Here is a 57,428-nt window from a genome sequence, read left to right on the forward strand (position 1 = left end):
ATTTGCGGGCAATATAGACGACGAGACGCAAATTGCGTTCGATCAGCATCGCCCGGACGGCTGGATCGCCTGATGGGAGGCGCACCAGCAATACCTCTTCTTCTTCCCTGGTCAGTGGTGGAGGTAGGGCCTCACTCCCGCCGATATAGTAGACTTCTTCTGCTTTTGCACCAATCCACATCAGGAAACGGTACCAGGTTAGTTGGAGTTGTAGGCGAAGTTTTACATACATGATTAGCCCTCCTGTTCGAGAATTACGGTAGGTTCTTGTGAATAGGTCTCCATCATTGCGGGATGGACGATGGCTTGGTACTTGCCGTCAGCAGCGAGCGGGATGGGATTGAGGCCAATCAGCACTTTGCGGGTCACGTAGTGCTTACCGTCTTGTACGACCGTGACCGAATCCGGCCTGACCGCAAGCAAAAAGTCCATTCCTCGCGATACACTCCGGTAAGGAATCAGGCGTACACGTGGTTGCCACTCCTGGGGCAGATCCTCCCAGCAGCCGTCCAGCTTTTCCCACACTCCACCGTTTTCATCGGCTTGTCGGAGAAGCGGCGGCGGCAAGAGATGAGCGAGCATGCGTGTCTCCATGATCATGACTGGAATCCGCGTGATCGGTTCATGCAACTGATTCCCCGTGTCTATCAGCCCTCTGCAAATAACTCTTTCACCCTCCAGTGTCACCACGACATCTGCCAGGAAGGCTTCCATTCTTCTAGGCTCCTGGATTGCCTGATAGCTTTTACGGCCCAAAACAAAAACAAGCGAAAAACCGATGACGAGGATGGCCAGCGTGGGCTTGAACCCTACACCAAACCCATCGTTGTGCGTCACCACCAATCCACCCAGAATCTCATTTTGGGGAGCGAGGAAATACTGCAAGCCAAACACCCCGCCTCCAAAAACAAAGGAGACAAAATAAAAAATGATCAGATTCTGCGTGAATGCCCATATGCGTTTGTTGCCAAATGCGATCCACAGGATCACGATGGAGAACAGCAGCTTGACCGGCCATTGGTAGATCAGCGAGAAGGTCGGAAAAAAGAAAAAAAGGACATACATGGAGCCGCATACAGAAGCAGTGAGAATCCTCCACCAGACTACGCGCTCTTTGCGAAAAAACGCTGTGAACCAGAGTAATAAGGTATCAATCGCGATGTTGAGGAGTAAAATAATATCAAGATACACAATCACCTTGAATCCCTCCATCTTGGACACATCGCGAAGGACGCTTTTTCCGGTTAAAAGCAGTATATATCAATGTGTATGTAAAATCTGTCAATTCTTGACGGACTTTTTTTGGATTTTTTGTAGAAGATTTATGCCTCTAGTATGGTGGTCGTCGGGCTGCAGTGGCGGAGAGGAAAAAGGAGAAAACGCTACAGGCGGGTTGGGATCTTTGCTGGCTGTCATCCCTGGTCGCCTCCATTCCAAAGGAGGAACCGCGGCCAAAAGCAGCCATTTCGAAGAAGTGGTTCAAGGTTGGCCGCTGAATGCGCGTTCCTCCTTTTCCATTGCGACTGGGTCGAGATCCCAAATGCCTTCGCTAGTTCCCCCCGTTTTCCTCAGCCAGCTTTCGAAGGTCGCCAAGCTATTTTAAAAAGACTTACTCAAAACAATCACCTTGTCTCTTTTCACAGAATCAAGGTTAAAATATGCTAACTTCATATATTTTTACTTTTTATGGTGTAGGAAGGCCAGAATATCCAAGTTCTCGATGATTGCTCATCATGAAAAGGATAATTACCCCCTTCTTTTTGTGCTGCCAGTCCAATTGAAGCGATGGTTTTGCGAGGTCAGGGTGGGTCAATTCTGTTTTGCTGCTTGCTTTTTAGAGCCAAACTGCAATTTAAAAAACCCTTCTCGAAAAGATGCTACAGAGAAAAGTTCTTGTTTTTCATTATTTTTACTTTTAATTGCGGCGTCAATTGCAGAGGAGAGTCAGAATATCAAGAATGTCGCGTTTTCTCATGGCTTCCTCTCTTTTTCTTGAGCTGTCCAAACGTTTGGTGGCAGGGCATTACGATATCGGATTTAGACAATTCGGCGTTCCACCTTTTTTCCCCGATCGTCAAGCCATTTTAAACAGAGATCCTAATAAAGATTGAGCTTATCAACGAAAAAAACCTTGCCTCTTTTGCAGAGACAAGGTTTTTGCATGTTGATCATGTAATTTTACTTTTTATTGCGGCGACGATTGCGCAGGAAAGCCGGAATGTCCAGGTTGTCCAGATTGCTCATCGTGAAGAAGGATTTGTCTTCCTCTTCTTCATTGGCATTGCTGGTCCGATTGGAGTTTGGCGTTTGCGAAATTGGAGTTGGACGATTTGGCGTTGCAGCTGGTTGCTGCGGACGGCGGGCAGCGCTAGACTGCCGTTGCTGGGCCTCCTCGAAACCGGTGGCAATCACGGTCACGACCAATTCGTTTTTCAAATCTTCATTGATCACAGCACCAAAAATCATATTTACGTCCGGATCGGCAGCGGAAGAAACGATATCCGCTGCTTCGTTTACCTCATACAAGCTGAGGTTGGTGCCACCGGTAATATTCATCAAAACGCCACGTGCACCGTCGATGGAGGTCTCCAGCAATGGACTGGAAATCGCGCGGCGTGCTGCTTCCGCTGCCCGATTCTCGCCGCTGCCTACCCCAATTCCCATTAAGGCAGAGCCACGCTCGGTCATGATGGTTTTGACGTCTGCAAAGTCGAGGTTGATCAAACCAGGTGTCGCGATCAGGTCAGAAATGCCCTGAACCCCTTGTCGCAGGATGTTGTCCGCCTCGCGGAAGGCTTCGAGCATCGGTGTGTTTTTATCGACGATTTCCAAGAGTCGATCATTCGGAATGACGATCAGCGTGTCTACTTTTTCTTTCAGTGCGGCAATCCCGAGCTCACCTTGGCTGGAACGCTTGCGGCCCTCGAAGGAAAATGGACGGGTAACTACGCCTACTGTCAGTGCTCCCAGTTCCTTCGCGACCTCCGCTACAACGGGAGCGGCACCTGTCCCGGTACCTCCGCCCATACCGGCAGTGACAAACACCATGTCTGCACCACGCAGAGCATTCTCAATCAAGTCGCGACTTTCTTCCGCTGCTTTTTTTCCGATCTCCGGATTGGCACCTGCACCCAGTCCGCGGGTCAATTTTTCCCCGATTTGCAATTTAATGTCCGCATGAGACAACTGCAGAGCTTGAGCATCCGTGTTTAGCGTAATAAATTCAACGCCTCGCAGGCCGCCCGCAATCATACGGTTGACAGCGTTGCTTCCGCCACCGCCACAACCAATTACTTTAATTCGCGCAAAGGATTCCATGTCCATATCAAATTCCAGCATATTGCTAGTCCTCCCCAATTCAACATAAGAAAACCTCAATGTGAGGCATATTCAAGGATGAGCGACCGCATCTAGCGGCGGGTATTCTTGCTGTTAAATAAACTCACTAAACCAGTTCTTTACCTTTTCCATTAAACCGCCGTTGTCCCTTGGCTTCGTGACGGTTTGCTTTTTCTGGGTGCCCTTGAAAGAGGGGGTGACGCTTATGCTGCGGCGCTCCATCAACTGCAAGGCATATTGAATCAGGCCTACTCCGGTGGTGTAGGCAGGATCGCGAACTCCAATGTAGTCTGGTATCGCGATACGAACAGGAGCATCCAGTTCTTCCTTTGCCAACTCCAACATTCCAGGCATTGCGACGGTACCCCCGGTAAGCACATACCCTCCGGCAATTTCGTCGCGATACCCCAATTTGTAGACAGCATCCTCTACGAGTTGGAATATTTCGGCTGCACGAGGTTCAATAATATTGGCCAGATCTACTTGTGTAAACTGCTTTTCTACTTCACTACCAATACGGCTGACCTTGAATTTGACATCCTCGGATGCTTCATCGATCAAGGCACAACCATTTTTGGTCTTCACCCGGTCCGCAACTTCCGTATGTGTACGTAATCCCAGTGCAATATCGCTCGTAATATGATCGCCGCCAATGCCAATTACGGTAGTGGCAGCCAGCTTACCCTGCTCGAAGACACCGATCGTGGTAGACCCAGCACCAATATCTACAAGGACGACACCCATGTTCTTGTCGTCTTTAGAGAGAGCGACTGTACTAGCAGCCAATGGTTGTAGAAAAATACCAGCAACGCGCAGGTTAGTGCGTTGTGCGCAACGCACGATGTTATGTACGACCGTTTTGGATCCGGTTACAATGGTTCCTTCCATTTCCAAGCGAACCCCGATCATCCCGCGCGGGTCTTTTATACTCCCTTGTCCGTCGACAATATACTCCTTTGGCACTACTTCAATAATCTCCCGATCTGGTGGGATCGCGACTACCTTCGCAGCCTGAATGACGCGTTGGATGTCTTCTTCCCGTATCTCACGGTCCTCGCTAGATACAGCGACAACCCCTTGTGTTTCATGCAGCTCGATATGATTTCCGGTGATTCCTACATATACTTCTTCGATCGAAACGCCAACCATGCGCTCTGCATGGTCGACAGCTTCCCGGATGGCATGCACGGTTTGGTCAATGTCGACGATTACACCCTTCTTAATCCCTTCCGAATGTGACTGGCCGACACCGATGATGTTGATGGAACCGTTGTTGACTTCGCCGATCATAACGCGAACTTTGGAAGTCCCAATATCTAGGCTGACGATGAGTTCATTGCTTACCAAACCTGTGACACCTCCCCTGCTACGTCTTCTGTCTTGTGATCATGAGAACACCTGCATATTTTATTCCACACAGGACTACCATTCCCTTTTTTTCATCTTGAATTTTTGTAAAAATATGACCTTCTTCCCAGTTACTCGTCCTACTCTTCCTGATTGATCCAACGTGATAGAACTATTCTCCTGATTACCGCCAAATTGTTAAACAAGCGAACACCAAATGCAACGATGGCAGCCAGGTACAGATCGATGCCCAGGAAGCCTCCGATAAAGGCAAGACCTGCTGCGAACAGTGTGTTGAAGAAGAAGCCGGACAAGAAGATACGCACATTGAACGTGCGTTCCAGGAATGAACGAATTCCCCCAAAGATTGTATCTAATCCTGCCAACAAAGCGATGGAAAGATAGCTACTATACTCCTGAGGCACACGCCAATCCAGCAAAAAGCCGACGACGAGACCGACGATCAGTCCGATAAGCGGGAGCCACATGGTTACGAATCTCCTTTTTCTTTCACCGTTTTCATAAAGCGAATGCGACGTTCTTCTGTGTTGGCTGGAATCATCAGATTGTCCTGCTTCTCGGCAATCACATGTTTATTGGAAAGCTGAAAGTACTCCTCTACACCTTCCAGCTTCAACGCTGACAACAGAACTTCAGGTTCTCCCAATGCTTTCATCTCATAGGGAGGTTGAACCGTTCTTGTGTCAATCTGTATCACATCCCCTACGTTGCGAATAGCTGTCGTGGCAATCAAACGATGTCCATTGATGGAAACGGCTTTCGCACCGTTCGCAAAAAGGATATTGACCAGCCATCGCAAATCCTCGTCATCGATTGTATACCCGCCAATCACTGGCGCTGGCACATGCTCGTCCATGACATGCTCATCGTATACTTGATCCACGATGTTGAGGATAATCCCGGGTCCTTCTACGGCAACCATTCCACCCATTTTCCGATTACGCGCCAGCTCTTCCTTCATGACAGAGAGGCTCTCATCCTCACTCAGTGCTGTCTCGTACTGGTAGTACAACTGATTGTACTTGGAGATGTCGGCTAGCAGGTTTTTATGTTTTTCCAGCTCCTTTTGCAGGGAGGCCCGTAGCTCTGCGATGCTTCTGGATTCCTTGTGCACTGGGTCCAAACTGCTGCGCAGCTGAACGGTCAACATCACACCTATGATAGCACTAATAATAGCAAGAATAAACGTGATTTTACGGCTTTTTTGCAACATGGTTAAACGCATCCTTCAACTAGGAGTGTTTGGATTTGGCATCCCCTACGAAAGCTGGCAACTGAATAGCATTTAGTTTGGCAACGTCGATTTGTACGAAATCCTGCAAGGTTTGTAATACTCCTCCTGGCAGGTTCAAGGCTCCCTCCAAGGTTTCCGGATCACCGATTGCAGACACTACGAATGGAGCGGCAGATTTGACCCCATTTACAATAATGGTCGGACCGATGCAGCGAATAGAGGAGTTGCTCACCAACCGCTGTCCGTTTATGCTGATTGCTTCTGCTCCAGCGAGACGCAGTTCGTTGACGACGAGACGAACATCATGTTCATGCACGATGTAGTTGGTAATATCCGGACTGGACGCTGCGTGTTGTGAATCCTGCATGGTCACGACAATGCCGGGTCCTTCTACCGCTACCACTCCGGCCTGCATCCGCGCCGCTTCCAACTGGCTGAGAATCTCCGCAGCTTCCGCTTTGCGGGTTGCCATCGCTTCCTCGACCTTCCCGACCTGACGCTGCAAATCGAGCAATTGATTCTCGAGATGCCGGTTCTGCTCCTTTTCCGCCAGAATCCGCTCGTTCAATTGGGTTTCCTGTTGGAATAGCTGATCGTTCATCCGTTCTTTTCGCATCAACTTGGTCGTCTCGATCGAGGTCGCCACCAGAAAGCCGGTACAAAACGTCACGATGGTCAAATACACATGAAACTTGTTGCGACGATTCATTTTCTGCTTTCCCCTTTTGCTAGTTTACTGCGGATTTTGGGCTTGTCCCCCGTGGTCAGGCAACGGAACGGCTTCTTCCCCCTTCCCATATGGGACAAACCAAGGCTGCTCAAAGAGCGACAGCACACCCTTCGAATCGCTTGGCAACTCCTTCACGATCGCCGGATACCAGTTCATCATCTTATCCAGCTTGTAAACGACGCTGCGTACCTCATTGCCGTCACGCATGAACAGACGCACACGTTGTTTATCATACACGGTTGGAGTCAGCGCGATATCGGAAATTTCACCCAATACCGCCGGCGAAAGGTTGGATAGCGACTTGGCTAAATTGGGAAGCAGCTCTGGCGCAGACCAAGAGCTGATCAACGGCCTGTCCACCACGCGCTTGGAAAAATCCACCTGTTTGAGGACATAGCCATTCTCGAGGAGCGGGTAGCGGGTTCCATCCTGTCCGTTCCAGAAAGCAACGCGTTTTACTTCCGTGACATGCAGTTGAATAACGCCCGGGAACTGCCGCGTTAACGCAACATCCTTGATTCCTTCAAGCGGCTTCAGATTGCTTCTCACGCTTCCCTCCCAGACATTGAGGAATTGCATATCCAGGGTCAAGCCAGACTGGGCCACGATTTCTTCCGCAGAGTAGATGTCATTTCCGAACACCTGAATTTCCTGCACCTTGCTGTATGGAGAACGGATAAATACAATGATGAGAACTGTAAGAAAAAAAAGCACGAGTAGTACAATCAGCTTGCGGTTTCCCCTTCGGCGGGGACGTTGTTGCTTGACTTGGGGAATGCGTTCCTCGAATGCCGCCATCGTCCTAACCATCCTCGCTCATGCTAGGCGTAAGATGCCTGCAAATTCCCATCGTCCCTTACTAGAGAGATGGAATTTTTTGTAAATCTAAAAAACAGGGAAAGCGGCATAGCAGTATGCCGCTGATCATTCCCTTCCTATATCGACACCCGTGTAATATCGGCACCAAGCTGGTGCAACTGCTGCTCTAGCCGCTCATACCCCCGGTCGATATGATGGATCTGGTTCACCGTAGTGACCCCTTCAGCAGTCAGCCCTGCTAAAACCAGTGCTGCTCCTGCCCGCAGATCTGTCGCTTCCACACTCGTCGCTGTCAATTTGTTGGTCCCCCGAATGATGGCAGAGCCCAGATCTACGTATATGGATGCGCCCATTCGCGCTAATTCATTCACATGTTTAAATCTTCCCTCAAATATCGTCTCTTTGATGACGCTTGTTCCTCTCGCTTGTGCTAGGAAAACCATTAATTGCGCCTGCAGGTCAGTAGGAAAACCCGGGTATGGAGAAGTAATGATCCGGTCGTAAGCGCGAGGACGTGAGGTGCATTTGATTTCCATTATATCATGGCGGGTTTTGATTTCAACACCGCAGCTACGTGCAACCTCAATCAATGCCGTCAAATGCTCCGGTATGGTGTTGGTCAACTCAATATGCCCTTGCGCGACTCCGACGGCCAGAAGGAAGGTTCCAGTGACGATTCTGTCGGGAATAATCCGATAGCTGACGGAACGCAGCCGGGGGACGCCGTTAATTTCTATGGTGTCAGTGCCTGCACCCCGGATACGGGCTCCCATCGCGTTGAGGAAATTTTGTAAATCCACAATTTCCGGTTCTCTGGCTGCATTGCAGATGCGTGTCGTTCCTTTGGCAAGGACCGCTGCCATCATAATGTTTTCGGTTGCACCCACGCTCGGAAAGGAGAGAAAAATATTGGTCCCGCGAAGCTGCTTCGCCCGAAATGTGATGTAGCCTTCCGATTCTTCGATTTTCGCTCCCAGAGCAGTCAAGCCTGCCAGATGCAGATCGATGCGTCTCTCTCCAATATCACATCCGCCAGGCCGCGAGATCGTGACCTCTCCCAGACGTGCCAGCAAAGGTCCCGCCAGGAATATGGATGACCGCATCTGCCCCATCAAATCATCTGGGATCATCGGCAACGAGACAGATGTCGTGTCCAGATCGACACATCCATCGTCAAGCCTGGTTTTCGCACCCAAGGCTGATAGGATCTCCAGCATGACTTCAATGTCTCGCAGATGGGGAACGTCATAGATATAGAATTGCCCTTCCGCCAATACAGCCGCAGCCAGAATCGGAAGAGCAGCGTTCTTAGCTCCTTGGATCCGAAGCGAACCGGACAGAGGTCTTCCGCCTTCGATCGCAAAAGTCTCCAAACTTTCACCTCCGTGTTACCCCTCGCCCACCACCAGTACCTCTGGGTGCATGTCGATCCCGTTTTTATCCCGGATCGTGTCCTGAATGTGTTTGATCAAGGTGAGGACGTCGGCTGCCGTTGCTCCTCCACGGTTGACGATAAAGTTGGCATGTATCTCCGAGACTTGAGCTCCTCCGTATCGATATCCTTTCAATCCCGCTGCTTCAATCAATCTCCCGGCATGATCTCCCGGGGGATTGCGGAATACGCTGCCAGCACAGGGCATCTGCAAAGGCTGTGTCTGACGCCGCCGCTCCTTGTTTGCTGCGAGTGTAGCCGCGATTTCCTTGCGATCACCCTGCTGCAAGCGGAAGCGCGCCTCTACAACAATCCCTTTTTGTTGCTGCAGCAAAGACGTACGATAGCTGAAGTTCAATTCCTCGTTGGTCAACACTTTCATATCGCCACTCTCAAAGAGGATCTCGGCATCAATGAGAATACGTGAAAGATCCGATCCGTGCGCCCCAGCATTCATGTAGACAGCGCCGCCTACCGTACCAGGAATGCCTCCCGCAAATTCCATACCTGTTAATCCCATTTTCCCTGTTTCCATCGCCAGGCGGATCATGGAATATCCGGCACCCACACACACCTCTTCGCCCCTGAATTCGCAGTGACTCAAGCCCTCAGTCACCTTGAGCACGGCTCCTCGTATCCCTCTGTCCCTCACCAGAAGGTTGGAGCCGCGCCCGATTACACTCCAAGGAATATCATGGCGATGGATAATTTGTAAGGCTGTCCTCAAGGATTCCTTATCCTTGGGTTGGATTAACAAATCAGCAGGACCCCCGATCCGCCATGTCGTATGATTGGCGAGAGGTTCATCAGTCCACACTTTCTCGATCCCTGCTTGCTTTAGCTCATCTGCAATTTGTTTCATTTGTGAACCTCCTGATACTATCTAGGTCGGATACAGCTCTTATCACGTGTTTGCTCCATACTATGCGAACGCCCAGATCGGCGTGACAATCGCCCATCCGTTCATTTTTTGCTGGCAATTTCCTGCAGCTGCCGCACAATCTCGGCCGCAGCGTCCGGCATCCCCAAAGAGAGCGAGCCCTTGCGCATTTCTTCCCACTCATTCGGGTCATGGAGCAGTTCAGACAAGACAGATAACAATCGTTCGCCTGTCAAGTCCCGCTCCACAATCACGCGAGCAGCATGTGCCCGCTCCAGACCGCGAGCATTTTTTTCTTGATGATTATTGGTGACATAGGGAGACGGAATCAAAATTGCCGGTACCCCTAACGCCGTAATTTCAGCCAGCGTAGACGCCCCTGCCCGCCCGACGAGCACGTGGGTAGCGGCTAAAAGATCCGGCATATTATGGACGAATGGAAGGACCGTAATGTTTTCCGGCAATGGAGCTTTTTTCTTCAACTCGTCCGCAATCGCCTGGTAATGAACCTCGCCAGTGACATATACAACATGTGTGTGCTCCAGTGCCCCCAGCTGCGGGATGACGGAGAGCACAGCTTCGTTAATCGCTCGAGCACCGCGGCTTCCCCCGATGATCAGCACGATTCGCTTGTCCGCATCGATCCCCAAGAAGTCCCGCCCTGCCTGTTTGTTTCCATGCTTGACTTCGGTCGCGCGAGGATTTCCTGTCAACACCGTTTTGGAGGCCGGAAAAAACGAGAGAGATTCTTCAAAACAAACAGCCACTCTGCTGACGGAGCGGGCGAGGAACTTGTTCGTCAAGCCGGGGACAACGTTTTGTTCGTGGATCATGGTCGGTATACCCAGCTTCGCTGCCGCGTACACGACAGGTCCGCAAACATATCCTCCTGTACCGATCACGACGTCCGGCTTGAATTCTCGCAGCATCTGTTTCGAATCCTGGACGGCACGCCAAAAATTCCACAACGTCTTCACGTTTTCGAGAGTCAGCTTCCGTTTCAATCCGCTGATTTCGACGGACTGAAACGGAATTCCCTCGCGTGGAACCAGTTTCGCCTCCAATCCGTTTTTACTGCCAATATACAAAAAGGCAGCTTGCGGCATCTGACGAGAGATTTCTCTCGCTACCGCAAGCGCCGGATAAATATGTCCACCTGTACCTCCGCCTGTCAAGACGACACGCATTCCATTCACACCCTTTTTCCTGTATCGACAGGATGAATCTTTCTCTACCTCGAAAAGCGGGAAATGTTCAACAGCACTCCCACGCCCGTGAGGATCAGCGTCAAGGACGAGCCGCCGTAGCTTAAAAACGGAAGCGTAATCCCCGTCACCGGAAACATCCCCGTCACAACGCCGATATTAATAATGACTTGAATGGCAATCATGCCAATGATCCCAAGCGCCAGCAAGCTTCCGAACAGATCCGGAGCCGTGATCGCCGTGCGCATCCCTCTCCACAGCAGCAGAAGAAACAAGAGCAGGACCAGTGTGCCGCCGATAAAGCCCAGTTCCTCCGCAATAATGGAAAAGATGAAGTCATTGTACGGCTCCGGCAAATACAAGTGCTTCTGTCTGCTTTGTCCCAACCCCAAGCCCAAAAGGCCACCGGGACCGATCGCATAGAGCGATTGGATGATCTGATAGCCCGCTCCGAGCGGATCAGTCCAGGGATCGATAAAAGACGTGATCCGCTTGATTCGGTATGGAGCGGAAATGACCAAAGCGATGAAGCCGGCGACACCGATCATGCCTAGACCGACAAAGTGGCTGACCCGTGCTCCGGAAGCAAAAATCATTACGATGGCGGTCCCCATCAAAACAGTACCAGTTCCCAAATCCGGCTGGAGCATGATCAAACCAAAGCATGCGAGGGGAATCCCTAAGGCGGGAGCCAGGCCCTTGCGAAACTGGACAATCTGCTTTTGGTTGTCAGAGAGCCATTTTGCCAGAAATGCGACAACACCCAGCTTGGCGAATTCACCCGGCTGAATGCCGAACGCGCCGATGCCAAGCCAGCTTTTGGAGCCGTTGACTTCAATCCCGATGACGAGAACCAGCACCAGAAGCCCAAGACTCAGGAAAAAACCCGGCTTGGCCCACTTCTTCCACACCCAGTAATCAATATTCATCATGATATACATGGATGTAATGCCGAGGATGGCAAAAATCAATTGCCGCTTGGCGAAGAAATAGGGATCATTGAACTTTTGCGCTACGATGGCACTCGCGCTGTACACCATCACGATGCCAATTCCTAATAAAAAAAGTGTTGCAAAAATAATTACGAAGTCGGGAGCAGAGCGAACCTTGCTCATGGGGGCAGGTCATCCTTTCTCATGCGTCCCGGACTTGGCTGTAGCTGAATCTCTTCGATGCTGCGGGACGTTATGCTAGGCTTGTTTTAAGTCTATGCACCCCGTCCTTAAACATGCTCCCCCTGATCTCAAACGAAGGAAACATGTCCCAGCTCGCACATGCTGGGCTGAGCAAAACGACGTCACCCGATGCGGCCAACTGCGAAGCTGTAAGAACGGCTTTTTCAACAGTATCGACATGGACTCGCTCTTTAATCCCTGCTTCCTTGGCTCGCTGCAGCAAGATCTCGGCAGTTTGGCCCAAAGCCACGACCGCCTTCACCCTCCCCTGGATCACCGGGATCAGCTCCTTGAAATCAACGCCTCTATCCAAGCCGCCGCAGATCCAGACTACCGGCTCCGTACACGCCTGCAACGCGCGTGATGCGGCTTCAGGGTTCGTTGCCTTGGAATCATTATAATATTTGACACCATCGATGGAGGTCACGTATTCCATGCGATGCTCGACGCCTGGGAAAGTCGTTAGCACCTGCGCGATTGACTGCTTGTCCGCACCCGTCAGAAGGGCTACGAGTATCGCCGCCAGAGCATTGTCCACATGCGGCACCGTGATCGCATCCAGGGCGATGATCTCTTCCTGGTTCCCCTCCCCGTCTGCGTAGATGATTTTGCCGTCCCGCACATAAGCACCGCGCGCCACCGGCCGTTGCTTGCTGAAAAAGTACTTGCGCGCCTTCAGCGCTTCAAAGTGCGGCAGCAGCTCCGGCTGATCATACGGGAGAATCGCGATATCGTCCTTCGTCTGGTTGGCAAACATCCGCAGCTTGGCTTCCAGGTACGCTTCCAGCGAGTGATGATAATCGAGGTGAGCAGGGTACAGATTCATCATGACGCCGATACGCGGCCGAAAACTGGTTGTACCCGCCAATTGAAAGCTGCTCAACTCGGCTACCAGCCATTGCTCTGGCGTCGCTGTCTGCGCCAGCCCGCATAGTACCGTGCCGATATTGCCTCCGACCAGAGCATCAACCCCTGCCTGTTGAAGGATAAGGCCCACGAGCGTCGTCGTGGTGGTTTTTCCATTCGAGCCCGTGATCCCGATGATCGGAGCTTGCGAGATCTGGTAGGCAAGCTCCACTTCGGTAATGATCGGAATCCCCAGTCCCATTGCCTGAGCCACTGGAGCCGCTTCGTACGGGATACCCGGATTCTTGACAACCAAAGCAACCCCGTCATGGATCAAATCATCCGGGTGGTAGCCGCAGATGACCGGAATACCCAAGGCCTCCAGTTCTTCCGCCCCTGCTGCTTCCTCGCGCGGCTTCTGATCGTTTACCACAACATGAGCACCAAAGCGGTGCAACAGTTTTGCCACTGCTACACCGCTTTTGGCCATTCCTAAAACTACAATATGCCGATCCCGGTAATCCATCATTTTATCGTCACCACCTCAAGATATACGCCCAAGCCGGCAAAGAACATTCCCACCAGCCAGAACGTCACCACGACACGCCACTCCGACCAACCCGTCAGTTCAAAATGGTGATGGAGCGGGCTCATGCGAAAAATCCGTTTTCCTCTCGTTTTAAAGGAGATGACCTGCAGGATGACAGACAGCGTCTCGACGACGAATACGCCGCCGATGATGGCGAGCAACAGCTCTGTCTTGGTCATGATGGCGATTCCCGCCAATGCTCCTCCCAACGCAAGGGAACCGGTATCTCCCATGAACACTCTCGCCGGATGGGCGTTGAATACGAGAAAACCGAGGACGCCCCCGACGACAGCCGCGCTGAAAATCGCCGTGTCGTAGTTTTGACCGAACCAGGCGATAATCGCGTAAGCGCCAAAAGCAATGGCTCCCGTACCCGCCAGCAAGCCGTCAAGTCCATCGGTGATATTGACCGCATTGGTCGTCCCCACCAGCAGGAATAACAGGAACGGGAAATAAAAATACCCGAGTTCCAGCTTCCAAGGAGTGCCCGGCAGATGCAGGGAAGTATCATGCCCCATCATGATCAAGAGAATATAGGCACCGATCGCCAGCAGGATCTGTCCGGCAAATTTTTGTTTTGCAGTTAGACCGAGATTGTGTTTTCTTCTGATTTTCAAAAAGTCATCCATGAATCCAATCAAACCGTAACCAAGCGTCACCAGCAAAAGAAAGGTTACTTCCATGGAGGAATTTGCAAACTTCAACACAGTAAAAATAAGTGCCAAAAGGATGATGGTACCACCCATAGTGGGAGTTCCAGCTTTCTTTTGATGAGACTGGGGTCCTTCCTCCCGGATCGCCTGCCCAAATTTCAGGCGGCGAAGAAAGGGAATGAATAGGGGACCAATGAGTACGGCGATGAGAAACGCGGCGACGATCGTGACGATGAGTACGTTGTCAGCGAACATGCCCGACCCTCCTTTCTTTCGATGCTATTCAGACGCATCTCTCTCTATTCGTGGTAGTACTGGGCAATGGCTTCCCGCGCCACTTCACGGTCGTCAAACGGCAGTACCTGATCCTTGATGATTTGGTACGTTTCATGCCCTTTTCCAGCAATCAGGATCACGTCATCCGGCTTCGCCAGGGAGACGGCATGGAAAATGGCAGCGCGCCGATCGACCTGGGTCGTATAACGCTCCTGGTCTACATCAGACACTCCTGCAAGCATGTCGTCCAGTATGGCTTGCGGTTCTTCGGATCGTGGGTTATCAGAGGTTAAGACGCTGTAATCCGCATATTTTGTTGCAATCTTGGCCATAATCGGGCGCTTGCCTGCATCGCGGTCTCCGCCGCAGCCCACGATACACATGATACGACCCTTGGCAAATTCTTTTACGGTCTGCAACGCATTTTCCAGACTGTCTGGTGTATGGGAATAGTCCACCAGCACGGCAAAAGGCTGGCCAGCCTCTACGGCTTCAAAGCGCCCATTGACCCCTGGTATGGACTCCAGGCTGGCTTTGATTGCTTCCAGCGGAATGCCTTCCGCCAACGTAGCAGCTATCGCAGCCAATGCATTGTACACGTTGAATTTGCCGACCAGCTTGAGATGCATATCGATCGTGCCTGCGAAGGTATTTGCGATAAACGACGTTCCCTTGCTTGTGATCTTGATCTCGCTGGCGGATACGTCTGCCTGATGGTCGATGCCGTAGGTAACCACCTGAGCAGGTGTAACCATCGCAAACAGCTTGGAGGCTTCATCATCTGCGTTCAGTACGGCCGTTTTCATGCGATCCCACTCGTAGTGATTGCCAAGCTGGGCGAACAGCAGGGATTTGGCGAAGCGATAATTCTCCATCGTTTTGTGGTAATCGAGATGGTCCTGCGTGAGATTGGTAAAGACAGCGGTATGTACATCACATCCACGCACACGTCCTTGTTCGAGCGCATGGGAGGAAACTTCAATCACTGCGTAGTCCGTCCCCACATCGCGCATGCGTCGAAAGCTTTTCTGCAAGTCAATGACGTCAGGTGTGGTATTTTTCACTTCTTCACTTACGCCGCCTATCCGCATGTGGATCGTCCCAATCAAACCTGTCTCGTACCGATAATCGCGCAAAATCTTGTCGATCAGATGCGTCGTTGTAGTTTTGCCGTTTGTCCCGGTCACGCCGATCAGTTTCAATTCACGGGTTGGCGATTCGTAAAACCGGTCAGCCAGAAGAGCCATTGCCCTGCGTGTATCCGATACAGTGATGACCGTCGCTTGGCTTCCCTGGATAACCGCCGGATCAAGCTCTCTTTGAGCGAGGACAGCCACAGCCCCCATCTCGATAGCCTTGGCGGCAAAATCATGTCCATCGACCGTATATCCTGCCAGACAAATGAACAGGAAACCGGGCTTTACCTGTCGGGAATCTGCTGTCAAACCCGTTATTTCTATGCTGTCATCTCCTTGAACCTTTTTCTGCAACAGAGGTGAGAGCAGATCTCGTAACAACATGTCAGGCACCCCATTTTCCATTAGTATAGACAGAAATCTAGCGTTTTTTGCAAAGAGCGGAGGTGAGCGCCCGTAGAAAAGCCTTCTCTCCTCCGCCTCCAAAAACTCATTTTATAGCTATTTTCTTTATTTGTCACCAAGGTAGATGCGAATTTTTCCTCCGTCCTCAATTTTTACCCCTGGGGCCGGAGATTGGGAAATGACGTATTTTCCTTTGCCGGAAACGACCAATGGCAAGGTCTCGTACAGGGTCGCAATATCCTTCATGGTTTGCCCGACCATATCAGGAACTTCGATCGGGGCCCTTTCTCCCAGTGCCTTGTTGATCTCTTTGGAAATGCCATCCTTGCGCGGAGGTACTTTCATGTGCTGGAGTGACGATTCGATGATGTTTTTGACGCTTGGCGCGGCAATCAATCCACCAAAAGCCAGGGCTTTGGGATTATCTACAGCAAAATAGACGACGATTTGCGGATCATCCGCCGGCGCGAAACCGATAAAGGACACGATATATTCGCCATCGACGTAGCGGCCGTTCCTTACCTTTTGGGCAGTCCCGGTCTTCCCACCGACACGGTATCCTTCGATATAGGCCCTTCCGCCTGTCCCCCTCGCCACCACGCTCTCCAGGGCGTACCGCACCTGCTCGGACACCTCGGGCTTGATCACCTGACGCACTTCAGTCGGCAATGTCCGCCCGATGATATCGTGGGTGACGCTGTCTCGCCATTCTTTCGCTACGTAGGGCTTCATCAGCTTGCCTCCGTTGATTGCCGCCGAGACTGCTGCCATCTGCTGGATGGGTGTCACCGATACCCCCTGGCCGAAGGAAGTCGTCCCCAGCTCGACCGGACCGACCCGGTCGAGTTTGAAAAGAAGTCCGTTCTCTTCACCAATAAGATCAACACCCGTCTTCTGTCCAAAACCAAATTTCTTGATGTATTCAAACAAGCGTTCTTTTTGCAGTCGTTGTCCCATTGTCACAAAACCCGGGTTGCAGGAATTTTCGACGACCTCCAGCATGGTTTCCTGCCCATGCCCCTGCCGCTTCCAGCAGCGCAGCCTTTTTCCCGCCACAGTGATGTAGCCCGGGTCGTAGAAGCCTTCGTTGAGCTTGACCACGCCTTCGTTGAGGGCAGCTGCCAAGGTGACGATCTTGAAGGTAGAACCTGGCTCATAGGTCTTCCAGATCGGCAAATTGCGGTTGTAGACCTCTGTAGCGTAATTCTGGTACTGATCCGGATAAAAGGTCGGCCTGCTCCCCATGCCGAGAATCTCGCCGGTCTTGGGGTTCATGGCAATCGCGAGAACGTCGTCGGGTTGATACGCGACGACCGCCTGATCCAGCTCCCGCTCAATAAATGCCTGGATCGTGCTGTCGATGGTCAAATACATGTCCATTCCATCGATGGGGGCGACATACTCCTCGGAGCCCCCGGGCATGATTCGGCCTTTTGCGTCGGAAGGATAGGCGATGTAGCCTTCCTTTCCTTTCAGAAACGGTTCATAGATTTTCTCCAGGCCCGTCAAGCCCTGATTGTCAATTCCGGTAAATCCGATGATATGGGCAGCCATCGTACCATTGGGATAAAAGCGTTTGGTATCGCCAGCCAGATAGATTCCAGGCAGGTTCAAATCCTGAATCTTTCGGGCCTTCTCTTCTGAAATTTTGCGACCTCCCGGAATTTTATCAATGCTCATTGATTTTTTGGTTATCGCCTTGAAGATGTCCTCTTCTTTTTGCTCCAGAATAACAGCAAGCTGCTTTGCGGTCGATTCAGGGTCCTTGATTTGCACAGGCACAGCAATGACAGTGGGTACGGTGATGTTTGTTACCAGTTCGTTGCCGTTGCGATCCAGAATGCGGCCGCGATTGGGCTGAAATTTGATATTGCGTTTCAGCAAATCTCCTGCCATCTCTGCCAGTTTTGGACCTTCTATCATTTGTACATACCCCAATCGGGTAATCAATGCCGCATACAGAACAATCCCAATCACCAAGGCAACAAAAATACGACGGCGTACAGTAGCGTTGGATACTCGCAAACGAGTCCCCCCTCGAATAGGTTGTCTCTTTTCTACCCTATTCTTTGGGGGGACTTGTTAGAACTATGGGGAGGCGCTCGTTTGCCCTGTATTGCCTTCCTCAGGCTTGTTGGTATCGCCTGAGGCGTCAGCTTCTTCCGACTGCCCCTCAGACGCGCCAGAAGTCTCTTGTGACCCCTGGTCGTCAGGAGACTCAGCTCCGTCCTGGCCTGCCTGCACATCTGGCACTGGTGCAGGCGGCGCAGGCTCAGACTCTGACTTCAAAGTCACGAGCAGGGTTTCCCCTCCTTTTAGCGCGGTGCCAGCCTTGATGCTTTGCGAATCGACGAATCCAACGCCTGTCGCATTTACGTTCATGTGCAAAATAGAGGCGAACTCCATGACATCGCGCAAGGACTTCCCTGTCAGATCCGGCATTTGCGTCCCTTCCACCCGATCGGTGATCAAGGTGATTTTCTGCCCGGAGACGACCTTGGAAAACGGCGCCGGATACTGCTCGACGATCTTGGTCCCGGTACCCACAATCGTTACTTCAAGCTCATCCTGCTTGGCACGAAGCTGTGCTGTAGTCGTCGCCATATCGATAAATTTGGGCAGCGTCAGCTCTTTGACGGGAGGCAAGGCGGTTTGCTGGGCAGCCGCTTGCTTCTTGTCCCCTCCGCTTGCCGACTGCAGATCAGGCTGCTGCTGCAGATACTGCAAGCTGCGCTCCATCACTGATTTGAAGATCGGAGCGACGATCTTGGAGCTGTATGTGGTGTATTCAGAGGTATTCGGGTCATCCACGACAACATAGACCAGCAGGCGCGGATTGTCCTTCGGCGCAAAACCGATGAAGGAAGCGATGTAATGCCCTTCCAAAATCTTGTTTCCCTCGTATTTTTGCGCCGTTCCGGTCTTCCCTGCTACGGAGTAGCCCGGGATGCGATAGGCTTTCCCTGTTCCATCGGGATCTTCCACGACTGTCTCCAGAATATCGCGCGTCTGCTTGGCTGTCGCCGTACTCACTACGCGTCGAACCACTTCCCTTCCGGTACGGTGCACGACGGCTCCCGTATGCGGATCGCGCATCTCCTTGATGATATGCGGCTTCAACAATTCTCCGCCGTTGGCAATTGCGCCAACAGCCGCGATCTGCTGAATCGCCGTCACCGTCACCCCTTGGCCAAATGACGTAACCGCCCAGTCGCGAGGAGAGCGGGGGTTTTCCAGGTTGGCGATATTTCCCTTCTTCTCATAGGGCAATTCGATCCCAGTCAGGGAACCAATGCCGAATTTCTCAAAATAGGCTTTCAATTTCTCCAGTTTCAAACGTTCGTAGGCCAATTTAACGAACACCACGTTACTGGAGCGCTGCACCCCTTTCAGGAAGCTGATCTTGCCCCAGCCCCGGCCGTTGTTGTGGTCGCGAATCGGCGTTTGCCCTTTGATTGTGTATGTACCAGATTGATACTCTTCATTTGGATTGAACATGCCTTCTTCGATCGCCGCCGCTAGCGTAATGATCTTGAACGTCGAACCAGGCTCAAACATCGAGGTGACGGCGTGGTTCGTGAAGTTGGTGATCCCTTTGTAATAGGTATTCGGGTTGAACTGCGGGCGATTGCCCATCGCCAGAATTTCTCCCGTTTGCGGATCCGAGACGACGACCATCAGACCCTTAGGTTTAAACTCTTTCTCCGCGACGTCCAGCGCCTGTTCGACGTAGTCCTGAATTTGCCGGTCGATGGTCAGATAGACGTTTTTACCGTCTTCTGCGGGCTTGTACTTGTGCTCCCCGTCTGGAAGCTGATAGCCGGCGCCGTCCGTCATGATCGCCATTTCGCCTTTTTCGCCGCGAAGCTCCTCGTCCAATTGCAGCTCCAAGCCCATTTTCGGATTGTCATACAAGTCTATGTATCCCAACACATGTGCGGCAAAGCTGTTGTTCGGATAAAAGCGCCTCGTCGCTTCCGTCAGATAGATTCCTGGCAGCTGATTCGTTTTCACCTGTTCTCCGCTGGGAAGCTTGGGATATTGCGCCTCTTCGATCAATTTCTTCTGCTCTTCCGTGATCTTTTGTCCCCAGCTCCCCAATTCAATGACGTTGGACTGGGAAGTGGTCAAGCGCTTCAAAAGATAATCCATCGGAGCATTGAGGATGCGGGAGAGCGTAGTCGCCGTATAATACGGATCCTTCACATAATCCTGATCCTTTTCATTCATGGGCTTCAGTCTCGCGTTCACTGTGTAGGCCTTGCCCTCATACGCAAGAATCTCCCCGTTGCGGTCCATGATCGCCCCGCGCTTTGGCTTCAAGGTCTTTTCCCAGTCCCACTGACTGCGTGCATAATCCATAATTTTGGCCGCTTCTACGGTTTGCAGCCACCAAAGCCGCATGCTGAGGCTTGAAAAACCAATAATCACACATAAAGCAAATAAGAGAATCCGCCAGTTTACGCGTCGTTTTGTTTCCATTGTTATTCACTCCATACGCAAGACGTATTCCGCTATGCAACTTACGCGATTTGGTAGTCGTGCTTCTTGTAGTATCGGGAAGTTCATATCCAACGTTTACGTGTTTTCACTCGAAGAAAAAAATGTTACTTGGCGAGTGGCAAGTAACATTATGGTTGCTTGGTTGATTGGACGGATCCTCCCGCATGTACCGGGCTGACCACCGCGCCCGCTTTTCCGATCACATGCACAGCATCGGGATTAAACAGCATGCCTTGACGCTCCGCTTCCGCCTGGATGCGATCCCGGTTGCTCATCTGTTCGATTTGCAACTTCAGGGCGGCATTTTGTTCTGTCATCAGCCGATTCTCTTTTTTGACGCTCTGGATGTCGTAATTGTACTGGGAGATTTGAGAGTATCGCACTCCGACAAACCCAAGACCAGCAACGGTGATGGAGATTACGAACAAATAGAGTAGTTTCTCTCTAGTAGGAATGGTCGGTTTTAGCCGAATGGTTCGTTTTGTTTTCTTTACCGTGCTGGTCTGCTGCTCTTGCTCCAGCTCCATAGCCAGGTTGCCCCGGTAGTAGTAGCTCACTTTTCTTACCTCCTCGTTGAGCCCATGTGATCGGTTACAGTTTCTCCGCGACGCGCAGCTTCGCCGAGCGCGCGCGCGGATTGAGTTCCAATTCTTCTTCAGACGGCAGAATCGGTTTTTTTGTAATCACTTTGACGATTGCCTGGTTGCCGCAAACACAAATCGGAAAGGCCGGCGGACAGGTGCAGCCTTTGGAAAAATCCTGATAAACCTGTTTGCAAATGCGATCCTCCAGCGAATGGAAGGTAATGACGCTGACTCTTCCACCAGGACGCAATACTTCGATCGCATCAATAATCGCTTCTCGAAAGGCATCCAGCTCATCGTTGACCGCGATGCGAATGGCCTGGAAGGTTCTCTTGGCCGGATGAGGGCCTGTCCTTCTCGCAGCTGCCGGAATTGCTTCTTTAATCACTTCCACCAGCTCGCCTGTCGTCTCGACAGGACGTTTTTTTCGATATTCTACGATTTGCCGGGCAATTCGCCGGGAAAATTTTTCTTCCCCGTACTCCCAGATTACCTTCGCGATCTCTTCCTCGTCCCATTCGTTGACGATGGCATAAGCCGTCAAGGGTGCTTGCTGGTCCATTCTCATATCCAGCGGGGCGTCAGCATTGTAGCTGAAGCCTCTCTCTCCTTCATCCAGCTGCGGGGAGGAGACCCCCAGATCAAACAGGATACCGTCTACTCCGTCCAAGCCCAGATCGCTCACAATTTCTTTGAGATGGCGAAAGTTGCTCTTTACCAGTGTTACTTTATCCATAGTGGAAGAAAAGCGTTCGCGTGCATGATCCAGTGCCCAGTCATCCTGATCGATGGCGATCAGGCGGCCTCCCTCAGTCAGACGAGAGACAATCAAGCTGCTGTGTCCAGCCCCTCCCAGGGTGCAATCCACATAGATGCCGCCAGGGCGAATGTTGAGGCCTGCGACTGCTTCTTCCCGCAATACGGTTACATGATGAAACGACAAGATCGTCACTCCCGTTCTTCTTGCTGCTACAAATTGAAATCAACCAGTTTTTCAGCGATCTCTCCATACGAGCCCTCTGATTCGGCCAAGTACGCCTCCCAGCGCTCTTTGCTCCAGACCTCGACCCGGTTGGATACGCCGATGACGACGCATTCCTTTTGAATCGCGGCATGGTCACGCAGATTTTGGGGTATATTTACCCTTCCCTGCTTGTCCCAGTCGCATTCGGTCGCTCCTGAAAAAAAGAATCGTGTAAAAGCACGAGCGTCTGCTTTGGTAAAAGGCAATGTTTTGAGCCGTTCCTCCAGTTGCTTCCATTCGTCCAGCGGGTAGGCAAACAAACAGTGGTCCAAGCCACGGGTCATGACAAAGGAGTTGCCCAGCCCTTCACGGAACTTCGCGGGGATGGTCAGGCGGCCTTTTTCATCGATGCTATGCTGAAATTCACCCATGAACATGCCCAATCCCCCACTTTCCGATCAAGGGGCACCACTTTCCCCCACTTTTCCCCACTTCGCTACCTATCTGCTATTATACAAAAAAAAATCCCGCATGTGTATGCAGGATTTTTCGTTTCTTTTTTTTCCGGGAAAAGACGGTTTTCGCGGGACTATTCGACCCAGCTGTCCAGATACGCTTTTTGCTCGTCGGTCAATTTGTCGATGCCGATTCCCAGAGCTTCCAGCTTGTATTGAGCAACCATCGCATCCAGTTCGTAAGGAACGTTCAGTACTTTTTTACCGATGTTTTTGTATTGCTCGTTCACATAGGCAAGGGACACAGCTTGCAGCGCGAAGGTCATGTCCATAATCTCCGCTGGATGGCCGTCACCGGCAGCCAGGTTCACGAGGCGGCCTTCTGCCAACAGATACAGTTTTCGACCGTCTGCCATGACAAATTCTTCGATGTCTTTGCGCACAATGCGCGTGGAAGTCGACATTTCCTTCAATTCCACTTTGTTCACTTCGACATCGAAGTGGCCTGCGTTGGACAGGATTGCGCCATCTTTCATCACTTCAAAATGCTCTTTGCGAATCACGTCGCGGTTTCCAGTTACGGTCACGAAGTAATCGCCGTGTTTTGCCGCTTCGCTCATCGGCATTACTTCAAAGCCGTCCATATAGGCTTCTACCGCTTTGATCGCGTCGATTTCGGTGACGATGACTTTTGCGCCCAAGCCTTTTGCACGCATTGCCACACCTTTTCCGCACCAGCCGTAGCCAACGACCACAACCGTTTTACCGGCAACAACCAGGTTTGTCGTACGGTTGATGCCATCCCAGACGGATTGGCCTGTACCGTAACGGTTGTCGAACAAGTATTTGCAGAAAGCATCGTTTACCGCTACCATTGGGAATTCCAGCTTGCCTTCTTTTTCGAGGGCTTTCAGACGCAGGATCCCTGTTGTCGTCTCTTCCGCACCACCGCGCACTTGCGCCAGCAGATCGCGACGCTCGCTGTGCAGGATGGTCACCAAATCGCCGCCGTCATCGATGATCAGGTCAGGGCGAGTTTCCAGCGTTTTGATCAGATGGTCTTTGTATTCGGCTGGATCTGGATTGTACTTCGCAAATACGCGAATGCCATCCTCTACCAGCGCTGCGCAGACATCATCCTGTGTAGACAAGGGGTTAGAGCCTGTGATCGTTACTTCAGCGCCCCCAGCTTGCACCACTTTCGCCAGGTAAGCAGTCTTGGCTTCCAGGTGAAGGGAGATCGCCACTTTCAGTCCGGCAAACGGCTTTTCTTTTTCAAAGCGTTCGCGAATGCGGTTCAGAACGGGCATATGTTCCTTTACCCAGTCGATTTTCAGATGGCCATTATGAGCCAGTCCCATATCTTTTACAATGCTTTCCTCTACACTGTTCACGGTAATATGAACCTCCTTCATCTCAAAAACAGCTTAGTCTCTATCATATCATACGCAACTTCTGCCATCATCTGTTTTTCCTCTTGTAGCCAATTCGAAGTTAAAGAGCATTCTTCCGTGTACGGTTCGTTCTGTCCAAATCTCCCGTTTTCAGCAAATCGATAAAATAGCGCATCGCCTGCGGCATCCACTTTTTCTGGTGGTACACAAGCTGACGGTAGACCCGAACCTCCGGGTGGGTAAACGGAAGAATGATCAATGTTCCGTTCTTCACTTCTTCTTTAACCGTGATTTTGGGGACGAGGGCAATCCCGAGATCGTACGTGACACATTGCTTGATCGCTTCCATGCTCCCGAATTCCAGCGAAGAGTGGACGGCTGCATTGGCTTTGCGCAGGACGTTTTCCATGATGATGCGGTAGCTGCAGCCTTCTTCCGTGAAGATCCAGTTCTCTCCGGAAAAATCTTCTGCGACCACCTTGTGAGCCTGCTCCAAACGATGGCCTGGCGCTGCGATCACCACCAGTTCTTCTTCCCCCAAATTCAGACAGACCAGATCAGGATGCTCCTGCCATCGATCCAGAATAAAGGCAAAATCATACGCACCCTCCTTCACCCCTTGCCGCAGCTCATTGCAAATCCCGGGATGCAAAAGCACGCGCATTTTCGGTTGCTCCTGGCGAAATTTTTGCAGGTAGGGAGGCAGGTAAAAAGCTGCCAATGATTCAACGGTCCCAATCGTCAGCGTGCCTGCCAATTGAGCCTGATCCGAGAGCTGCCCCCTCGCCTCATCCAGAATGGAAAGCAGCTGCTCACTGTAGGCAAGCAGCACTTCGCCAGCTTGAGTCGGCCTTATTTTTCGCCCCCAGCGTTCAAACAGAACCACCCCAAACTCATTCTCCAGGTTCTGGATCTGCGTGGTGATGCTGGATTGCGCATAGCCCAAAACCTCTGCGGCACGGGTGAAGCTTTGCCATTTGGCTACTTCCCGAAAGGTTTGCAAATAGCGAGTATCCATCCTCTCCCTCTTTTCGAATCGGATTTTTCGATTGAATATATCTGTAATTATAGATAACACTGATCCCAATGTCTATGCTACGCTATTTCCAACCTTTTATGAAAAGAGCGAGGGAACGAAAATGAAACCTAGCGTTGCAACTTCAACAAGCCTGACCAAAACCTTGGGACTGCAGCAGATCATTGCCTTGTACATCGGCTCTGTGCTCGGTTCCGGCGTGCTGCTGATCCCCGGTCTGGCTGCGGAAATCGCGGGCCCGGCCTCGATTCTGGCCTGGCTGCTGATGTCCATACTGGTGCTTCCGATGGGCGTCACGATGGGCCTGCTGTCAGCCCGTTATCCCAGCTCAGGGGGCGTCTCTTCGTTTGTCCAAACCGCGTACGGCGAACGCTTCGGCAACATGGTCGGTTGGTTTTTTCTGCTCTCCGTCCCGCTTGGCGCACCCATTCTCAGTATGATCGGCTCTCATTATATCGCCATCCTCTTCAACTGGAGCGACTGGCAGGTTACCCTATGTGCCGGCATGATCCTGCTGTCGGTTCTCTGGATGAACACCATGGGTCTGAAAGTAGCTGGGCGCGTACAGACGATTGTCGTGTCCCTGATTGTGTCCATCCTGATTCTGGCGATCGTGGCCGCGGTTCCTCATGCTTCCGGTGCCAACTTCACCCCTTTTGTTCCACACGGCTGGCTCAGTGTGATTCAGGCAGCGGTATTGATGTTCTGGTGCTTTATCGGCTGGGAAGCGGTCACCCATCTGTCAGGCGAGATGGTGGATCCTCGTAACGCGATTCGCGGTGTTTTCTGGAGTGCAGGCATCATTGCCCTGTTGTACTTCCTGGTTGCCTTGATGACGGTCGCAACACACAGCTACGGAAACGACCTCACAGCCGCTTCACTCAGCCGCATGATCCAGCTTTCCCTCGGACCTGTAGGCGGTTGGTTCGTAGCGCTGATCGCCCTGTTTATTTGCATCGCTTCAGCCAATGTGTATGTAGGAGCGGCTTCGCGCATCGCGTATTCCCTGTCTCAAAAGGGATTCGCCCCGCGCTGGTTTGGGATTCTCCACCCACAGCGCCGAACGCCCATAGGGGGACTGGCATTTTTGAGCATCTGCTTCGTTCTCGTTCTGACGGCACTTCAGCTCCAACTCGTCAACTTGTCGAGCCTTATCGCACTCCCCAACGCCACCTTTATCGCGACGTATATCGGGGGATGCTTAGCCGGGATCAAGCTTTTGCGCGACAATCGCATCGGTAGGATCGCTTCGTGGATATCGCTGATTTTTACCGTGGGCTTGTACCCTTTCCTCGGTTGGCCTGCGCTCTATCCACTCGCAATCGCTGCGGCACTGTTTTTTATAGGAAGAAAGAAGCTGCCTTCGCATATGGATCAATAAGGGCGAGTAGTAGTATGAACGCAAAAAGGCGGAACCACTTGTAGAGCATTCTACATTCGGTTCCGCCTCATTTTTTTGCCGTATTATTCGTCTTTTCCGATCAATTGAAACGTTTTGCCGTCTGTCGATGAGAAATAGAAGGTGCGGTCGACGCTGCCTCCCAGTTCACCGGAGTAGTACTGCACGGTCATGCGGTACTTGCCGTTTCCGATTTTGGCGTAATAGGTCAGCTCATTGAACTGGGGAAAGCGCACGTAATCATAGACCTCATAATTCATGAAGGAAAAATGCTCGCGCAAAAACTGAGTGCTTGCCGGCAAATTATTCTTCTGCACGTAGCTGACCAATTCGTCATAGCGGCGGATGCGTTGTTTGTCCATCACATCCTCTATGAATGAAGCGACGGTCTTCCGCATGCCCTGTTTCTCTTCCTCGCTCACCTGACCGGGGAACAAATCCCCGATCTGCTGGGACAGACGCGAAATCAGAACGACAGCCTGCGCTCGGCTAATCTTCTCATGCGCTCGGAACGTCCCATCCGGATAGCCAGTAATGATCCCCAGCTTGTACGCCGGGTAGACGGTCATGACTTGATACTCCTCCTCTACAGGAAGGTCGGAGAAAAAGCGGGATTTCGTTCCCCGGTATTTCTCCCCTTCTGACTGATGTCCCAATGCCGCGAGCATCAGTCTCGCTCCCTCCAACCGATCGAGGGGCTCTGTCGGCTTTCCGGACGGAATGATCCCGGCGCTGAGCAGATGGGCATAGGTCCCATAGGACCACCGTCCCTCCGCTTTCGACAAGTAGGTTTCACGTGCAAAAGAATCGGGTTCATGCCCTTTAAAAGGAGGGATCACCCGCTCGATCATGACGAGAAACTCTTCTTGTGAGATTGTCTGCTCGGGACGGAAGCTTCCGTCCGGAAAACCGCGAATCAGTCCTCTTTTATTCGCTTCCACAATTTCTCGGGAAGCCCAATGTCCATTCATATCTGTAAAAGAAACAGCAGACGCAGCTGCAATCATTCGAGCCTCTGCCGCGCTGACACTTCCGAATGCCGTACCTGCCAGAGCGATCGAGAGCACAAGCGTCTTTATGATGAATCGTCTGCCAAGTTGTCGCAATTTCATCTGCACTGGATCATCTCCCCTTCCACAGGCATCTCCTGTACTGGGTTTGACGCAGATATTGTCGAGAATGTTTCAGCATATTAGCAGGAAATGATATCCAAAAGATCAGGTTACAGGTGAAAAACCTGATGACGTCCGTCATGAGTAAACGGAGCATGCACCAGCCGGTCGACAAGAGACAAGCCGTATTTATTGGCGTAGGAAAAAAAGGAGATCTTTCTTTCCTGCAATCCGCCCTCCGGCAAAAGATTTGCCTCCAAGCGCCAAATGCGGTGCTGATCTGTGTCCTCACGCTCTTGAAGGGAACGGGTCAGGCGCTGTTCCAAAAAGTCGACCTGTCCAAGCAAGATTGACAGATTTTTGTCAGCTATCCCCCGAAGTCCCCCGTCCAGCCGGACAACGTCCTCTACCAACGGTCGATACAGATCCAGAAGCGATTCCCGTACATGGGTAAAGCGCTCATCCAGCGGCCGCTGTTCCCTCGTCTTCATTTGCGCTTCTTTCCATGCCTCTTCTTGGCCCAGCACCTGTGAAATGTCCAGGTCAAAACCGGCGAGCAGTCTTTCTAGCGCTCCCTCCAACAACGTGACCGAGATGCGCGGCAAGACAATGGGCATTTGCATGTCGAGTGCAGCGAAGATTTCCCGATAGAAGGCCCAATACGCAACTTCTCCAGCCCCCCCGACAAAGGCAAGCGTTGGAAACAGATGCTCCTGCATCAGACCGCGCGTCACGACATTGGCGCTGAAGCGTTGCGGCGCATCCTCTGCCAGCTTCAGCAGCTCCTCGCGCGAGTACGTACATCGCCTGTTGACAAAACGATCTCCATATCGCTCCAGAAGCAAGCGTTCTCCCCCTTCATAAAGGAAAAGATTTGCCTGATGCTCCCCCACCTCCAGCTGCAAGGGGTATCCTGCGTCTGCAATTCGGGTCGCTGCGTCTGTCAACAGATGAGAGATCTGCTCATTTTTCGCGATTACCTTTTGAAAGATCGGCTGCTCCAGCTCCCGAATATACGGCGACGAGGACTCCACCAGCACCAGTCCGTGTTTGCCGAACAACTGCGCGAGAAGACGCGCGAACCACTCCACGGGTGTCCGGGAAGTGGAGGCTGTCGCTTGCAGCAAACTGCGGATTTGCGCAGTATGCACGGTCTCCGGATGTCCGTCGAAAAACGACTGGAGAAAAGCTTCGACGGCTGCTGCATCCAACGTCACATCACTCGCCGAAAAACGACCTTTTTTACTCAGCTTCATTCTTTCTTTGTGCAAGCGCCTTTCTTTTTCACTCAACCAAAAGACGTGGTCGATCTCGTCCAAATCATGATCTTCGCCCGCGATCCAAAAGACGGGGATGACCTCTACCTCGAGCTCCTGTGAAAGCTTTTGCGCGGCTTGAATCAAATGGACGGCTTTATAGATCGTGTAGAGTGGACCCGTCAGCACTCCTGCCTGTTGTCCGCCGATGACCACATAGGCATCCGGTTTTTTTAGCGTATTGATTCGTTGGAGAGCTTCTTCGTGATTTCCGATATCCTGATTATAGGTATATAATCCTTCCGTCAGCTTCTCGCGATGGGAAAAAGTTCGTCCGCGCAGCCATTCCAGTCGTTCCCGATAGGATTCGCTTCGGTATGGCTTATAGGCAAAAAAGGAAACCGCGGATTCCTTTCCCTCCTGGTAGTCCTGTGTCAGCCGATTGGCTAACGGAAGTGCTATATGATCAACATTCATGACATGCTCACCTTTCTTAGGGCCGTGTTCTTTTGCAAATTATATCATGCTCCCTCCCATGAAAAAACAAAACAACCCATATCAATGGGTTGTCAAAGTGTAAGGTAGAATTCTTTTAAAATTGCGGCGGCGTCACGGACCAGATCAAAACGGCTTCGGTTTCGCCGCAATTTTCGACGGAATGGTTCTTGGCACTGTCGAAGGAAATGCTGTCGCCAGCCTCCAGAACGTGCTCTTCATCATTGAAACGGGCCACAACACTTCCCGTAATGACGGTAAAGCATTCCTCACCCTCGGTTTGCACGAATTTGTCTACGGCCATTTCACCTGGCTTGAGACGGACTTCCAGCATCCCGAGTTTTGCGCTTCCTCCCATAGAGAGCAGCGAATAGGTACCGGTAGATTCGGGAAACACTAATTGTCTGCGCTTATGTTGCCTTGCGACATGCACCTGTTTTTGATCGATGTCCTCAAAAAAATGAATAATGGGGGATTCGAGGGCTTTTGTAATTTTCCACAGGGAGTCCAAAGACGGTTGTGAAATCCCCCTCTCCACTTGACTGAGCAGCCCTTTGCTTAACCCGGTTTTGTTCGCCATGATTTCCAGGGTAAAGCCGCGCTCTTTCCGAATCATACGTATCTTGTGTCCGATGGTCTCGATGGGAAGTCGCATATTTCCAACCTTCTTTCTTTATCGGAATAGAAACGATTATGTATGTCACCGGTGTTTATACGACGCTCATTGTCTTGAAAATGCCCGTCGTAATCAACACTACGTAGATGAGTCCAAACCAGAGAAACGACAAACGCCACACGGAAAAACCAATCTTGCCAAGGGACAGCTTTCCCTTCCAGCGCACTTGAATCCAGCCAAGCAAAGCGATGAAGACTAGGTAAAAGCAAACGATCCACCACCAGGCAGACATGGCCTCTGGCCAGATCTCGCCATAGGCGACCACAACCGAACGAATCAACAAAAGATTCGTGATATTCACTGCCCACCTGGCCGCCAACCGCTTGTCCCGCTTCCAGACCCACATCAGATAATAGACGATCGGGAAACCCAGGAATGGTATGACGGTGAGTGTACCCCATAAGTAGGACCAGACATTTGCCACAAAGGTCATGATCTGTCGCCTCCCACCTTCTCTTCTCCCATGCTCGTCTTGAGAAGGATCACGCGAAGCAAGCTTTCATGCAATGGAGTGGGAATCCCTGCTTCCTTTCCTTTTTGGACGAGATAGCCATTGATTGCCTCTACCTCCGTCCGCCTCTGTCGTTTCACGTCCTGTAACATGGAGGAAAGATTTCGTGAAGTATTTCGACAAATTGCAAAGATTTCCTGCCAATCCGTTTCCCCCAATTTTTGTCCGTGATGATTGGCGACAGCCGCTGCTTCCACAAAAAGATCGCGCATCAGGTCCACGGTGTACGGGTTCTCGAGCAAAGCTCCATTGGGAACTTCAAAAATCGCGGTTAACGGATTGATCAGAGCGTTCGCCACTAGCTTGCGCCAGGCAAACGGCTGGATCGAGGCTTCGAAGGTAGCTTGTATCTGAACGGATCGTGCCCAGTCCAGAAAGGCCGAGATGACCGGATCGGGACCTGCTGTCTCATTCCAGGGACCGACGCGTAGTGAGCCGCTTCCGGTATGAATTACCTCTGTCCCGGACAGTCGCCTGGCTCCCTCTGCGTTGATTCCGAAGTAGCAAATTCTGTCGGGCAGCTTCTCAGCCAGCCATTCTTGGTGCCCCATGCCATTTTGCAGGGCCAGGATGGAGGCATTCTGTGGAATCTCCCGCAAAAACGGCAGCAATCCAGGCAAGTCGTTTTGTTTTACGGCAAGCAGATACAAGTTGCCCGGTGGCAAGCCCTGTTCAATCGGACTTGCTGCGAGCGGAACGGGTAAAACCTGCCCGTCCAGAGAATGAAATGACATTTTCTGTCGGTTGATTTGCTCGGCCTGAAGAGGACTTCGAGTCACGACTGACGCTGACTGTCCGCTCAGAACAAGTCTGGCAGCATAGAGCAGACCTACAGCACCGCCGCCAATCACTACCGTCTTGACAGGAATCGATTCCGATCGCATTTGTTCACCCACATTAATCAATACTTATCTAAAGAATAGCAGAGATTAGGAGATTGAGCAATTGATTGGGTTAAAAAAAGATCAAAATTGTCGAAAAATTTAACGCAAAAAACAAGCAGACCGCCTCTTTTGCGAAGAGTCGGCCTGCTGACAGCGCTATACCGGATAGACAGGATGCTTTCTTGCAGAAAATAACTGATTTTTACCTTGATAGACCGAGAAGCGCGAGATGAGTTCCTGCCTCAGCTCAGCAGGGGGCACAATCGCATCGACAATCAGATTGGAAGCGAGCAGATAGATATCAATATCCTCCTGATACTCCTTCCTTTTCTGGGCGATAAAAGCCTGGCGCTCCTGCGGGTCTTCGATTTCCTGAATTTTGTTGCTGTAGACGGCATTGACTGCAGCCTCTGGTCCCATGACCGCGATCTGTGCTCCCGGCAGCGCCAGTACGGCATCCGGTTCAAACGCGGAGCTGGCCATCGCGTACAATCCCGCTCCATACGCCTTGCGTACAATGACGGAAATCTTCGGTACCGTCGCCTCGGCCATCGCCGCTATCATTTTCGCGCCATGACGGATGATCCCTGCACGCTCCACCGCTGTGCCAATCATAAAGCCCGGCACATCGGCAAGGAAGAGCAGCGGAATCGAAAACGCATCGCACAAGGTGATAAAGCGCGCCGCCTTGTCAGCCGAATCGACGAATAACACGCCGCCTTTGACTCGCGGTTGGTTGGCGATAATTCCGACCGGTTTGCCGTCAAGACGGGCCAGCCCGGTTACCAGCTCCTGGGCGAACAGCTTTTTGATTTCAAAGAAGGAGCCTTCATCAACCAGCGCTTCGATCAGATCATGCACGTTAAATGGCGCGTTCTGATTTTCAGGAACGAGTGCCGTGATGTCCTTCGCAGTCGATACAGGAATCTTCCCTTCGAGGACAGGCGGCTTCTGCGTATAGTTGGCTGGGAAAAAGCGAAGGTACTCACGTGCGGCAGTAATCGCTTCCTCTTCATTCGCAGCGAGGACATCACCGCAGCCGCTTACCGAACAATGCATGCGGGCCCCGCCCAGTTCTTCGAGGGTGACTTTTTCGCCGATGACCATTTCCGCCATGCGCGGCGATCCGAGGTACATGCTGGCATTTTTATCGACCATGATCACGATGTCGCAAAAAGCCGGGATATAAGCGCCCCCCGCAGCAGACGGCCCAAACAGGATGCATACCTGGGGAATTTTGCCGGACAGCTTCACTTCATTGTAAAAAATGCGTCCCGCGCCACGGCGTCCTGGAAACATCTCCAGTTGATCCGTAATTCGCGCCCCGGCGGAATCCACCAGATAGATCAGCGGCACCTGCATTTTTTCGGCCGTCTCCTGAATACGGATGATTTTCTCGACCGTCCGCGATCCCCAGGAGCCTGCTTTCACCGTCGAATCATTGGCCATCACGCATACGGTTTGCCCATTTACCTTGCCGATGGCCGTCACGACCCCGTCGGCCGGCAGATCGCCTGCCATCACATTGGCAAAGAGTCCGTCCTCGACCATGAATTCGTCATCGAAAAGCATTTTGAGACGGTCACGAACAAACAGCTTGTTTTGCTCTTTCGCCTTGGCGTGGTATTTGGGCTCTCCGCCCTGCTTCACCTGATCAATTTTCTCGTACAGTTTCTCGTCCGCTTGTTTGCTCATGGCTTCCTCCTTGTCACTCTCCACGATATACAGGTTTTCTTTTTTCCTGAAATGCCGCCAGCCCTTCCAGCCTGTCCTTGGTTGGTATTAATAGTTGGTAGGCCTGGCTCTCCATCATCAGCCCTGTCGCCAATTCCACCTCTGACCCGCAGTCGATCGCAACCTTTGCCTGCGCAAGCGCGAGTGGGGCCTGCTCCGAGATTTGCCGCGCCAGTTCGAGCGAATCGGGCAAAAGCCGTTCGGCAGGCACTACGCGGTTGACTAAGCCGATTTGCAGCGCTTCATCGGGAAGGACGCGACGAGCGGTAAAGATCAGTTCTTTGGCCAAGCCTTTGCCCACCAGACGAGGGAGCCGTTGCGTCCCGCCCGCACCCGGGATGATTCCAAGCGAGGTTTCGGTCAGTCCCATCTGAGCCGTCTCGCTCATGACCCGCAAATCGCAGGCCAGGGCAAGCTCTGTCCCCCCGCCTAACGCCAAACCGTTCACCGCCGCAATTACAGGCTTGGGCAAACGCTCCAGCTCACTGAAGGTTTCACGGATCATGCGGATATAGGCTTCCACCTGCTGCGGCTCCATCCCTCGGCGTTCCTTCAGGTCTGCCCCGGCACAAAATGCCTTTTCCCCCGAGCCGGTGACCACCACCACTCGAGTCCCCCTGTCCAAAGCAAGCTGTGCAATTCGCTCACGCAGGCTGCATAATGCGGCGAAGTTCAGACAATTGTGCACATGCGGCCGATCGATGGTCAGGACGGCAACCGCGCCTTCCTTTTGCAACAAAACGCTCAAAACAGATCCCTCCTGCTCTATGCATCGCCCTGCTTTGCGCAGTCGTCGGCAGCGAGATGCGCCTTCAATACCTTGGAAGGAAGCTCGCGCCCCAATTGCTGCTGGATGTACGCCCCAGCTTCCATCAACCGCTCCAGGTCGACCCCCGTGTCGATGTCCATACCGTGGAGGAGGTAGACGAGATCTTCGGTGGAGATATTCCCTGCCGCTCCCGGTGCGTAAGGGCAGCCGCCCAGACCGCCGATCGAGCTGTCAAATATGCGAATTCCAACATCCAGTGCCGCGACGACATTGGCAAGGCCGGTTCCCCGTGTGTCGTGAAAATGGGCCGCCAAACGCTCGGCAGAAGCCTCCTTTACCAATTCCCCGAAGATGTGGCGCACCTGTTTGGGGGTGGCAACGCCAATCGTGTCTCCCAGTGAGATTTCGTGTACGCCCATCTCCAGCAGGGCTTGCGTCACACGGCGGCTGTTGTCGACGGGCACATCGCCTTCGTAAGGGCAGCCAAATACGGTCGATACGTAACCGCGCACGCGCATCCCGTATGAATGGGCTGCTTGAGCCACCTCTCGCAGGACAGGAAAGGTCTCCTCGATCGTCTTGTTGATATTTTTCTGGTTGTGGGTCTGAGAAGCTGACATGAACAGCGCAATTTCCTGCAAGCCGCTCGACACGGCACGCTCCAGTCCGCGCAGATTGGGAACCAGAGCCGTATAGGTTACGTCCTTCCCGCGTGGAAGCCGGGCCAATACCTCCTCAGCATCTGCCAGCTGCGGAATCCAGCGGGGATTGACAAAAGAAGTGGCTTCAATCGTCGTCAGACCAGAGGCAGCCAGCTTCTCGATCAGTGCAATTTTGACCTCGGTAGGCACGATCTCCTTCTCATTTTGCAGCCCGTCTCGCGGGCCAACCTCTACAATTTTCACATGCACGCTGCATCCCTCCTTTCCTAGCGAGCGCTCAGTTGGTTTGCTGTCAAAAAAACTGCCACTCATTCTTCCAGTACGACGAGGATGTCGCCTTCATTGACAAAATCGCCTACCTGTACCTTCACTTCTGCTACTTTTCCTGCTCCTTCGGCTGCAAACGGAATCTCCATCTTCATCGATTCCAGCACGATTAGATCCTGGCCTGCTGTCACGTCGTCCCCTGCTTGGACCAAAACTTTAAATACCGTACCTGCCATATTTGCTGCTACTTGTTTCATTAGACAACACTCCTTTTAGATCGTCGATTTGGGTTTTCGTTCTTGGATAAACCATGTATTGTATTGTCCTGCGATAAAGCGTTCGTCCTCCAATACCTCCAGCAAAAACGGGATGTTGGTTTTGATTCCGGTGATCAGATATTGCTGCATGGCTTGCCTGGCACGCTGGATCGCCTCTTCGCGAGTAATCCCGGAGGCAATGACCTTGGCAATCATCGGATCGTAGAATGGCGTCACCTTTGTCCCTGTCTCTACGCCGTCATCAATACGGACGTGTTCCAGACCAGGAGCCTGGTACAGCGTAATTGTACCGGGAGACGGCAAAAACGTTACGGGATCTTCTGCATAGACCCGCAATTCAATCGCATGACGCTTGGCGTGTATATCCTCCTGTGCGACAGACAGGGGCTTGCCTTGGGCGATCTCCAGTTGCAGCGCGACCAGATCCAAGCCGATCATCTCTTCTGTGACCGGATGCTCGACTTGCAGCCTGGTGTTCATCTCCAGGAAGTAAAATGCTTTCTGCTCGTCGACAATAAACTCCACGGTGCCCACACCTGTATAGCCAACAGCCTTTCCAGCCTGCACAGCAGCCTGGCACAGGGCTTCCCGGGTCTCTTCATCCAGGAAAGGAGAAGGACTCTCTTCGACCACCTTTTGATGGCGCCGCTGAATGGAACACTCTCTTTCCAGAAGATGAATCACTTGACCCGCCTGATCTCCCGCGATCTGCACCTCGATATGGTGTGGCCTTTCCACGTATTTCTCCACGAACATGGCATCGTTGCCAAAATACGCTTTCGCTCGTCCTCGCGCGGATTGGAACGCCTGACGAAGCTCTTCTTCATCACGGCAAATCTGCATACCGATGCCACCACCGCCTGCGCTTGCCTTCAACATGACGGGGAAGCCGATGGACTTTGCCATCTGTACGGCTTCATCCCCGGTCTCGACAGGCTGATCGCCACCTGGGACCACGGGAACTCCTGCCTGCTGCATGATCCGGCGCGCCGTCAGTTTATCCCCCATTTGTCCAATCACTTCCGGAGTAGGTCCGATGAATACGATGCCCTCCTCCAGCACTCTGCGGGCGAACGATGCATTCTCCGACAACAGGCCATACCCCGGATGGATCGCATCTGCCTGACACTTCTTGGCAGCAGCAAGAATGGCCTCAATGTTCAGATAACTGTGCGGAACAGGCGGCGGACCGATATGTACAGCTTCATCCGCCTCACGGACATACGGCATCTCTTGATCCGCGTCAGAGTAAATCGCCACTGTAGCGATCCCTTTTTCCCGACAAGTGCGAATAATCCTCCGGGCGATCTCGCCGCGGTTGGCAATCAAGACCTTTTTCATGATACGATCCTCCTCTCATTTATGCGCATTCGGAGCAAATCGGTTGAAAGCGCTTGCAGGATGGCAACCCCCGAACACGCAACTTCATCTCGTATCTATTTTGCCATGAGTCGGCTCATAGTTCTAGGATGAAAATATATTTTTTTCCATCCTGTGTTTCAAAAGCGTAAAACTCTCCTGCGCCAGATGTGAAGAAAACCTCTTTTCTTACCTAAGAATGGTGTATAATACAGGTATGCGCAAGTGGTTTTAGACAATGGGTTTTGAGAGGAGTGGCCAAGCATGTTTGAAGTAAAGCGTTTACAAATCAATTACAAGACACTGGAAGAATTCCAGAAGTTTCGCGAATTTGGCCTGGAGGAGCTTTCCATGAAGGAAGACCTGGAGGCAAATATTGTGGAGAATGATTCGGAATCTCCTTTCTATGGCATTTACGATAATGATCTGCTCGTAGCCCGTATGAGCCTTTATAAAATTGACGCCAAGTACGACCGTTACTTTGAGCCTTCGCAGGAGTATTACGAGCTGTGGAAGCTGGAAGTGCTGCCCGACTACCGCGGCAAGGACTACGGTACGGCACTCGTCAATCACGCAAAAAGCTTCGGTTCCCCGATCAAAACCAACTCACGCTGTCGTGCCGATCAGTTTTGGCTGAAAATGGGCTTTACACCTGTAAAGTACAACCCGATGCGGGACCGTGGCGAAAACCCTTATGTGTGGCTGCCTGAAAACGTATCTCTGCAAGATTAGACCTTGATGGATGCAAAAAAGAAGCGGTGCGAGACCGCTTCTTTTTCTTATTTTCGTCGCTACTTCTCCACCCGCTCCAGGTTCCCGTTTTCATCCATTTTGAAAATGGGCTTGGATGCACTCCTGTCTTCTTCCTGCAAAAAGGCGAGCTTGCGCGCCCGATCCATGATCTGTACGAGTGCCCGGTAATCCTCCCCGACATCCTGTACCTGCTCCAATTCTTTTTTGGCACGTTCCAGGGACTCGGTCAATTCTTTTATTTTCAATTCTTTTCCTTCCAATTCCTGCTCCAATTGCTTCACACGACGCAGTAAATCTTTTTGGTTCACCAGCATGCGGATCACGGATTCGATCTGCTGCTCTTCATCGCTCGCAGAGGATGCAACCCCCACAGCTTGTGTCAGTGGCGGCTTGAGCGGTACGGATACTGCCTGCACCTCTTCTAGATCAGGCGCAGCGACACGTCCTAGTTTCTTCAACTGCTGACGTTGGCTTTTGGCGATGGATATGGCTGCATCATATCTCTTGCGGACGCAACTGTTCCAACGAAAACCGCATGCAGCTGCAGTCCGCCCTAACCGTTGTCCTACCTCTTCAAAAGCGGCTAGCTGTGTGCCGCCCTCTCGAATGTGACGCAAAGTGACTTCTGCTAATACCAGATCGTCATCTTCTGTCCATGCGTCTTGTCTGGAAGCTACCATATAAGTCCCTCCCGTAACCTTTAAAAAGGATGATGTAGTTCATCCTATGCTTTTCCCTATTCTTGTAGAATCGCTTTCTACTAGAAAAAGTATGTCCAAGCGAATAAATGTTTAAACGGGAGAAACCTACAAATGACATTTTTATCCTTTTTTCCCTTTCGAAAGGAATTGATCTACCACGTATCGATGTTCTTCACTTCCCCACATATCTGCACACTGCGCTACTTCCCGCTTGATCCGCTCTTCCTGATCGAGGCCAGCCCGTTTCCACTTCAGTATGTTCATATAAGCTTCGATTCCGGTGAGCGGTTGAGCAGCTATTTTGAATGCGAATCGCTCGACTTCCTCCCTCAACTGGTCCTCGGGGTACACCTCGTCAACGAACCCACAGCTTTTTGCTTCCTCGGCCGTGATCCGCTCCCCGGTAAGCAAGAGTGCCAAGGCCCTGGACGTCGGCAGCAAATCCAGCAATCGCGTCCCTCCTCCCCAGCCTGTGGTGATGTGCATGCCGATTTGGATAAAGCCGAAAACAGCCTTTTGGCTGGCAAAGCGAAAATGCGCTGCACCCGCGACCTCGCATCCCCCGCCGACAGCTGAACCATTGATCATGGCAATGATCGGCTTGTTGTAATGATTCATCGTCGAGAGCATGGCGGCTACTTTTCCTAGAAGCGGCTCTGCCTGCTCTCGCCCCCGCGCTGCAATGAACTGAGGCAGATCTCCCCCGGAGACGAAGCTTTTGCCTGCCCCTGTCAGGATGAGTACCTTCACCTGCTCGTCTGTGCGGCATTGCTCAAGCAGCTGACTCAGCTCGTCCACAAGCTCGATGCTGATGGCATTATGGACTTCGGGACGATTTAGCGTGATCATCCCTACTCCTGCCTTTTTCTCAAAAAGAATGGTCTGCATATCTCCATCGCTTCCTTTCTGCTGTTCTCTCTATTGTACAGGCAACAGATACAAATAAAAAAGGAAGGCCAAGGCCCTCCTTTTCACAATTAGGAAAGTAAGTTTTTCATCGCAGAAGAATTGTAGCCGACAATCAGGTTTTCCCCGTCTGTCAGGATCGGACGCTTCAGGAGCTGAGGCTCCTCGCTCAGCATTTCGAGCAGTTGTTTGACGGACATGTCATTGATGTCCACGTCCAGGTTTTTGAAGCGCTGGCTTCGGGTAGACAAGATTTCATCAAGCCCGTTGCTCGTCATTTTAATCATATCGAGCAGCTCTTCTGCTGTCGGCGGATTTTTAAACAAGTGCCGTTCCTCATAATTGACTCCGTTTTCTGCCAGCCATGCCTTCGCCTTGCGACAGGATGTACAGCTCGGATACGTGAAAAACGTAATTTTTGAAGTGCGTGTACGTTCAGCAACTGCCATCAGTTACCCCTCCGTCTCCTATATCGCATATCCGTTTTGGTGTAAACTGGATATGTCACTTTATAAAAGTAAGCTAATAAAAAAACCTTTCTTACTTCGGATTATAAAGGTCTCATTTACACTATGTCAATAGTAGTTAATATAAAATATAGATACAATTTCGGATCAAAGGGTCAAAAACACACTGCAACCTTAACAACCCGGGAAAAATCGGATACACTTATACAGATGTCTCATTTAAGGGGGTACCAGCATGCAATACGATGATGCTCAAAAGTTAACCAGCGCTTTAGCTGACCCCACCCGTTTTTCCATTTATCAATATGTGGCATACAGCAAAAACCCGATAACGGTTCAGGAAGTAGCCGATCATTTTTCCATCCACCCCAACGTGGCCCGGCTTCATCTAACGAAACTGGAAGACGTCCATCTCCTCAAGGCCGTCTCGGACAAAAGCGGAAAAGGCGGACGCCCCAGTCGCCTCTACTCATTGTCTGATCAGGTGGTAAGCCTGCAGTTCCCTCCTCGTGACTACCAGCTGCTTGCGGACATCGCCATCGAAAGTCTTCTCTCGCTCGGCGAAGCCGGTGAAAAAGCACTGATCAATATGGGATATCGAATGGGTACAGAGATGGCAAAACGGGCAGTCGCCCAAAGCAGTCTGAATGTGCAAAGCGCTTCTTTGGAAGAGAAGATGAATCATATTCACCGTCTCGTCGTAGCGCAGGGCTTGAAGCCGGAAATCGAGGTGTTTGAAGACGGTTGCCTGCGTTTTCGCGTACAAAATTGCACCTTTTCGGAGTCAGCCAAGAAATATCCTGATTCCATCTGCAAAATGCATAATGCCTTGCTGACGGGAATATTTCAAACGTACCTGGGGAACATTGAGTTACGTGAGGACGAATCGATGCAATGTGGTTGTAAATCCTGCAACTATACCGTCATCCGTTACAGATAAACCATCCTGAATCACTTTGCCAAAAATCCGTCATACCTTCCCGTTTACACGTGTTCACCTGTCCTATATAATGGGGAAGGAATCTTGTAAATATTGCCGATTACGCAAAAGGGGGGATACAGATGGATCGTATGTATCGCGTTCTTGGTTTCTGGACGATCGTGATCGCGCTGATGGCGTTCTGGGCACAATTGTGGCCAATGGCACTGATCTTCTTTGGTTTGACCGCTTTCTTCGTAGCTCTTAGCTACATGAACCTGACGGAGCGGGTATACTTAAACATTTTCTTTGGCTTTATGTTTGTGTCCTTCGTAGGCTTCACCTACTATACATTCTTTGTAATGCCGGTAGGTCCACAAGAACACGCATTCCTGCAAATGATCATGTAGGAAAAAAAAGATGCTCGCCATGAGCATCTTTTTTTAATTTATCGGATAAAAGAGAGCATCCTGCCGCACGTTCTTCCCTTGAACCACGACGCGAAAACGACCTCCCAAGCCTGCCGGATCCAGCAATTGCACAATCGCCCGATTCCGCTTCATCGCCTGGCTGGTGAACGGGTCGCGATCTGCATGAGCCACCGCTTTTTGCAGCAGGCCGCAGCGCATGAGAAACTGATCCTGCCGTAGATAGTCGAGTACGCGCAGACCGTTTTCCTCCCCGCTTTTCATCCACTGGGAAAAGTTTACATGACAGGTCAGATCCTGTTCACCGACATGCTGGTAAGGATCATCGTGCGCCTGGTGGCGATGATAACACATCAACGTCCCCTTTTTGCGGCTCGGGTGATACAACTCCTCCTGCAAATCTCCGTAATCGATCGTGATCACATAGCCCGCATCCAACAGCTGAGCCACATCTCGGGCAGCCTGATCCATAGCGAGATTCACTTCGATCCGTACGCCGCGCGGGACCTCTTCTTCCATGGACTTCAGATAACCTGCCAGAGCAGGCGTCGGATCCCGGTAGGTCTCGACAAAGCCTTCATCGCTTGACGCCACCCATACCTCGCGCCAACCACCCGCTTGCTTCTCCACGATATGTACCGGAAACGCATCCAGCCATTCATTGGACAGCACGACACCAGTAATCCCGTTTGTTCCCCGCGCGGCGTCACCCAAGGAATCGTACCAGACCTTCTCAACTTCATGGTCCCGCAAACTCTCCTGCTGCATAGCGCGGTGATAAGGACTGGTCTCAATCATCACTACTCGGATGCGCTGATAAAGCTTCGGCGCACTTTCGCGAAGACGATCCAACAAAAAGCGGCACAGGCTCCCGGGCCCCCCGCCAATCTCCACCAGGTGAGGTTTGGCGAACTCTCCCGCACGACACATTGCTGCCACCACGTCTGCCAAGGTTTCCGCAAAAACGGGGTGGACGGCGGCACTGGTGTAAAAGTCCCCTTGTCTCCCTACCTTCTGCCTGTCGGTCATATAGTAGCCCCAGACTGGATGGTAGAGAGCCAACTCCATATAGCGCGCAAAAGGGATCGCTTGAGTCGGCGCGCTGTTGATTTCCTCTCGAATCCATTCGATTAGACCCATTCTCTTCTACTCCTGCTACCCAAATTCAACCTGATAAGGCTATAATACGTAAAGAAGTCATACAATAAAAGAAAGTGGAAGGTACTATGTCCCCCATCATACTATAAAAGGTGAAGATATGCGCAAATTCCTGCTCATCCTGCTTCTGGTTCTGTGTCCGTTGAGCGTATTTGCCCAGGAAGAGCAATCCGTTCCCCTGGAGCAACTGATTTTGCAGCAGCATTTTACGCAAAAAGAACTGGAACGGACATTGACATTGATCAAGGACGAAGAAAAACGCACCCAGAACGATATCGCCCGTCTTGAAATGGACATGCAGCGGCAGAAGTTGATGATCGATGCTATGCGCCGCCATGCCGGTGAAGTGGCGCGTGCGTATTATACAGGTGAAAGAGCCACGTTATTGACATTGTTGTTTGAGGCGGAGAACTTCAATCAACTTCTGATCATGATGGATATGATCCAATATCTCTACGAACGTGATTTCACAAGATTGGCAATGTTCCAGGAAGAACGCGCGAGATTGGCCACCATGCAGTCCGAGCAGCAAGATCGCCTGGGACACTTGAAGAAGCTGCGGGAAAAATATGAGCTCCAGCTTGCCGAAATGATCGCAATCCAACAGCAAAAAGATGAGAATGTGCAAAAGCTGGAGGACCCAACCCGTGTCGAAGCATTGATGGACCACCTGATTATCGACTGGCAGCAACGCGGATTGCCTGCCTTCCAGACGTTCTTCGGGACGTTGGCTGGCGTCATGGGCCAAATTCCGGAGCTGGCCACACCGGAGCGGATTCAATCCAGTGGTCTGTTCCTCCATACCTTGACGATCAATCAAGACGAGTTCAATCAGTTTCTCATCTCTAAAAATGAGATGTTCAAGCAATCCCAGTTCAGCTTTGACGACAACAAGCTGCTGGTGCAAGGGACCTACGATCACATGGAGATCAAGCTAGTCGGTGTCTATGAGCTCGTATCGCCTACCCATTTGCAATTTCATATCGAATCCTTGTATTTTGACGGTTTTGAATTGCCTCGCTCGACGGTCGAGGAAATGGAGAAATTGTACGATCTCGGTTTTTACCCGGAGTTGATTTCGCCCAATATCCAGGTGGAAAAACTGAGCATGATGGATGAAGAATTGAAGCTGCAGCTAAAATTAAATCTCCCGTTTGGTTGGGGCAAACCGTAACGGCAAAAGCCAGCTATCCGATTAGCTGGCTTTTGGTTTGGACTGATCCAGATTCACATGGACCGGGATTTCTTCGTGGAGCTTATTCAGGTACTGGATGGCTTCCTTGGAAAGAGACAGCCCTTTTTCCCCATTTTGAAGCTTCTGCAACGTTTGCGGGACGGGATAGATGACGTAGCTGCGTTTGCCTTTCGGACGAGAAAAATAGACATAAGTTGGAATCATTTCAGCGCTTTCGATCTTTGCTTCCCCATTTTCTCCCTTGTACAAACTTAGCTTCAGAATCGCTCCTACATCCTTGTAATCCCAGCGCTGCGCGGAAATAAAATTGCCCAGCGAATAGGCGATCAAGCCTGTATGCTCCCGGCCGTCCTCCAATGTCACCGTTTTCCATTCATACGGCTGCACAACATGCGGATGGGCGCCGAGAATGAGGTCTGCACCGTACTGCAGGCAAAGCTCAGCAGTCTTCTTTTGAAAGGCGTTCGGCAAACGTACGTATTCATCACCAAAATGCAGCGCTACCGCGACCAGATCAGCCTTTTCCCGCGCACGGGCAATGTCCTTTTTCATCAAGTCCGGGTCGATCAGGTTGACCAGATACGACTTGCCCTCGGGAATCGGAATCCCATTGGTTCCATAGGTGTAGGAGAGCAAAGCCATCGTGAGACCATCTTTGGTCAGGAAAAGCGGTTCGTCTCGCTCCTCGGCGTTGCGAAAAGTCCCCGTGTGCAAAAGTCCTGACTGGTCCAAATGTTCAATCGTTTTCAGCACCCCCTGCTCCTTGCGGTCCAGGGAGTGATTGTTCGCCGTGGATACTGCCGTAAAACCAACATCTACCAGCGTCTGGGCAAGCGATTCAGGAGAATTGAACATGGGGTAGCCCGTATAGCGGGCTTCTTTCCCAGTCAGCGTCGTCTCCAGATTGCCGATCACCCAATCGGCTTCCTGAAACAAGGGCTTCACATGCTCAAACGAAGGAAGAAAATCATAGGATTTGCTGGCGGCATTCCAGGCTCCCTCCAATTGCTGATCATGGACCATAATATCGCCCACTGCCATGACGGAGACACGAACCTCGGGAAACCGGGACTCGGTCTCATCTCTGATGGGCGGAGCAGGTGACGCTTCACTGGGCAAAGACGCTTCTATCTGAACGGGCTCTGCCTGGGGAAGCGACGGCACCTCGGAGGAGGTCGACTCCACCGGATTGGCAGGCACAGGTGCACACCCTGCCAGCAAGGCTAGAGACAAGGTGATCATCCACGCCTGGGAACGCCTGATACTTCTCATGATTGTCGCTCCTTTTTTCTGTGAAAAACGTCTCGACGTTTTTCATAAAAGTGGATGTGACCGCTTGCGGTCAAACAAAACGGTCATGACCGTTTTGTTACTGCCCATTCCTTTTCGCCATTTGCTGACAAATTCCTTTGCTCATCCCCGATTTCTGGCTTACCGCAGCATGCCGGTTACATAAGGATTAAAGGTCTTCTCTGTATCGATGGTTGTTTTGGGGCCGTGGCCGGGGTAGACAATGGTCTCGTCATCCAGCTCAAATAATTTATCCTGGATGCTTGCCATCAACGTCTCAAAATCGCCGCCGGGTAAATCCGTCCGGCCGATGCTTTGCGCAAACAAGACATCACCGCCAAAACAATGCTGACCGATCACAAAGGAACAACTGCCTGGGGAATGGCCCGGCGTGTGCAGAACGTCAATCTTCAGGCCAGCAAGCTCCAATACCTGACCGTCTTCCAGTTCCTGCTCGGCTCGCTCGCAGACGATTGGCTGCGGCAAATTCCAGCGGCTTGAGCCGTTCAAATCCGGATGGGTCAGCCATTCCTGTTCGATCGGGTGAATGTAGACTGGCGCTTTGGTCATGGCACGAACCTGATTCAAACCGCCGATATGGTCCAGATGTGCATGAGTAAGTAAAATCGCGACTACGTTTTTCTCGATCAAGGCATCCAGCAATATTTCCGGATCCATTCCAGGATCAATTACGATGCTTTCCCCTGTAGCCGGGTTCGTCAGGACATATGCATTGGTTTGAAACATTCCCAAGGCGTAGCTTTCAATTTGTAGCGCTGAGTTGCTCATAGGAACCTCCTTGATTTTTTGATACGATAAGGAAGAGATTGGACAAAAGGTGGTGCATTGAATCATGCAAACCATGTACGGCGTAGAAATGCAAGTGCCATCAGGCAAACTTCCGGGCTTCTATGCTCAAGTCATACATAAAATTGGCGACCATGTCAACGTCTTCGACCGAGATGAATTGATGTTTATTGTAGAAAACGAGGAGGAATGCGAAAAGCTGACCGCCATCCTTCAGAAAGCGGATATGCTGGGCGAGCTTTTCCCCTTGTTGAATCTTCCCCCTGACGTTTCTGTGACACATCTGGAGGATGTGGGTTTTGTCAGCGCTAGTGAACAGAGGTATCTCTATGCGGATCGTGTGGCGCTCTTCTGTTTCGCTGAACAGGCTGATAATGATCAGGATCGCTGGGCAGCCCTGCAACAGTTGAACGAGCATCTGCTAGGCAGCATCCCGGCAAGCAGTGACTCTCCCCACTATTACATCCTGGATCAAAGCCAGCAGGTTCTCGCCGAAGGAATCGCAGCAAGGTACGGTGTATCCCTGCATTGGCTGTATCAGGGCGAAAATTAGACATAGGAAAAAGTGCGCTCTGACCAAAGAACGCACTTTCTCCTTACAGACGATCAAAACGGAACCAGACCACCTGATCGTTCACAATCCCAAAGCTAGCCTCCTGCTTGCTTCCTTTGTAGACGATCTCTTTATCTCCTGCCGCTTCGCCATATAGTTCTTTAAGCTGTTGTTCACTGGAGTAGATCGTCAAGCCTCGATTGGTTTTGAACTTTTCGGCTTCCTCCTCAGGTACGCCTGCCAGCATGATCGATTGGAGTACACCTCGTTCCACCATGACCATGACTTGCGTACGACCCACCAGCATCATTCCCATGACCATATTGCCTTCCCCGGCCGCCATCCGATCAACGGTATAGGACTCACGGGTCTGCATATCCATAAAATCTGCCTTGTCCGGCTGCAGGATGTCCATCGCTTCTTTAATGTTCTGTCCTACGTACGCACCGTTCAGGCCGTATTCTTTTTGATTTTCCGGATCAAAAGAGGGAGAAAGCCCTCCGTCCGAAGAGCAAGCCGCTAGCATGACCCCTGCAATCAAGACGAGCATGACACAAGGCCAATGTCTCCAGTCCTTCATCGCCGCACACCTTCCCTTTGTCGCGCCCCTTCTCCTGTCCGTCTGTACAAGGCTATCTTACCCCACGTGCACACATGGGGCAAGAGTCACTATTTTTGATCCCGGGGTCCCGTTACCTTTCTTCGAGGTCGATTTGGCGGGCGGTCCGTCTCCACCTGCTTCTTCAACCCCTCCAGAATTTTCAGGATAGAGGCAAAGAACGGGGAGCCGAACACAGCGATGATTCCCCACATCCAGGTCCCTACTTTCCAGGGATTTTCGACATAGGCGATCTCGTCACCCAGCAGAATTTTGGCAGGATCTAGTCCAATCGCACCAAATATAAACCCGGCGGCAACGACGGAGATCAGCAGATTGAAAAAACGCTTGTAGTTCATAAAGCGAGCCGCCTCGTTGTGATCCTCCCAGCAATCGTCCTGCGGCTCATAATCCGTAGTAAGGAACGGGATGACCGACTTGCACGCCTCTGTCACCCCTGCCGCAGCACTGGATACGGCGGTGATATAAATGAGAAATGCGATAGATGAATCCAAGGTAACCATAACAGTCCCCTCCCTGGTACAAGTCTATGGGCGCGGGACGAAAAACAGAATAGCGAGAAAGAACAAACCGCTCCCAAATTGGGAGCGGTCCTTGTCGAGCCCGATATGCTTTTCTGGGGTATTCCGGTTATTCTCTTTGGCACTTCAACCTCCATGTTAGAGCAAAGTTACCTAAAGAATTCGGTTTCCGCCAATCCGACTTTCGTCGTCTGCTTGATCATGGTTATCCACGGCTCTTCGCCTCCTAAAAGGTTTGCACCGGTTTAATCATGAACCATCGGGCTCGACAATAACTAGTATGTTCCGTTCTTTTGCCATTATGCGCGTCTTTTACAATAAATCCGCTGCAAGCTGTGCGAGCACGCTTCGCTCCCCTTTTTCCAGCCGGATATGACCCGCCAGCTTCTGATCTTTGAATACCTCTACAACATACGTCAATCCGTTATTGCTCTCGTCGAGATAGGGGTGGTCAATCTGCTGGGGATCCCCCATCAGGACGATTTTGGATCCATCCCCTACCCTAGTCAGAATCGTCTTGACTTCATGCTTGGTCAGGTTTTGCGCCTCATCGATAATGATAAACTGCTCGGGTATGGAACGGCCGCGGATATAGGTCAAGGCCTCCACTTGCAAACTGCCCATTCCGGCGAGAATTTTATCGAGATCTCCGGGACGCTTTGTGTTGAACAAATACTCCAAATTATCATAAATCGGCTGCATCCACGGCCTCAGCTTCTCTTCCTTTTCGCCTGGCAGATAGCCGATATCTTTTCCTAAAGGGACAATCGGTCTTGCCACCAACAACTTTTTATATTTTTGCTGATCCTCGATTTGCAGCAATCCAGCTGCCAGAGCCAGCAATGTTTTTCCTGTACCTGCCTTTCCTGTCATGGTTACTAATGGAATATCATCTCGTAGCAGCAATTCGGTCGCCATGCGCTGCTGAACATTCCTCGCCCGAATCCCCCAGATCGGGTCTTCGTCTGAAACCAGCATTTCCAGTGTCTTTCCTTCGGTGTCCACCTTCCCGATCGCGGAGATGGACGGGTTCAGTTCGTCTTTCAAGATCAGAAATTGATGCGGATGGAAGCGGTGGCGCGGAAAACAGATGGGTAAATGCAGCTTGCGGGTCGCGTAATAGGATGCAATGACTTCGGACGAGACCAGCATTTTTTGATAACCCGTGTACAGGCTGGAAAATTCACCCACTACCCGGTCAGACAAAAAATCCTCTGCCGTCAGATTCAGGGCATCGGCTTTCACACGCATCAGGGCATCCTTGCTGACGAGAATGACCGGCCGCGGTTGGGGAGAGAGATTTTCCTCCTCCTGTAAATTTAGTGCTACAGCTAAAATCCGATTGTCATTGGTCATTTCCGTAAATTGTTTTTGCAGCTTGTGCAGGGATGAATGGTTCAATTCGACGCGAAACAATCCACCCGTCTCGAGGGTAATACCGGTGTGCAGATGGCCATGCTCGCGAAAGCTGTCCAGAAGACGCGAGACATAGCGGGCGTTCCTCCCAATTTCATCCATATAGCGCTTCTTGGAATCAATCTCTTCCAACACTACAGCGGGTATGATGATTTCGTTGTCAGCGAAGGAAAACATCGCCCGAGGATCTTGCAGGAGTACGTTGGTGTCCAGTACGTAGATTTTCTTCAAAATCTCGCCTCCTATTACCCATCTTATATACCCTATGCAATTTTTGGAGGGATGCGCTGTTGTAGAGGCCTGATGTATTACAGTCTATGTGCTTCTTTTCGCAGATAGTCTTGGACCAAACAGAATGAAAACCGTCGCAAGCGAACACAATACACCTAAACCCTGCCCTCCTTGGAAGGTATACCAGTAAAGGAGAATGTATGTGAAACGGAGCGTTATCACAACTATCAGCATCTGTCTCTTGCTCTCAGCCTGCACAACCACTGGCAATAAGCCTCCAGCGAACCAGGCAGCACCCAAGCAGAATCAAAACGCCCCCAAAACCCAGCGTGTCCAGCAGACAAACCCTGGACCTGTAAAAAACCAATCGGCGCAAGCTACCGCTGATCGCCTGGTTGAACTGGCAAAGCGTGTCCCCAAGGTAAATGGAGCTACCGCTGTCGTTGTCGGTAAGTATGCTGTTGTCGGGATTGATGTCAACGCCCATCTGGATCGACCTCAAGTAGGCGTGATCAAATACTCCGTCGCCGAGGCATTGAAGGAAGATCCTCAAGGAGCTACCGCCTTGGTGACAGCAGACCCAGACATTGTGCAGCGACTTCGCGAGATGGGAGCTGACATCCGGAACGGACGCCCTGTCAGCGGCTTCGCAGAGGAAATGGCGGATATCGTCGGGCGGATCATCCCGCAGACCCCGGCACGGGTACAAAAGCGTGAACAAAAGCCTTCCAGGGAGAACGAACAGCGTATCAACAACGACGGCAGGTCAAAGCCACAAGGAAATGACAAGATCAACGTCAACCGCAAGACAAGTCCGTAAAAGACAAAAAAGACATTCCCCGGGGTTAAACCCGGGAGAATGTCTTTTTGTCGTCAGGGATGCGAAGTTCATGCAAGCTGTCGAGCGCCTGCGCCAGATCCTGCAGCAAATCCTCCGTGTCCTCCAATCCGGCAGACAGTCTGATCAACCCATCCGTTATTCCCCGCTTCTTTCTTTCCTCTGGCGGCATCGCTGCATGAGACATCGCAGCAGGATAGGAGAGAATGGTTTCTACAGCACCGAGGCTGACCGCCACGATCGGCAGTTTGACCCGATCAAACACGGCTTTGGCCCGCTCCCGGCTGCCTACGTCAAACGAGAGAACAGCGCCGTGTCCACTGGCTTGACTCGTTTGTACATCGTGTCCTGCATGCGTACACAGGCCCGTATAATAGACGCGGCTCACCGCCGGATGCTGGGAAAGCCATTGCGCAATGGTCTCTGCCGATCTCGAGCTGACATCCAGTCGCGCTTTGAGTGTCTTCAGCCCTCTCATCACCAGCCAGCTGTCCTGCGCCCCAAGAATGGCTCCCATACCGTTTTGGATGAAATAAAGCTGTTTCCCTAAGGCTTCGTCTTTCGTGACAGCCAGACCGGCTATCACATCGCTGTGGCCTCCGATAAATTTGGTCGCACTATGAATGACGACATCAGCCCCAAGTTCCAGCGGTTTTTGATAATACGGCGTCATGAACGTGTTATCCACCATGACCAACAGATCATGCTTTTTGGCGATTCGACAAACCGCTGCGAGATCCGTCACTTTCAAGGTAGGGTTGGAGGGTGTCTCCAGGTAAATCCCTTTTGTCCCAGGCTTAATGGCGTTCTCCACCGCATGAGTGCAAGTGGTATCTACAAAGGTCACTTCGATCCCCATCCGCGACAGCACTTGGGTCAAGAAGCGAAACGTCCCGCCATATACATCCTCTGCCACAACGATGTGATCTCCTGCCGAGAACAGCATGAAGACGCTGGAGATCGCTGCCATCCCGGAAGCAAAAGCAAATCCTCTGGTCCCGCCCTCCAGTACAGCAATGGCCTCCTCCAGAGCATGCCTGGTCGGATTTCCTGAGCGCGCGTAATCATACAGACCGGGCGCATCGAGATCGGCCTGATGGAAGGTCGAAGCCTGATAGATCGGAACCGAAGAGGCCCCGGTTACTGGATCAAAACAAGAGACGCCGTGCAAGGCTTTCGTAGCAAAGTTCATCGCAGCTGCCCCCCTGTGACGAGACTGGCATCCAAAGCCTGTGTCACATCAGCAGCCAGATCGTCGGGATGCTCGATGCCGACCGACAACCGCAGCAACCGATCACATACCCCTACATATTCGCGTATCTCTTGCGGGATATCTGCGTGGGTTTGGGTTGCCGGATAGGTACACAGCGATTCGACACCGCCGAGGCTTTCCGCAAAGGAGATCAGCTTGAGATTTTGCAGGAACACAGGAACCTGATCAGCGGACCTGACGCGAAAAGAGACCATGCCGCTGAAGCCGCTCGCTTGGGAGCTGTGTGTCTGATGACCAGGATGCTCGGGTAGGCCGGGATAAAATACCTCCGATACAGCCGGGTGCCCAAGAAGCTGCTTCGCTACGGCAAAAGCATTGGATTGATGCCGTTCCATGCGCAGCGCCAGCGTTTTGAGCCCGCGCAAGAGCAGCCAACTGTCCTGTGGCCCCAGTACAGCTCCAATTGTGTTATGTAAAAATTTCACCTTTTCCGACAGCTCAGAGCCCTTGGTCACGATCAAGCCGGCGAGAACATCGTTGTGACCGCCGAGATACTTGGTGCCGCTGTGGAGAACAATATCTGCCCCAAGCTCCAGCGGACGTTGGAAGTAAGGGGTCATAAACGTGTTGTCCACGATCGTAAGCAAGCCATGCTCTTTTGCCAATTGAGCCACTTCGCGCAGATCCGTGATCTGCATGAGTGGATTGGTAGGCGTCTCTACAAAAATCGCTTTGGTCTCCGGACGGATTGCCGCCCTTACCGCTTCCGTGTCCCGCAGGTCTGCATACGTGAACCAAAGCCCGTAGCGGGTAAGAACTTGCTCGAATAATCGATAGGTTCCGCCATATAAATCCAGTGAAACGATGATGTGGTCCCTTTGCGAAAACAAGCCCATCGTGGTGTGGATGGCTGCCATCCCGGAAGCACACGCAAACCCGCTGTCTCCGGATTCAGCCGCCGCGATGGCTTCTTCGAGAACGGCACGCGTCGGATTGCCCGTCCGCGTATAGTCGAATCCTGTACTTTCCCCAATCCCCGGATGGCGGTAAGCCGTCGCGTAATAGACGGGAAAATTGATCGCTCCTGTTGTTTCTTCCTTGCCTACTCCTGTCTGAACCAGCTTTGTCTCCAAATGCATCTTGATCCCGCTCCCCTCAATCGTTTGCGAGGGCATGAAAAAAGCCCCCTTTCCTCAGAAAGAAGGCTTTGATTACGTCACCGTAAGCAAATCCTTCTTATCTGTCAGAGTTCAACACTCTGCAGGAATTAGCACCAGTATCTCCCTGTATATCGCTACACAGGTGATTGGTTGCCGGGCATCATCGGGCCAGTCCCTCCGCCTCTCTGGATAAGAAGAATAAACGATGTAATTGTAGGTGTTAATGATGCTAATACTACCGGAATAGTCGCCCTTTTGTCAATCCATTTTTTTCAAGTCAATTCTGCCTTTCTCAAAGCCGCCATGACCTGCTGATCCAGCTTGGTAGCCGCCTTTTTGTCATATGTTTTTTCATATTGTGGATCTGCCGAAATTCGGGAACCATAAAACATGATGTCCCGTACGGCATAAATTTGCATTTCCACAAGAGCCAGCTTGAGCGGCACTTCTTCGATTCGCTGTGTCTTGACATGCGCCAGACCGTTCAGCGCATACGAAGATCCTCCCCCGATCAGTTGGATGACCACTTCGGGATGCTTCTCGATATTCGCCAAAATGCGGGAACGGCTGTCAATAGCGAGCAGTATTTTTTGTGCCGAGACGGCGTAGACCCAGGACAGGGAATGGAGAGAGGGCGCACCCGTCTCGTGGTCAATCGTAGCCAGTGTCACAAATCGCTCCTGTTGCAACAGCGCAAACAAGTCTTCGGACAATGTTTGGGAAACCGTTTCAGCCATGCCTGTATCCTCCCGAAAAAGATATCTCCATTCATTGTACTCCCCCTGCATGGCGGCTAGCAACAGGTACCAGCAGGTTCCCCGCAACGAGTACGATCAAAAGGAAAAGGAGGCTAAATGATGACCCCTACTGAACGTTTGCTGGACCAAATCGACGACCTCTTGCAGGAGATCGCGGAGGTTCGCAAGCTGAATGAAAGGATGGACAAAATCGCCATGTTTCTCGAAGATGTCCGCCTTGCTGATGTGATCCAAAATTACACAGCCCCGCGCAAGCTGCTTTGGACGAATTTCCTAGCAGGTCTTGCCCGGGGGCTTGGTTTGACGATCGGAACGGCGATCGTATTGGCTTTATTCGGTTCGCTGCTCTCCCAATTTCTCTCGATCCCGATCATCGGAGACTACATTAGACAGATTATCGATTACATTGAATCCTATCGGTAAGTCTGACAGGCTTAATCCTCATCTTCTTCGTCATCGTCATCGTCGTCGTTATCATCTTTTTTCTTTGATTTTTTGTCCTTGTTTTTCCAATACCCGTAAGCATTCCCCTGTGGTTGCTTCTGCTTGTCATTCCAAGCTTCCTGGGTATACTCAAGCTCCTTCTCCAGAACCAGTTTGCCGTCTACATAGAGCTGCAGTTGAACGGATTTTCCGTCAAAGGCATTCTTGTTTCCTTTATGCGAGATCGTATGGGTAAATTGGCCGTGCGCATTTGGATGGACGACTTTCTTTTCACCATTCGGCGCCACAATGACCAGGCTCACATTCTTTTGCTTTTTGTCCCAGCCTGAGATGGTCCCGTTTACCTTGAGGTTCTTTTCATTGGCAAAAAGGGAGGCTGTACCCGTGAGTGTATATTTTCCCGTTTCCGGTTTGTCTTTTTCATTGATTACTTGAACATCTACATACGTGGATTCAAGCTTTTTGTCTCCATCGTAGACTTCTACCAATGCCTTTCCTTTGCCTGCCGCTACGTCTTTTAGAGTAGCATTGAAGCTGCCTACGCCATCCCAAAGCTTTTGCACCTTCACTGATTTCTTCTCGCCGTTGTAGGTAACAGTAACTTTATCGGCAGGAAGCATCACGATGCCGCGCAACTTCAACTCAGATTTCTTGGCATCCAAGACAGATTGCACTTGCATGAGAAGGTTTTCTGCTTCTTGTGCAATCAGTTTGACATTCTTGCTATCTACCATTTTGCTGTCTGCATAGGCTTTCACAATAGCGTACTCGTCCTTCATGCTTGCGTCCCAGGTGAAGCTTACTGTAAACGTATGCTCACTGGAAGGCACGACAGAGATGGTGTCCCCATTCGGCTTGGTGATGATCACTTTGGTTACATCGGGTGAAACAACCCCTTTTATGTAAACCTTGTTGTCTCTTGTCTCAGCATCTACGCTGACGATCTCCTGATCTTCCAAGAAACGAACTTCCAGCCAAATATCACGATAGTGCTCCTGATAAATGCGTATCCATTCTTCTGGATGGTCTTGCATAAACGTTTGCAGATGAGTATCCAGATCCAGCTCATCTACGATAATGTACAGATGTTCTGCTTGCTGCTTCAGTAAAATTTGCAGGGTATCAGGGTCATTCAAGGCCAATTCGCGCAGATTGTAGCGGGTAATTTTTTTCCCTTCGTCATTCATGACGACTTTGGTCGCCGAAGGAGTCAATTCCCGAGAAGCCGTTAGCTGTGCCGGCTGATTGGATGTCTTAACAGCAGCGGCTACTGCTCCCTTGTTCTCGAGTGGAGTGGCTGTGATCGTACCTACTGATATTTTGGGGTTTCCTGAAGTCGCCTCCACACTGGCATTCGCCAATAAGGGCGTCACCCCGCCAATCAATACGGCTGTCGTCATGACGGCCACGACGGGTCTGGTCAACACTTTTTTCATAGATGTTCCTCCTTCATGTCTCTATCCCTTTATCTAACCTCACCCTGGGCACAGTTACTGACGGGACGCATGACAGAAAGGTTGCAGGAACATAAGAAAAACTTGGCTTATTGACAAGACCAGAAACATTTTGAAGGAAATAAAAACTCCCGCCAGCATCGGAGCTGGAAGGAGTTTATGGGCTTCCCGAACAATCATGCTTGATAACGGGGTTCATTTTCAATGGCAACCAACAGGGCATCTACGGCTTCCGCAGGGTATCTGGATTCTGAAGCTTCGGTCTTCGTCTTATCTGTCAGGACGTACCAGTCCCCTTCCCGTCGATATGCCAAGTCTTCGATCCCATGATCCTCACGCAAGACTTCGCGAAAAAAAGCAGCGGTATCAAAGGCAGACTTGTCATCTGGCCTGGCCTCGGCTACGACTTGAATTTGCAGCCAATTAAACAGGGCGTCTTCCCGCTTCATCTACACTCCCCCTACCCTCTCTGGTTGGTGTTTGGTTTAATTCTCACTTTTACAATGACGAGAATCGCGATGGCGACCATCAAAGAGCTTTTTACCGGGAGTCCCGTATCCAAAATAGCAAAAATCAACGAGCCGGCAAACAAGAAGATGAGCAGCAGAATTGTCTTTAAAATCGGCATGCGAATCCGTGTGGCAAACCCCATATAATACACCAAAATCAGTTCTACGAAAATAATCCATGTCCGATTATGGTCTACCATTACCCGAAAGCTTTCATAAGCAGACAACTGTTCCGGATTTGCAGGGTAATAGGTAGATGCGAGCACGAGCCAATCCATTGACTTATCCCTCCTGTTTCACCTGGGACAAGCCAATTTCACGCAAGCCATGCAGGTAGACCATTTCTTCAGCATATTCCTTTTCATCTTCCACAGGCGTTTCCAATACGACCGGCAGATGATCAAACAGAGGAGAGACCAAAAACTTCGCCAGCGCTTCACTGCCGATTTCTCCCTTGCCGATCTTCTCATGGCGGTCTTTTTGACTGGCAAACGGAGCTTTACTGTCATTGAAGTGAATCGCTACCAGGTGCTCGAGGTAGCCTGTCTCTTTCATCTGCTCCGTCAATTGATCAAACGTCTCCAACTGCCACTGGCCAGCCGCAAAGGAGTGGCATGTATCAAAGCAGAAGCCGATTTTTTCCGGGTAGCGGGTGGCGCCGCGAATCTCCATCAACGCCGGAATGGTCAATCCAAGCTCGGAACCTTGCCCAGCCGTATTTTCCAACAGCAGCTTTACAGAGCCTTCGTATTGGGACAAAATCATGTCCAGTGTCTCGACCATGCGTTTGATCCCGTATTCCTCCCCTTCGCCCACGTGCTTGCCGCAGTGAACGACTGCCCCGACAGCGCCATAGCTTTCAGCAATATGCAGATCTTCCAGAATGGAGCGAATCGTCACTTCCTGCAGGTCTTCCTTGGGTGTAGAGAGATTGGTGATATAAGGAGTATGGCAGACCAAGGTGAGATCATGCTTTTGCAAAAGCTCGACGCCTTTGGCCGCATCCTTGTAATCTACTTTCTTCGGGCGAAGTCCTCTCGGGTTTTTGGTAAACACCTGCAAGGACTCAGCACCCAATTCTATCGCGTTCAGAACAGCTTTTTCCAAGCCTTTTCCGACACTAATATGGCATCCGATCTTCAATCTGGGTTCACTCCTACATCGTGATCTATCCTTTTCACTTTATCAGGTGCCGTAAGCCCTGTCAAAACTCCCGATGCAATATTTCTGCATGCTGGCGAGCGCTTCCACCCACGTGCTATGATGTCTCTATCACAAGGAAAAGGTGGGAATCGAATGAGTCTTTACGAGTTTGCCGTCAAGACCATCGCGGGAGAAGAAACCACGTTGGAGGGGTACAAAGGGAAGGTTCTACTCATTGTCAATACCGCGAGCAAATGCGGATTGACACCCCAGTACAAAGGCCTGCAAGCCCTGTATGATCGCTATGGGGAGCAAGGCTTTGTCGTGCTGGGCTTTCCGTGCAACCAATTCGCCGGACAAGAACCGGGCAGTGAAGAGGAGATCGTCCATTTTTGCGAAGCCAATTACGGTGTCACCTTTCCGCTTTACGCCAAAATTGAGGTGAATGGCGAGAATGCGCATCCCCTCTATCAATATTTGAAAGCCCATGCACCAGGTGAAGAACAGGAGATTGAATGGAATTTTGCCAAATTCCTGATCGATCGTGACGGGAAAATCGTCAAACGGATTGGTGCTCGGACGCAGCCGGAAGAATTGACAGCGGAAATTGAAGCATTGCTGTAGGGGGGAGCATTGGCCTCCCATTTAATAATCTATAACCCCAAAAAGCACTGCCTTCGGGCAGTGCTTTTGTCGCAACATCATTTTTGATCGTTACTTGATCCCCCTGATTTTGCTTCCTCCTCCCTTTTCTTAAATACAGCACTTTCTTCGGGAGTCAAACTCCTTATCGTCAGGGAAGTTCCAGGAGGAATTGACGGGTCTTCTTGATGTGTTATAGTAACGGATACCCCACGGGGGAATTTCTCACGGAATTCTTTTAATCTGGCTATGCTCGCAGGTGAAAAATACCCCTCCTCTATCGTGACCCGCGCTTGTTCTTCGTGTGTGAGCTCGTCAGAAAATACCGGGTGTTCATATCCTTCAAGAACGTATACGGCTGCCCCTAATCCTTCTTCGATTACGAATTTTTGATCATCGGGCGTAAGAGCACTGAATTTCAGGTATTGTACGCCATGATATAGGATAGAATCGCCAGCATCTTTGACCTCGGGAGTTTTCTGTGCTGCCCAGACGGCTGTCGATGCACCGATTGTTCCAATGGCAATGACTGCCGCAATCGCAATCATTACTGTTTTCTTTTTCAGCCTTTGAACATTCAGTATCATGTTTAATCTCCTTTTCAATTGCTTTGCGTCGGAGGATAAGGAAGCGCAGAAGCGAACCGGAATCCCTCTCGAACCTGCCATCACGTTCAGGATCGTTTCACCATAGCGCTTTCGTTCGGCATAGGACATTTCTTTTACCACTTCTTCGTCACAGGACAGCTCGCACCACATATGGATCTCTTTTTGGAGAATGTGAACGAAAGGATTAAACCAATGCAAGGCACTTGCTCCCAGCGTGAGCGCCTTGATCCATAAGTCTTTTCGCTTCAGATGGATCAACTCGTGACGAAA

At 51.3% G+C, this 57,428-nt stretch carries 58 protein-coding genes and 1 riboswitch (2 of these 59 only partly in view); of the genes, 9 read left to right on the forward strand and 49 right to left on the reverse strand.

The window, feature by feature from the left end; genetic code table 11:
- From sigE to T458_RS43810, 22 genes are all read right to left on the reverse strand, one after another.
- Positions 1 to 232 carry the start of an RNA polymerase sporulation sigma factor SigE gene (sigE, locus tag T458_RS43700; RefSeq protein WP_023557406.1) on the reverse strand. Its footprint begins 491 nt before the window's first position, so only the first 232 of its 723 coding nucleotides appear in the window; its start codon is at positions 230 to 232; the stop codon falls past the left edge of the window.
- Positions 233 to 234: 2 nt separating this feature from the next.
- Positions 235 to 1,197 carry a sigma-E processing peptidase SpoIIGA gene (spoIIGA, locus tag T458_RS43705; protein WP_023557407.1) on the reverse strand — a complete coding sequence of 321 codons (963 nt, stop codon included), beginning with the start codon at positions 1,195 to 1,197 and terminating at the stop codon, positions 235 to 237.
- Positions 1,198 to 2,178: 981 nt separating this feature from the next.
- The gene (ftsZ, locus tag T458_RS43715; protein WP_023557409.1) at positions 2,179 to 3,339 is read right to left on the reverse strand and encodes a cell division protein FtsZ; all 1,161 of its coding nucleotides are present in this window, start codon (positions 3,337 to 3,339) and stop codon (positions 2,179 to 2,181) included.
- 93 nt (positions 3,340 to 3,432) lie between these two features.
- Complete coding sequence (ftsA, locus tag T458_RS43720) at positions 3,433 to 4,686, reverse strand: cell division protein FtsA (protein ID WP_023557410.1); 1,254 nt, start codon at positions 4,684 to 4,686, stop codon at positions 3,433 to 3,435.
- Between the two features lie 140 nt (positions 4,687 to 4,826).
- Entirely contained in the window at positions 4,827 to 5,174 is a 348-nt protein-coding gene (locus T458_RS43725; protein WP_023557411.1) for a small basic family protein, read from the reverse strand.
- Positions 5,175 to 5,176: 2 nt separating this feature from the next.
- Entirely contained in the window at positions 5,177 to 5,920 is a 744-nt protein-coding gene (locus tag T458_RS43730; protein ID WP_023557412.1) for a DUF881 domain-containing protein, read from the reverse strand.
- Between the two features lie 19 nt (positions 5,921 to 5,939).
- Positions 5,940 to 6,650 carry a DUF881 domain-containing protein gene (locus T458_RS43735; RefSeq protein ID WP_023557413.1) on the reverse strand — a complete coding sequence of 237 codons (711 nt, stop codon included), beginning with the start codon at positions 6,648 to 6,650 and terminating at the stop codon, positions 5,940 to 5,942.
- Positions 6,651 to 6,674: 24 nt separating this feature from the next.
- Positions 6,675 to 7,469 carry a cell division protein FtsQ/DivIB gene (locus tag T458_RS43740; RefSeq protein ID WP_023557414.1) on the reverse strand — a complete coding sequence of 265 codons (795 nt, stop codon included), beginning with the start codon at positions 7,467 to 7,469 and terminating at the stop codon, positions 6,675 to 6,677.
- Between the two features lie 137 nt (positions 7,470 to 7,606).
- Entirely contained in the window at positions 7,607 to 8,863 is a 1,257-nt protein-coding gene (murA, locus tag T458_RS43745; RefSeq protein ID WP_023557415.1) for a UDP-N-acetylglucosamine 1-carboxyvinyltransferase, read from the reverse strand.
- Positions 8,864 to 8,878: 15 nt separating this feature from the next.
- Positions 8,879 to 9,784, reverse strand: a complete 906-nt coding sequence (gene murB / locus T458_RS43750) for a UDP-N-acetylmuramate dehydrogenase (protein WP_023557416.1) — start codon at positions 9,782 to 9,784, stop codon at positions 8,879 to 8,881.
- A gap of 101 nt (positions 9,785 to 9,885) precedes the next feature.
- Complete coding sequence (murG, locus tag T458_RS43755; RefSeq protein ID WP_023557417.1) at positions 9,886 to 10,989, reverse strand: undecaprenyldiphospho-muramoylpentapeptide beta-N-acetylglucosaminyltransferase; 1,104 nt, start codon at positions 10,987 to 10,989, stop codon at positions 9,886 to 9,888.
- Between the two features lie 44 nt (positions 10,990 to 11,033).
- On the reverse strand, positions 11,034 to 12,122 hold the full coding sequence (gene spoVE / locus T458_RS43760) for a stage V sporulation protein E (protein WP_023557418.1): 1,089 nt from the start codon (positions 12,120 to 12,122) through the stop codon (positions 11,034 to 11,036).
- Positions 12,123 to 12,192: 70 nt separating this feature from the next.
- Complete coding sequence (murD, locus tag T458_RS43765; protein WP_023557419.1) at positions 12,193 to 13,557, reverse strand: UDP-N-acetylmuramoyl-L-alanine--D-glutamate ligase; 1,365 nt, start codon at positions 13,555 to 13,557, stop codon at positions 12,193 to 12,195.
- Entirely contained in the window at positions 13,554 to 14,525 is a 972-nt protein-coding gene (gene mraY, locus T458_RS43770; protein ID WP_023557420.1) for a phospho-N-acetylmuramoyl-pentapeptide-transferase, read from the reverse strand. Before mraY ends, murD begins: the two co-directional genes overlap by 4 nt.
- 44 nt (positions 14,526 to 14,569) lie before the next feature.
- A complete protein-coding gene (locus tag T458_RS43775) occupies positions 14,570 to 16,066 on the reverse strand; it encodes a UDP-N-acetylmuramoyl-L-alanyl-D-glutamate--2,6-diaminopimelate ligase (protein WP_023557421.1) in 1,497 nt (498 codons plus the stop codon).
- A gap of 126 nt (positions 16,067 to 16,192) precedes the next feature.
- Positions 16,193 to 18,112 (reverse strand): stage V sporulation protein D, encoded by a 1,920-nt coding sequence (locus T458_RS43780; RefSeq protein ID WP_023557422.1) that lies wholly within the window; start codon positions 18,110 to 18,112, stop codon positions 16,193 to 16,195.
- 63 nt (positions 18,113 to 18,175) lie between these two features.
- Positions 18,176 to 20,569, reverse strand: coding sequence for a penicillin-binding protein (locus T458_RS43785; RefSeq protein ID WP_023557423.1), 2,394 nt, complete (start codon positions 20,567 to 20,569; stop codon positions 18,176 to 18,178).
- Positions 20,570 to 20,718: 149 nt separating this feature from the next.
- Positions 20,719 to 21,147 carry a cell division protein FtsL gene (ftsL2, locus tag T458_RS43790; RefSeq protein ID WP_023557424.1) on the reverse strand — a complete coding sequence of 143 codons (429 nt, stop codon included), beginning with the start codon at positions 21,145 to 21,147 and terminating at the stop codon, positions 20,719 to 20,721.
- Between the two features lie 34 nt (positions 21,148 to 21,181).
- Complete coding sequence (gene rsmH, locus T458_RS43795) at positions 21,182 to 22,126, reverse strand: 16S rRNA (cytosine(1402)-N(4))-methyltransferase RsmH (RefSeq protein ID WP_023557425.1); 945 nt, start codon at positions 22,124 to 22,126, stop codon at positions 21,182 to 21,184.
- A 17-nt stretch (positions 22,127 to 22,143) separates the two neighbouring features.
- A complete protein-coding gene (gene mraZ, locus T458_RS43800) occupies positions 22,144 to 22,575 on the reverse strand; it encodes a division/cell wall cluster transcriptional repressor MraZ (protein ID WP_023557426.1) in 432 nt (143 codons plus the stop codon).
- A gap of 152 nt (positions 22,576 to 22,727) precedes the next feature.
- Entirely contained in the window at positions 22,728 to 23,987 is a 1,260-nt protein-coding gene (locus T458_RS43805; protein ID WP_023557427.1) for an adenosylhomocysteinase, read from the reverse strand.
- Positions 23,988 to 24,087: 100 nt separating this feature from the next.
- Positions 24,088 to 25,005, reverse strand: coding sequence for a LysR family transcriptional regulator (locus tag T458_RS43810; RefSeq protein ID WP_023557428.1), 918 nt, complete (start codon positions 25,003 to 25,005; stop codon positions 24,088 to 24,090).
- A 121-nt stretch (positions 25,006 to 25,126) separates the two neighbouring features.
- On the opposite strand from T458_RS43810, the gene T458_RS43815 reads away from it, so the two are divergent.
- Positions 25,127 to 26,404: an APC family permease gene (locus T458_RS43815; protein WP_023557429.1), complete on the forward strand. Its 1,278-nt coding sequence runs from the start codon at positions 25,127 to 25,129 to the stop codon at positions 26,402 to 26,404.
- An 83-nt stretch (positions 26,405 to 26,487) separates the two neighbouring features.
- Here T458_RS43815 and T458_RS43820 read toward each other — a convergent pair whose 3' ends face one another.
- The 10 genes from T458_RS43820 to T458_RS43865 all read right to left on the reverse strand — a co-directional run bounded on the left by T458_RS43820 (position 26,488) and on the right by T458_RS43865 (position 36,407).
- Entirely contained in the window at positions 26,488 to 27,534 is a 1,047-nt protein-coding gene (locus tag T458_RS43820) for an S-layer homology domain-containing protein (RefSeq protein WP_252989854.1), read from the reverse strand.
- 110 nt (positions 27,535 to 27,644) lie between these two features.
- Complete coding sequence (gene bshC / locus T458_RS43825; protein WP_023557431.1) at positions 27,645 to 29,267, reverse strand: bacillithiol biosynthesis cysteine-adding enzyme BshC; 1,623 nt, start codon at positions 29,265 to 29,267, stop codon at positions 27,645 to 27,647.
- Positions 29,268 to 29,382: 115 nt separating this feature from the next.
- Positions 29,383 to 29,940 carry a helix-turn-helix domain-containing protein gene (locus T458_RS43830; protein ID WP_023557432.1) on the reverse strand — a complete coding sequence of 186 codons (558 nt, stop codon included), beginning with the start codon at positions 29,938 to 29,940 and terminating at the stop codon, positions 29,383 to 29,385.
- Positions 29,941 to 29,995: 55 nt separating this feature from the next.
- Positions 29,996 to 30,394: a DUF3397 domain-containing protein gene (locus T458_RS43835; protein WP_023557433.1), complete on the reverse strand. Its 399-nt coding sequence runs from the start codon at positions 30,392 to 30,394 to the stop codon at positions 29,996 to 29,998.
- Positions 30,391 to 31,356: a ketopantoate reductase family protein gene (locus T458_RS43840; RefSeq protein WP_023557434.1), complete on the reverse strand. Its 966-nt coding sequence runs from the start codon at positions 31,354 to 31,356 to the stop codon at positions 30,391 to 30,393. Before T458_RS43840 ends, T458_RS43835 begins: the two co-directional genes overlap by 4 nt.
- Before the next feature lie 156 nt (positions 31,357 to 31,512).
- Positions 31,513 to 33,051, reverse strand: coding sequence for an acyl-CoA carboxylase subunit beta (locus T458_RS43845; protein WP_023557435.1), 1,539 nt, complete (start codon positions 33,049 to 33,051; stop codon positions 31,513 to 31,515).
- A gap of 13 nt (positions 33,052 to 33,064) precedes the next feature.
- Positions 33,065 to 33,838, reverse strand: coding sequence for an enoyl-CoA hydratase-related protein (locus tag T458_RS43850; RefSeq protein ID WP_023557436.1), 774 nt, complete (start codon positions 33,836 to 33,838; stop codon positions 33,065 to 33,067).
- A gap of 17 nt (positions 33,839 to 33,855) precedes the next feature.
- Positions 33,856 to 34,770 carry a hydroxymethylglutaryl-CoA lyase gene (locus T458_RS43855; protein ID WP_023557437.1) on the reverse strand — a complete coding sequence of 305 codons (915 nt, stop codon included), beginning with the start codon at positions 34,768 to 34,770 and terminating at the stop codon, positions 33,856 to 33,858.
- Between the two features lie 59 nt (positions 34,771 to 34,829).
- A complete protein-coding gene (locus T458_RS43860) occupies positions 34,830 to 35,045 on the reverse strand; it encodes an acetyl-CoA carboxylase biotin carboxyl carrier protein subunit (RefSeq protein ID WP_023557438.1) in 216 nt (71 codons plus the stop codon).
- Positions 35,046 to 35,060: 15 nt separating this feature from the next.
- On the reverse strand, positions 35,061 to 36,407 hold the full coding sequence (locus T458_RS43865; protein ID WP_023557439.1) for an acetyl-CoA carboxylase biotin carboxylase subunit: 1,347 nt from the start codon (positions 36,405 to 36,407) through the stop codon (positions 35,061 to 35,063).
- 282 nt (positions 36,408 to 36,689) lie between these two features.
- Here T458_RS43865 and T458_RS43870 point away from each other — a divergent pair, with 282 nt between their 5' ends.
- Positions 36,690 to 37,157, forward strand: a complete 468-nt coding sequence (locus T458_RS43870) for an N-acetyltransferase (protein ID WP_023557440.1) — start codon at positions 36,690 to 36,692, stop codon at positions 37,155 to 37,157.
- A 59-nt stretch (positions 37,158 to 37,216) separates the two neighbouring features.
- Here the strand turns inward: T458_RS43870 and T458_RS43875 are convergent, their stop codons facing one another.
- The 3 genes from T458_RS43875 to T458_RS43885 all read right to left on the reverse strand — a co-directional run bounded on the left by T458_RS43875 (position 37,217) and on the right by T458_RS43885 (position 39,234).
- Entirely contained in the window at positions 37,217 to 37,858 is a 642-nt protein-coding gene (locus T458_RS43875; protein WP_023557441.1) for an RsfA family transcriptional regulator, read from the reverse strand.
- 141 nt (positions 37,859 to 37,999) lie between these two features.
- Positions 38,000 to 38,767 carry an enoyl-CoA hydratase/isomerase family protein gene (locus tag T458_RS43880; protein WP_023557442.1) on the reverse strand — a complete coding sequence of 256 codons (768 nt, stop codon included), beginning with the start codon at positions 38,765 to 38,767 and terminating at the stop codon, positions 38,000 to 38,002.
- 89 nt (positions 38,768 to 38,856) lie between these two features.
- Positions 38,857 to 39,234: a Spx/MgsR family RNA polymerase-binding regulatory protein gene (locus tag T458_RS43885; RefSeq protein WP_023557443.1), complete on the reverse strand. Its 378-nt coding sequence runs from the start codon at positions 39,232 to 39,234 to the stop codon at positions 38,857 to 38,859.
- 253 nt (positions 39,235 to 39,487) lie between these two features.
- Between T458_RS43885 and T458_RS43890 the strand changes: the two genes are divergently transcribed.
- Both T458_RS43890 and T458_RS43895 read left to right on the forward strand, forming a co-directional pair.
- On the forward strand, positions 39,488 to 40,192 hold the full coding sequence (locus tag T458_RS43890; RefSeq protein ID WP_023557444.1) for a helix-turn-helix transcriptional regulator: 705 nt from the start codon (positions 39,488 to 39,490) through the stop codon (positions 40,190 to 40,192).
- Positions 40,193 to 40,314: 122 nt separating this feature from the next.
- A complete protein-coding gene (locus T458_RS43895) occupies positions 40,315 to 40,581 on the forward strand; it encodes a DUF2626 domain-containing protein (RefSeq protein ID WP_023557445.1) in 267 nt (88 codons plus the stop codon).
- A gap of 33 nt (positions 40,582 to 40,614) precedes the next feature.
- On the opposite strand, the gene T458_RS43900 is transcribed toward T458_RS43895, so the two are convergent.
- Positions 40,615 to 41,739, reverse strand: a complete 1,125-nt coding sequence (locus T458_RS43900; protein WP_023557446.1) for a class I SAM-dependent methyltransferase — start codon at positions 41,737 to 41,739, stop codon at positions 40,615 to 40,617.
- Positions 41,740 to 41,857: 118 nt separating this feature from the next.
- Here T458_RS43900 and T458_RS43905 point away from each other — a divergent pair, with 118 nt between their 5' ends.
- Positions 41,858 to 42,931 carry a coiled-coil domain-containing protein gene (locus tag T458_RS43905; RefSeq protein ID WP_023557447.1) on the forward strand — a complete coding sequence of 358 codons (1,074 nt, stop codon included), beginning with the start codon at positions 41,858 to 41,860 and terminating at the stop codon, positions 42,929 to 42,931.
- Positions 42,932 to 42,952: 21 nt separating this feature from the next.
- Here the strand turns inward: T458_RS43905 and T458_RS43910 are convergent, their stop codons facing one another.
- Both T458_RS43910 and T458_RS43915 read right to left on the reverse strand, forming a co-directional pair.
- On the reverse strand, positions 42,953 to 44,224 hold the full coding sequence (locus tag T458_RS43910) for a CapA family protein (protein WP_023557448.1): 1,272 nt from the start codon (positions 44,222 to 44,224) through the stop codon (positions 42,953 to 42,955).
- 159 nt (positions 44,225 to 44,383) lie between these two features.
- A complete protein-coding gene (locus T458_RS43915) occupies positions 44,384 to 45,031 on the reverse strand; it encodes an MBL fold metallo-hydrolase (protein WP_023557449.1) in 648 nt (215 codons plus the stop codon).
- Between the two features lie 64 nt (positions 45,032 to 45,095).
- On the opposite strand from T458_RS43915, the gene T458_RS43920 reads away from it, so the two are divergent.
- A complete protein-coding gene (locus tag T458_RS43920; protein WP_023557450.1) occupies positions 45,096 to 45,602 on the forward strand; it encodes a hypothetical protein in 507 nt (168 codons plus the stop codon).
- Positions 45,603 to 45,645: 43 nt separating this feature from the next.
- Here T458_RS43920 and T458_RS43925 read toward each other — a convergent pair whose 3' ends face one another.
- The 3 genes from T458_RS43925 to T458_RS43935 all read right to left on the reverse strand — a co-directional run bounded on the left by T458_RS43925 (position 45,646) and on the right by T458_RS43935 (position 48,389).
- Positions 45,646 to 46,182: a hypothetical protein gene (locus T458_RS43925; RefSeq protein WP_023557451.1), complete on the reverse strand. Its 537-nt coding sequence runs from the start codon at positions 46,180 to 46,182 to the stop codon at positions 45,646 to 45,648.
- A gap of 89 nt (positions 46,183 to 46,271) precedes the next feature.
- A complete protein-coding gene (locus T458_RS43930) occupies positions 46,272 to 46,724 on the reverse strand; it encodes a hypothetical protein (RefSeq protein WP_023557452.1) in 453 nt (150 codons plus the stop codon).
- 330 nt (positions 46,725 to 47,054) lie between these two features.
- A complete protein-coding gene (locus T458_RS43935; protein ID WP_023557453.1) occupies positions 47,055 to 48,389 on the reverse strand; it encodes a PhoH family protein in 1,335 nt (444 codons plus the stop codon).
- A 196-nt stretch (positions 48,390 to 48,585) separates the two neighbouring features.
- Here T458_RS43935 and T458_RS43940 point away from each other — a divergent pair, with 196 nt between their 5' ends.
- Positions 48,586 to 49,209, forward strand: coding sequence for a YhcN/YlaJ family sporulation lipoprotein (locus tag T458_RS43940; protein WP_031305908.1), 624 nt, complete (start codon positions 48,586 to 48,588; stop codon positions 49,207 to 49,209).
- Between the two features lie 25 nt (positions 49,210 to 49,234).
- On the opposite strand, the gene T458_RS43945 is transcribed toward T458_RS43940, so the two are convergent.
- From T458_RS43945 to T458_RS43955, 3 genes are all read right to left on the reverse strand, one after another.
- A complete protein-coding gene (locus T458_RS43945) occupies positions 49,235 to 50,419 on the reverse strand; it encodes a trans-sulfuration enzyme family protein (RefSeq protein ID WP_023557455.1) in 1,185 nt (394 codons plus the stop codon).
- A complete protein-coding gene (locus tag T458_RS43950; protein ID WP_031305909.1) occupies positions 50,416 to 51,579 on the reverse strand; it encodes an aminotransferase class I/II-fold pyridoxal phosphate-dependent enzyme in 1,164 nt (387 codons plus the stop codon). The genes T458_RS43945 and T458_RS43950 overlap by 4 nt, the downstream gene beginning before the upstream one ends.
- Positions 51,580 to 51,673: 94 nt before the next feature.
- Positions 51,674 to 51,796: riboswitch (SAM riboswitch) on the reverse strand.
- A gap of 76 nt (positions 51,797 to 51,872) precedes the next feature.
- Positions 51,873 to 52,337 carry a pyridoxamine 5'-phosphate oxidase family protein gene (locus tag T458_RS43955; RefSeq protein WP_023557457.1) on the reverse strand — a complete coding sequence of 155 codons (465 nt, stop codon included), beginning with the start codon at positions 52,335 to 52,337 and terminating at the stop codon, positions 51,873 to 51,875.
- A 117-nt stretch (positions 52,338 to 52,454) separates the two neighbouring features.
- On the opposite strand from T458_RS43955, the gene T458_RS43960 reads away from it, so the two are divergent.
- Positions 52,455 to 52,781, forward strand: a complete 327-nt coding sequence (locus T458_RS43960) for a DUF5665 domain-containing protein (protein WP_031305910.1) — start codon at positions 52,455 to 52,457, stop codon at positions 52,779 to 52,781.
- Positions 52,782 to 52,792: 11 nt separating this feature from the next.
- Here T458_RS43960 and T458_RS43965 read toward each other — a convergent pair whose 3' ends face one another.
- The 4 genes from T458_RS43965 to T458_RS43980 all read right to left on the reverse strand — a co-directional run bounded on the left by T458_RS43965 (position 52,793) and on the right by T458_RS43980 (position 55,908).
- Positions 52,793 to 54,238 carry a hypothetical protein gene (locus T458_RS43965; protein ID WP_023557459.1) on the reverse strand — a complete coding sequence of 482 codons (1,446 nt, stop codon included), beginning with the start codon at positions 54,236 to 54,238 and terminating at the stop codon, positions 52,793 to 52,795.
- 194 nt (positions 54,239 to 54,432) lie between these two features.
- On the reverse strand, positions 54,433 to 54,705 hold the full coding sequence (locus T458_RS43970) for a hypothetical protein (protein WP_023557460.1): 273 nt from the start codon (positions 54,703 to 54,705) through the stop codon (positions 54,433 to 54,435).
- A gap of 11 nt (positions 54,706 to 54,716) precedes the next feature.
- Positions 54,717 to 55,043, reverse strand: coding sequence for a YlaH-like family protein (locus tag T458_RS43975; protein ID WP_023557461.1), 327 nt, complete (start codon positions 55,041 to 55,043; stop codon positions 54,717 to 54,719).
- A 4-nt stretch (positions 55,044 to 55,047) separates the two neighbouring features.
- Positions 55,048 to 55,908, reverse strand: a complete 861-nt coding sequence (locus tag T458_RS43980) for a deoxyribonuclease IV (RefSeq protein WP_023557462.1) — start codon at positions 55,906 to 55,908, stop codon at positions 55,048 to 55,050.
- A 153-nt stretch (positions 55,909 to 56,061) separates the two neighbouring features.
- On the opposite strand from T458_RS43980, the gene T458_RS43985 reads away from it, so the two are divergent.
- Positions 56,062 to 56,532: a glutathione peroxidase gene (locus T458_RS43985; protein ID WP_023557463.1), complete on the forward strand. Its 471-nt coding sequence runs from the start codon at positions 56,062 to 56,064 to the stop codon at positions 56,530 to 56,532.
- Between the two features lie 77 nt (positions 56,533 to 56,609).
- Here the strand turns inward: T458_RS43985 and T458_RS43990 are convergent, their stop codons facing one another.
- Positions 56,610 to 57,428: the 3' portion of a M56 family metallopeptidase gene (locus T458_RS43990; protein ID WP_023557464.1), read on the reverse strand. It continues 564 nt past the right edge of the window; only the last 819 of its 1,383 coding nucleotides appear in the window; the start codon falls outside the window, past its right edge — the gene reads right to left on this strand; the stop codon is at positions 56,610 to 56,612.

It is taken from the genome of Brevibacillus panacihumi W25, assembly GCF_000503775.1.
Lineage (GTDB): Bacteria > Bacillota > Bacilli > Brevibacillales > Brevibacillaceae > Brevibacillus > Brevibacillus panacihumi_A.

Bases quoted from the DNA above. Each gene is read 5' to 3' on its own strand.
- ftsZ (WP_023557409.1), bottom strand. From the start codon at position 3,339: ATGCTGGAATTTGATATGGACATGGAATCCTTTGCGCGAATTAAAGTA.
- T458_RS43725 (WP_023557411.1), bottom strand. From the start codon at position 5,174: ATGTGGCTCCCGCTTATCGGACTGATCGTCGGTCTCGTCGTCGGCTTT.
- T458_RS43730 (WP_023557412.1), bottom strand. From the start codon at position 5,920: ATGTTGCAAAAAAGCCGTAAAATCACGTTTATTCTTGCTATTATTAGT.
- T458_RS43735 (WP_023557413.1), bottom strand. From the start codon at position 6,650: ATGAATCGTCGCAACAAGTTTCATGTGTATTTGACCATCGTGACGTTT.
- T458_RS43740 (WP_023557414.1), bottom strand. From the start codon at position 7,469: ATGGCGGCATTCGAGGAACGCATTCCCCAAGTCAAGCAACAACGTCCC.
- murB (WP_023557416.1), bottom strand. From the start codon at position 9,784: ATGAAACAAATTGCAGATGAGCTAAAGCAAGCAGGGATCGAGAAAGTG.
- murG (WP_023557417.1), bottom strand. From the start codon at position 10,989: ATGCGTGTCGTCTTGACAGGCGGAGGTACAGGTGGACATATTTATCCG.
- spoVE (WP_023557418.1), bottom strand. From the start codon at position 12,122: ATGAGCAAGGTTCGCTCTGCTCCCGACTTCGTAATTATTTTTGCAACA.
- murD (WP_023557419.1), bottom strand. From the start codon at position 13,557: ATGATGGATTACCGGGATCGGCATATTGTAGTTTTAGGAATGGCCAAA.
- mraY (WP_023557420.1), bottom strand. From the start codon at position 14,525: ATGTTCGCTGACAACGTACTCATCGTCACGATCGTCGCCGCGTTTCTC.
- T458_RS43775 (WP_023557421.1), bottom strand. From the start codon at position 16,066: ATGTTGTTACGAGATCTGCTCTCACCTCTGTTGCAGAAAAAGGTTCAA.
- T458_RS43785 (WP_023557423.1), bottom strand. From the start codon at position 20,569: ATGGAAACAAAACGACGCGTAAACTGGCGGATTCTCTTATTTGCTTTA.
- mraZ (WP_023557426.1), bottom strand. From the start codon at position 22,575: ATGTTCATGGGTGAATTTCAGCATAGCATCGATGAAAAAGGCCGCCTG.
- T458_RS43810 (WP_023557428.1), bottom strand. From the start codon at position 25,005: ATGGATACTCGCTATTTGCAAACCTTTCGGGAAGTAGCCAAATGGCAA.
- T458_RS43815 (WP_023557429.1), top strand. From the start codon at position 25,127: ATGAAACCTAGCGTTGCAACTTCAACAAGCCTGACCAAAACCTTGGGA.
- T458_RS43820 (WP_252989854.1), bottom strand. From the start codon at position 27,534: ATGAAATTGCGACAACTTGGCAGACGATTCATCATAAAGACGCTTGTG.
- bshC (WP_023557431.1), bottom strand. From the start codon at position 29,267: ATGAATGTTGATCATATAGCACTTCCGTTAGCCAATCGGCTGACACAG.
- T458_RS43830 (WP_023557432.1), bottom strand. From the start codon at position 29,940: ATGCGACTTCCCATCGAGACCATCGGACACAAGATACGTATGATTCGG.
- T458_RS43835 (WP_023557433.1), bottom strand. From the start codon at position 30,394: ATGACCTTTGTGGCAAATGTCTGGTCCTACTTATGGGGTACACTCACC.
- T458_RS43840 (WP_023557434.1), bottom strand. From the start codon at position 31,356: ATGCGATCGGAATCGATTCCTGTCAAGACGGTAGTGATTGGCGGCGGT.
- T458_RS43845 (WP_023557435.1), bottom strand. From the start codon at position 33,051: ATGAGCAAACAAGCGGACGAGAAACTGTACGAGAAAATTGATCAGGTG.
- T458_RS43860 (WP_023557438.1), bottom strand. From the start codon at position 35,045: ATGAAACAAGTAGCAGCAAATATGGCAGGTACGGTATTTAAAGTTTTG.
- T458_RS43865 (WP_023557439.1), bottom strand. From the start codon at position 36,407: ATGAAAAAGGTCTTGATTGCCAACCGCGGCGAGATCGCCCGGAGGATT.
- T458_RS43870 (WP_023557440.1), top strand. From the start codon at position 36,690: ATGTTTGAAGTAAAGCGTTTACAAATCAATTACAAGACACTGGAAGAA.
- T458_RS43875 (WP_023557441.1), bottom strand. From the start codon at position 37,858: ATGGTAGCTTCCAGACAAGACGCATGGACAGAAGATGACGATCTGGTA.
- T458_RS43880 (WP_023557442.1), bottom strand. From the start codon at position 38,767: ATGCAGACCATTCTTTTTGAGAAAAAGGCAGGAGTAGGGATGATCACG.
- T458_RS43885 (WP_023557443.1), bottom strand. From the start codon at position 39,234: ATGGCAGTTGCTGAACGTACACGCACTTCAAAAATTACGTTTTTCACG.
- T458_RS43890 (WP_023557444.1), top strand. From the start codon at position 39,488: ATGCAATACGATGATGCTCAAAAGTTAACCAGCGCTTTAGCTGACCCC.
- T458_RS43895 (WP_023557445.1), top strand. From the start codon at position 40,315: ATGGATCGTATGTATCGCGTTCTTGGTTTCTGGACGATCGTGATCGCG.
- T458_RS43900 (WP_023557446.1), bottom strand. From the start codon at position 41,739: ATGGGTCTAATCGAATGGATTCGAGAGGAAATCAACAGCGCGCCGACT.
- T458_RS43905 (WP_023557447.1), top strand. From the start codon at position 41,858: ATGCGCAAATTCCTGCTCATCCTGCTTCTGGTTCTGTGTCCGTTGAGC.
- T458_RS43910 (WP_023557448.1), bottom strand. From the start codon at position 44,224: ATGAGAAGTATCAGGCGTTCCCAGGCGTGGATGATCACCTTGTCTCTA.
- T458_RS43915 (WP_023557449.1), bottom strand. From the start codon at position 45,031: ATGAGCAACTCAGCGCTACAAATTGAAAGCTACGCCTTGGGAATGTTT.
- T458_RS43920 (WP_023557450.1), top strand. From the start codon at position 45,096: ATGCAAACCATGTACGGCGTAGAAATGCAAGTGCCATCAGGCAAACTT.
- T458_RS43925 (WP_023557451.1), bottom strand. From the start codon at position 46,182: ATGAAGGACTGGAGACATTGGCCTTGTGTCATGCTCGTCTTGATTGCA.
- T458_RS43930 (WP_023557452.1), bottom strand. From the start codon at position 46,724: ATGGTTACCTTGGATTCATCTATCGCATTTCTCATTTATATCACCGCC.
- T458_RS43940 (WP_031305908.1), top strand. From the start codon at position 48,586: ATGTATGTGAAACGGAGCGTTATCACAACTATCAGCATCTGTCTCTTG.
- T458_RS43945 (WP_023557455.1), bottom strand. From the start codon at position 50,419: ATGAACTTTGCTACGAAAGCCTTGCACGGCGTCTCTTGTTTTGATCCA.
- T458_RS43950 (WP_031305909.1), bottom strand. From the start codon at position 51,579: ATGCATTTGGAGACAAAGCTGGTTCAGACAGGAGTAGGCAAGGAAGAA.
- T458_RS43955 (WP_023557457.1), bottom strand. From the start codon at position 52,337: ATGGCTGAAACGGTTTCCCAAACATTGTCCGAAGACTTGTTTGCGCTG.
- T458_RS43960 (WP_031305910.1), top strand. From the start codon at position 52,455: ATGATGACCCCTACTGAACGTTTGCTGGACCAAATCGACGACCTCTTG.
- T458_RS43965 (WP_023557459.1), bottom strand. From the start codon at position 54,238: ATGAAAAAAGTGTTGACCAGACCCGTCGTGGCCGTCATGACGACAGCC.
- T458_RS43970 (WP_023557460.1), bottom strand. From the start codon at position 54,705: ATGAAGCGGGAAGACGCCCTGTTTAATTGGCTGCAAATTCAAGTCGTA.
- T458_RS43975 (WP_023557461.1), bottom strand. From the start codon at position 55,043: ATGGATTGGCTCGTGCTCGCATCTACCTATTACCCTGCAAATCCGGAA.
- T458_RS43985 (WP_023557463.1), top strand. From the start codon at position 56,062: ATGAGTCTTTACGAGTTTGCCGTCAAGACCATCGCGGGAGAAGAAACC.